The organism is Paucibacter aquatile (assembly GCF_002885975.1).
Classification (GTDB): domain Bacteria; phylum Pseudomonadota; class Gammaproteobacteria; order Burkholderiales; family Burkholderiaceae_C; genus Paucibacter_A; species Paucibacter_A aquatilis.
This window is the reverse complement of the sequence record NZ_POSP01000003.1, coordinates 3,182,033-3,237,998: the sequence shown is the minus strand read 5'-3', so window position 1 is coordinate 3,237,998 and position 55,966 is coordinate 3,182,033. Positions and strand designations below refer to the sequence as shown.

Annotated in this window: 50 protein-coding genes (2 of these 50 cut by a window edge); 25 read left to right on the top strand and 25 right to left on the bottom strand. The window is 68.3% G+C overall.

Annotation, left to right across the window (positions count from 1 at the left end):
• Together queA and C1O66_RS17040 are read right to left on the bottom strand one after the other, a co-directional pair.
• Positions 1 to 117, bottom strand: partial view of a tRNA preQ1(34) S-adenosylmethionine ribosyltransferase-isomerase QueA gene (gene queA, locus C1O66_RS17045; protein ID WP_102768978.1) — the start only. It extends 960 nt beyond the left edge of the window; only the first 117 of its 1,077 coding nucleotides appear in the window; the start codon lies at positions 115 to 117; the stop codon falls past the left edge of the window.
• Positions 118 to 280: 163 nt separating this feature from the next.
• A complete protein-coding gene (locus C1O66_RS17040) occupies positions 281 to 2,647 on the bottom strand; it encodes a YCF48-related protein (protein WP_102768977.1) in 2,367 nt (788 codons plus the stop codon).
• A gap of 247 nt (positions 2,648 to 2,894) precedes the next feature.
• Between C1O66_RS17040 and C1O66_RS17035 the strand changes: the two genes are divergently transcribed.
• The 3 genes from C1O66_RS17035 (at position 2,895) to C1O66_RS17025 (ending at position 4,798) form a co-directional block, all read left to right on the top strand.
• On the top strand, positions 2,895 to 3,290 hold the full coding sequence (locus C1O66_RS17035; RefSeq protein WP_165794657.1) for a TraR/DksA family transcriptional regulator: 396 nt from the start codon (positions 2,895 to 2,897) through the stop codon (positions 3,288 to 3,290).
• Between the two features lie 182 nt (positions 3,291 to 3,472).
• Entirely contained in the window at positions 3,473 to 3,877 is a 405-nt protein-coding gene (locus tag C1O66_RS17030; RefSeq protein WP_102768975.1) for a hypothetical protein, read from the top strand.
• Positions 3,878 to 4,000: 123 nt separating this feature from the next.
• Positions 4,001 to 4,798, top strand: a complete 798-nt coding sequence (locus C1O66_RS17025; RefSeq protein ID WP_102768974.1) for a substrate-binding periplasmic protein — start codon at positions 4,001 to 4,003, stop codon at positions 4,796 to 4,798.
• 31 nt (positions 4,799 to 4,829) lie between these two features.
• Here the strand turns inward: C1O66_RS17025 and C1O66_RS17020 are convergent, their stop codons facing one another.
• From C1O66_RS17020 to C1O66_RS17010, 3 genes are all read right to left on the bottom strand, one after another.
• A complete protein-coding gene (locus C1O66_RS17020) occupies positions 4,830 to 5,537 on the bottom strand; it encodes an oxygenase MpaB family protein (protein ID WP_102768973.1) in 708 nt (235 codons plus the stop codon).
• Between the two features lies 1 nt (position 5,538).
• Positions 5,539 to 7,266, bottom strand: a complete 1,728-nt coding sequence (locus C1O66_RS17015; RefSeq protein WP_102768972.1) for an amidohydrolase — start codon at positions 7,264 to 7,266, stop codon at positions 5,539 to 5,541.
• An 86-nt stretch (positions 7,267 to 7,352) separates the two neighbouring features.
• Entirely contained in the window at positions 7,353 to 8,042 is a 690-nt protein-coding gene (locus C1O66_RS17010; RefSeq protein ID WP_102768971.1) for a YitT family protein, read from the bottom strand.
• Positions 8,043 to 8,174: 132 nt separating this feature from the next.
• On the opposite strand from C1O66_RS17010, the gene C1O66_RS17005 reads away from it, so the two are divergent.
• Complete coding sequence (locus tag C1O66_RS17005) at positions 8,175 to 9,344, top strand: GGDEF domain-containing protein (RefSeq protein WP_165794656.1); 1,170 nt, start codon at positions 8,175 to 8,177, stop codon at positions 9,342 to 9,344.
• On the opposite strand, the gene C1O66_RS17000 is transcribed toward C1O66_RS17005, so the two are convergent.
• Both C1O66_RS17000 and C1O66_RS16995 read right to left on the bottom strand, forming a co-directional pair.
• Positions 9,335 to 10,057 (bottom strand): class I SAM-dependent methyltransferase, encoded by a 723-nt coding sequence (locus C1O66_RS17000; RefSeq protein WP_102768969.1) that lies wholly within the window; start codon positions 10,055 to 10,057, stop codon positions 9,335 to 9,337. The genes C1O66_RS17005 and C1O66_RS17000 overlap by 10 nt on opposite strands.
• 73 nt (positions 10,058 to 10,130) lie before the next feature.
• Entirely contained in the window at positions 10,131 to 11,510 is a 1,380-nt protein-coding gene (locus tag C1O66_RS16995; protein WP_243392838.1) for an APC family permease, read from the bottom strand.
• Positions 11,511 to 11,667: 157 nt separating this feature from the next.
• Here C1O66_RS16995 and C1O66_RS16990 point away from each other — a divergent pair, with 157 nt between their 5' ends.
• Positions 11,668 to 12,552, top strand: a complete 885-nt coding sequence (locus C1O66_RS16990; protein WP_102769711.1) for a polysaccharide deacetylase family protein — start codon at positions 11,668 to 11,670, stop codon at positions 12,550 to 12,552.
• Here the strand turns inward: C1O66_RS16990 and C1O66_RS16985 are convergent.
• From C1O66_RS16985 to C1O66_RS16975, 3 genes are read right to left on the bottom strand one after another with little or no spacing between them, the layout of a single operon-like run.
• Positions 12,535 to 13,113 carry a GNAT family N-acetyltransferase gene (locus C1O66_RS16985; RefSeq protein WP_102768968.1) on the bottom strand — a complete coding sequence of 193 codons (579 nt, stop codon included), beginning with the start codon at positions 13,111 to 13,113 and terminating at the stop codon, positions 12,535 to 12,537. The two genes, C1O66_RS16990 and C1O66_RS16985, sit on opposite strands and share 18 nt — an antisense overlap.
• A 10-nt stretch (positions 13,114 to 13,123) precedes the next feature.
• Positions 13,124 to 13,702, bottom strand: a complete 579-nt coding sequence (locus C1O66_RS16980) for a tetratricopeptide repeat protein (RefSeq protein ID WP_108724351.1) — start codon at positions 13,700 to 13,702, stop codon at positions 13,124 to 13,126.
• Positions 13,699 to 14,283: a nucleotidyltransferase family protein gene (locus C1O66_RS16975; RefSeq protein ID WP_341476784.1), complete on the bottom strand. Its 585-nt coding sequence runs from the start codon at positions 14,281 to 14,283 to the stop codon at positions 13,699 to 13,701. Before C1O66_RS16975 ends, C1O66_RS16980 begins: the two co-directional genes overlap by 4 nt.
• Positions 14,284 to 14,575: 292 nt before the next feature.
• On the opposite strand from C1O66_RS16975, the gene recG reads away from it, so the two are divergent.
• A complete protein-coding gene (recG, locus tag C1O66_RS16970) occupies positions 14,576 to 16,651 on the top strand; it encodes an ATP-dependent DNA helicase RecG (RefSeq protein ID WP_102769709.1) in 2,076 nt (691 codons plus the stop codon).
• Here the strand turns inward: recG and C1O66_RS16965 are convergent.
• Both C1O66_RS16965 and C1O66_RS16960 read right to left on the bottom strand, forming a co-directional pair.
• A complete protein-coding gene (locus C1O66_RS16965; protein ID WP_102769708.1) occupies positions 16,641 to 18,032 on the bottom strand; it encodes an NAD(P)/FAD-dependent oxidoreductase in 1,392 nt (463 codons plus the stop codon). The genes recG and C1O66_RS16965 overlap by 11 nt on opposite strands.
• A gap of 126 nt (positions 18,033 to 18,158) precedes the next feature.
• Positions 18,159 to 19,457, bottom strand: coding sequence for a cytochrome-c peroxidase (locus C1O66_RS16960; RefSeq protein ID WP_165794655.1), 1,299 nt, complete (start codon positions 19,455 to 19,457; stop codon positions 18,159 to 18,161).
• A gap of 170 nt (positions 19,458 to 19,627) precedes the next feature.
• On the opposite strand from C1O66_RS16960, the gene C1O66_RS24120 reads away from it, so the two are divergent.
• Positions 19,628 to 21,334: a hypothetical protein gene (locus C1O66_RS24120; protein ID WP_102768965.1), complete on the top strand. Its 1,707-nt coding sequence runs from the start codon at positions 19,628 to 19,630 to the stop codon at positions 21,332 to 21,334.
• A gap of 3 nt (positions 21,335 to 21,337) precedes the next feature.
• Here C1O66_RS24120 and trhP read toward each other — a convergent pair whose 3' ends face one another.
• From trhP to panB, 7 genes are all read right to left on the bottom strand, one after another.
• A complete protein-coding gene (gene trhP / locus C1O66_RS16950; RefSeq protein WP_102768964.1) occupies positions 21,338 to 22,717 on the bottom strand; it encodes a prephenate-dependent tRNA uridine(34) hydroxylase TrhP in 1,380 nt (459 codons plus the stop codon).
• Positions 22,718 to 22,800: 83 nt separating this feature from the next.
• Positions 22,801 to 23,445, bottom strand: a complete 645-nt coding sequence (locus C1O66_RS16945) for an ABC transporter ATP-binding protein (protein WP_102768963.1) — start codon at positions 23,443 to 23,445, stop codon at positions 22,801 to 22,803.
• Between the two features lie 4 nt (positions 23,446 to 23,449).
• Positions 23,450 to 24,502 (bottom strand): hypothetical protein, encoded by a 1,053-nt coding sequence (locus tag C1O66_RS16940; RefSeq protein WP_102768962.1) that lies wholly within the window; start codon positions 24,500 to 24,502, stop codon positions 23,450 to 23,452.
• 35 nt (positions 24,503 to 24,537) lie between these two features.
• Entirely contained in the window at positions 24,538 to 25,227 is a 690-nt protein-coding gene (locus C1O66_RS16935) for a peptidylprolyl isomerase (RefSeq protein WP_102768961.1), read from the bottom strand.
• A 97-nt stretch (positions 25,228 to 25,324) separates the two neighbouring features.
• Positions 25,325 to 26,038: a peptidylprolyl isomerase gene (locus C1O66_RS16930; protein WP_243392837.1), complete on the bottom strand. Its 714-nt coding sequence runs from the start codon at positions 26,036 to 26,038 to the stop codon at positions 25,325 to 25,327.
• Positions 26,039 to 26,298: 260 nt separating this feature from the next.
• A complete protein-coding gene (panC, locus tag C1O66_RS16925) occupies positions 26,299 to 27,132 on the bottom strand; it encodes a pantoate--beta-alanine ligase (RefSeq protein WP_102768960.1) in 834 nt (277 codons plus the stop codon).
• A 31-nt stretch (positions 27,133 to 27,163) separates the two neighbouring features.
• The gene (panB, locus tag C1O66_RS16920) at positions 27,164 to 27,970 is read right to left on the bottom strand and encodes a 3-methyl-2-oxobutanoate hydroxymethyltransferase (protein ID WP_243392836.1); all 807 of its coding nucleotides are present in this window, start codon (positions 27,968 to 27,970) and stop codon (positions 27,164 to 27,166) included.
• Between the two features lie 156 nt (positions 27,971 to 28,126).
• Between panB and C1O66_RS16915 the strand changes: the two genes are divergently transcribed.
• The 8 genes from C1O66_RS16915 to C1O66_RS16880 all read left to right on the top strand — a co-directional run bounded on the left by C1O66_RS16915 (position 28,127) and on the right by C1O66_RS16880 (position 40,443).
• Positions 28,127 to 29,047 (top strand): hydrogen peroxide-inducible genes activator, encoded by a 921-nt coding sequence (locus C1O66_RS16915; RefSeq protein ID WP_102769705.1) that lies wholly within the window; start codon positions 28,127 to 28,129, stop codon positions 29,045 to 29,047.
• Positions 29,044 to 31,923, top strand: a complete 2,880-nt coding sequence (locus C1O66_RS16910) for an ATP-binding protein (protein WP_102768959.1) — start codon at positions 29,044 to 29,046, stop codon at positions 31,921 to 31,923. The genes C1O66_RS16915 and C1O66_RS16910 overlap by 4 nt, the downstream gene beginning before the upstream one ends.
• A gap of 65 nt (positions 31,924 to 31,988) precedes the next feature.
• A complete protein-coding gene (locus C1O66_RS16905) occupies positions 31,989 to 32,855 on the top strand; it encodes a methylated-DNA--[protein]-cysteine S-methyltransferase (RefSeq protein ID WP_102768958.1) in 867 nt (288 codons plus the stop codon).
• A gap of 250 nt (positions 32,856 to 33,105) precedes the next feature.
• Positions 33,106 to 35,268, top strand: a complete 2,163-nt coding sequence (gene katG / locus C1O66_RS16900) for a catalase/peroxidase HPI (protein ID WP_102768957.1) — start codon at positions 33,106 to 33,108, stop codon at positions 35,266 to 35,268.
• Between the two features lie 235 nt (positions 35,269 to 35,503).
• Complete coding sequence (locus tag C1O66_RS16895; RefSeq protein WP_165794654.1) at positions 35,504 to 38,371, top strand: diguanylate cyclase; 2,868 nt, start codon at positions 35,504 to 35,506, stop codon at positions 38,369 to 38,371.
• A gap of 13 nt (positions 38,372 to 38,384) precedes the next feature.
• The gene (locus tag C1O66_RS16890; protein ID WP_102768955.1) at positions 38,385 to 38,852 is read left to right on the top strand and encodes a hypothetical protein; all 468 of its coding nucleotides are present in this window, start codon (positions 38,385 to 38,387) and stop codon (positions 38,850 to 38,852) included.
• Between the two features lie 143 nt (positions 38,853 to 38,995).
• Positions 38,996 to 39,508 (top strand): Dps family protein, encoded by a 513-nt coding sequence (locus tag C1O66_RS16885; RefSeq protein WP_102768954.1) that lies wholly within the window; start codon positions 38,996 to 38,998, stop codon positions 39,506 to 39,508.
• A 47-nt stretch (positions 39,509 to 39,555) separates the two neighbouring features.
• Entirely contained in the window at positions 39,556 to 40,443 is an 888-nt protein-coding gene (locus C1O66_RS16880; RefSeq protein ID WP_102768953.1) for a DUF3667 domain-containing protein, read from the top strand.
• A gap of 55 nt (positions 40,444 to 40,498) precedes the next feature.
• On the opposite strand, the gene C1O66_RS16875 is transcribed toward C1O66_RS16880, so the two are convergent.
• The 3 genes from C1O66_RS16875 to C1O66_RS16865 form a co-directional block, all read right to left on the bottom strand.
• A complete protein-coding gene (locus C1O66_RS16875; protein ID WP_102768952.1) occupies positions 40,499 to 41,953 on the bottom strand; it encodes an MBL fold metallo-hydrolase in 1,455 nt (484 codons plus the stop codon).
• 113 nt (positions 41,954 to 42,066) lie between these two features.
• Complete coding sequence (locus C1O66_RS23965) at positions 42,067 to 42,486, bottom strand: tetratricopeptide repeat protein (RefSeq protein WP_165794653.1); 420 nt, start codon at positions 42,484 to 42,486, stop codon at positions 42,067 to 42,069.
• Positions 42,487 to 42,492: 6 nt separating this feature from the next.
• Positions 42,493 to 44,313, bottom strand: a complete 1,821-nt coding sequence (locus C1O66_RS16865) for an OPT/YSL family transporter (RefSeq protein WP_243392835.1) — start codon at positions 44,311 to 44,313, stop codon at positions 42,493 to 42,495.
• Positions 44,314 to 44,419: 106 nt separating this feature from the next.
• Between C1O66_RS16865 and C1O66_RS16860 the strand changes: the two genes are divergently transcribed.
• The 5 genes from C1O66_RS16860 (at position 44,420) to C1O66_RS16845 (ending at position 48,511) form a co-directional block, all read left to right on the top strand.
• The gene (locus tag C1O66_RS16860) at positions 44,420 to 45,082 is read left to right on the top strand and encodes a type 1 glutamine amidotransferase family protein (protein WP_108724350.1); all 663 of its coding nucleotides are present in this window, start codon (positions 44,420 to 44,422) and stop codon (positions 45,080 to 45,082) included.
• Positions 45,082 to 45,885, top strand: coding sequence for a substrate-binding periplasmic protein (locus C1O66_RS16855; RefSeq protein ID WP_102768950.1), 804 nt, complete (start codon positions 45,082 to 45,084; stop codon positions 45,883 to 45,885). Before C1O66_RS16860 ends, C1O66_RS16855 begins: the two co-directional genes overlap by 1 nt.
• Before the next feature lie 192 nt (positions 45,886 to 46,077).
• Entirely contained in the window at positions 46,078 to 46,671 is a 594-nt protein-coding gene (locus C1O66_RS23960) for a hypothetical protein (protein WP_165794652.1), read from the top strand.
• Positions 46,668 to 47,774 carry a sensor histidine kinase gene (locus C1O66_RS16850; RefSeq protein WP_165794651.1) on the top strand — a complete coding sequence of 369 codons (1,107 nt, stop codon included), beginning with the start codon at positions 46,668 to 46,670 and terminating at the stop codon, positions 47,772 to 47,774. The genes C1O66_RS23960 and C1O66_RS16850 overlap by 4 nt, the downstream gene beginning before the upstream one ends.
• A complete protein-coding gene (locus C1O66_RS16845) occupies positions 47,771 to 48,511 on the top strand; it encodes a LytR/AlgR family response regulator transcription factor (RefSeq protein ID WP_102768948.1) in 741 nt (246 codons plus the stop codon). Before C1O66_RS16850 ends, C1O66_RS16845 begins: the two co-directional genes overlap by 4 nt.
• Before the next feature lie 33 nt (positions 48,512 to 48,544).
• Here the strand turns inward: C1O66_RS16845 and C1O66_RS16840 are convergent, their stop codons facing one another.
• Entirely contained in the window at positions 48,545 to 49,054 is a 510-nt protein-coding gene (locus C1O66_RS16840) for a DUF1203 domain-containing protein (protein WP_102768947.1), read from the bottom strand.
• 166 nt (positions 49,055 to 49,220) lie between these two features.
• Between C1O66_RS16840 and C1O66_RS16835 the strand changes: the two genes are divergently transcribed.
• Both C1O66_RS16835 and C1O66_RS16830 read left to right on the top strand, forming a co-directional pair.
• Entirely contained in the window at positions 49,221 to 50,348 is a 1,128-nt protein-coding gene (locus C1O66_RS16835; RefSeq protein WP_102768946.1) for a porin family protein, read from the top strand.
• Between the two features lie 11 nt (positions 50,349 to 50,359).
• A complete protein-coding gene (locus C1O66_RS16830; protein WP_102768945.1) occupies positions 50,360 to 50,788 on the top strand; it encodes a phosphate ABC transporter substrate-binding protein in 429 nt (142 codons plus the stop codon).
• 39 nt (positions 50,789 to 50,827) lie between these two features.
• Here the strand turns inward: C1O66_RS16830 and C1O66_RS16825 are convergent, their stop codons facing one another.
• A complete protein-coding gene (locus C1O66_RS16825; protein ID WP_165794650.1) occupies positions 50,828 to 52,732 on the bottom strand; it encodes a serine hydrolase domain-containing protein in 1,905 nt (634 codons plus the stop codon).
• 202 nt (positions 52,733 to 52,934) lie between these two features.
• Between C1O66_RS16825 and C1O66_RS16820 the strand changes: the two genes are divergently transcribed.
• The 3 genes from C1O66_RS16820 to C1O66_RS16810 all read left to right on the top strand — a co-directional run bounded on the left by C1O66_RS16820 (position 52,935) and on the right by C1O66_RS16810 (position 55,669).
• A complete protein-coding gene (locus C1O66_RS16820) occupies positions 52,935 to 54,587 on the top strand; it encodes a peptide chain release factor 3 (protein WP_102768943.1) in 1,653 nt (550 codons plus the stop codon).
• Positions 54,588 to 54,698: 111 nt separating this feature from the next.
• Positions 54,699 to 54,890 carry a hypothetical protein gene (locus C1O66_RS16815; protein WP_102768942.1) on the top strand — a complete coding sequence of 64 codons (192 nt, stop codon included), beginning with the start codon at positions 54,699 to 54,701 and terminating at the stop codon, positions 54,888 to 54,890.
• Between the two features lie 140 nt (positions 54,891 to 55,030).
• Positions 55,031 to 55,669 (top strand): NAD(P)H-dependent oxidoreductase, encoded by a 639-nt coding sequence (locus tag C1O66_RS16810; RefSeq protein ID WP_102768941.1) that lies wholly within the window; start codon positions 55,031 to 55,033, stop codon positions 55,667 to 55,669.
• Between the two features lie 21 nt (positions 55,670 to 55,690).
• Here C1O66_RS16810 and C1O66_RS16805 read toward each other — a convergent pair whose 3' ends face one another.
• Positions 55,691 to 55,966 carry the 3' end of a helix-turn-helix transcriptional regulator gene (locus C1O66_RS16805; protein WP_102768940.1) on the bottom strand. The gene runs 543 nt beyond the window's last position, so 276 of the gene's 819 nt are visible here — the last part of the coding sequence; its start codon lies off the right edge, out of view; it ends in the stop codon at positions 55,691 to 55,693.

Below are 55,966 nucleotides of genomic sequence, written 5' to 3'. Positions count from 1 at the left end.
GCTGCGCTCGGCCGCCGGATGCTGGGCGATCAGCTCGGGCGGCAGTTCGAAATCGAAATCGCTGACGGTGTACTGGGGCGTGACGGAAGAGGAGGACGAAGAAGAAGAAAAAGACATGGGGTTTGAGGGCCGGACAGACCCGTGCCAAAGACTGCGGAAGTCGCAGATTTTCCCATGCCCGTGGCGGCGAGCCGCAGGCGGCCTCCAGAAACAAGAAAGGCCGAGGCGCCTTGCAGCGCCTCGGCCTTCAGCTCCGTGGAGCCGGCTCAACCATCCAAGCTCAGTTGCCGCCCGATCCGGTGGCCAGCAAGGTGCCTTCGGCGCCGACGATCCAGCCGGTTCGGATGTCCAAGATCTGCACCGAGAACAGCGACTTGCGCGTGCCCGAGGCCTGCGGGGTCCAGGTCTTGCCACCGTCGCGGGTCACCAGGATGGTGCCTTGCTCACCGACGATCCAGCCGTTCTTTGCATCCAGGAACTGGATGTCGAGCAGGCCGGCTTGCGAAGGCACAGGCACCAGTTGCTTGGTCCAGCTCACGCCGGCGTCGTCGGAGCGCAGCACGGTGCCAGCGGCACCGATGGCCCAGTAGGTCTTGGCGTCCAAGGTGTAGATCTTGTACAGCGACTCACCAATACCGGTGTAGCGCTGCGACCAGGTCTTGCCACCATCGCTGCTCTGGGCAATGCCGCCGCTCGCCCCCACCGCGATCAGGGCACTCTCACCTTCGACGCGCACATCGTTGGGCGCGAAGCTGGGCGAGGCCATGGGCGCAAAACTGTTGCTGCCATCGCGCGTGATCCAGAACTTGCCGTCATCGGACCGGGTCCAGCCCTTGCTGTCATCCGTGAAGGCCATGATCGACCACAGGGTGCTTCCAAGACTCGAGCTCCAGGTCTCGCCCGCGTCGGTGGTCTTGTAGAGACGGCGATCCAGACTCAGCAGGTAGCCGGTCTTGGCGCTGGTGAACTGCAAACGGCCGTAGGCATAGGGATTGAAATTGGCGGCCAGGTCGTTGCGTTTCAGCTTCCAGGTCTTGCCGCCGTCGGCGCTCAGATACAGCTCGCCTCGGACATTGACCATGGCGCCATTCTTGGCATCGCGGAAGGCCACCGAATGCGGCGAACCGCTGGAACTGCTGTCACCGGGGCGCAGCACTTCCCAGGTGACACCCTCATCGAGGCTGATGTAAGAGCCCAGCTGCGCATCGATCAACATCAAGGCCGCACCCACCAAACGAAGCTCGGTCGAGTTGTAGAGGCCGATGTTCTTGAGGCTGGCAGGCAGCGACAGCGACTTCCAATTGCGGCCAAGGTCCTCGCTGACCATGGGAACGCCGGCCATCATGGCGTACACCTTCGATCCGACAACGGTCAGATTGCGCAACGAGTACAGCGTGCCGGGTGTGGCGGCGGCCCAGCTGGCTCCACCGTCTTCGGAACGGAAGAGACGAAGGCCGGACTGTGCGATCAACTTGGTGGCACTGGCATCCAGAGCCCGAACCTGCAGCGAGTCGGTCGAACTTTCGAGACCGGTGGCAGCCTGACGCGTCCAGGTCTGGCCGGCATCGTCGCTGCGCCACAGGCCCGAACGATAGACGTACCTGTAGGTCGTGTAGTCGTAGCGTCCCCAGTCGCGGGCATGGACCAGGACGGTCTTCTCGCCCACCACATTGATGGAGCTGTTGTACCCGTTCAGGCTGGAACCATCCACATCCTTCAACTGCAGCACCGCCACCGGCGCGGCCTTGAGGTTGCTGTAGCGGGACACCGTGTCCGAGTTGATGCTCAGGAAAGCTTCGCCACCGGTGCTCACCAATCCGTAGGCGTTGCCGGACGTCCAGCTCTTGCCGGCGTCGGTGCTCAGGTGGTTGATGTTGTAGTCGCTGTACAGCAAGCCGCCCTTGGGCAGAACCGAAAGCCTCTGCACATCAGTGTCACCTTGCCATGGGGCCACGGCAGGCTTCCAGCTGCTGCCGCCATCCGTGGTGCTCAGCAAGGTGCTGTTGGCCCCGCGGACCCAGCCGGTCTTGTCATCGGCAAACACGACTTCGTACAGATCGACATTGACGCCGCTGGGCTGGCGAGTCCAGCTCTTGCCGGCATCGACCGTCTTGAAGATCTCGCCATATGCGCCCACGCGCCAGCCGGTGGTGGCGTTGGCGAACGTGACCGACTTGTACACGTGGCCGGTCGGCCGCGGCGCCTGCCAGCACCAGCCGGTTTCCTGGGCGCCCGTGCACTCCAGGCCGCGCACGGCCGCCTGGTTGTTGACCGAGATGGTGGTCTTGACTTCCTTGAACTGGCCGGCCTCGTTGCTGACGCGCAGCTTCACTTCATAGTCGCCCGGCTTGGCAAACTGGTGCTTGGGCGCGGCCTCGGTGCTGACGGCCGTGCCGTCGCCGAAGTCCCAGCTGTAGGAAAGCTTGCTGACTGTGGCGGCGCTGTTGCCGAAGGCGGTGGGCTCGGCGATGTCCCCGACCGTGGGGGCGGTGATGCTCAAGGTCTCGGGCACCGGCGTGGGTGGCACCGGCGGGGGCGCCGGGGGTTCCGAACTGCCACCGCCACCGCAGGCGGTCAGCACCAGCGCCAGGCCCGGCGCCAAAGCCCAGCGCGTCACGCGCTCGGCCATGCGAGATGGTTTCACCATGGATTGTTTCCCTCGTTGAGTCGTTGTTCTTGACAAGGCTCCGCAGCGGATGGCCCGCGCGCGCACCTCGGCTCGTTACTACTTTTTACAAACGGGCGCGATGGTACGAGATGCCATGCGCACAGCGACTCCCTCTTTTGGGGGAGTCTGGCCGCCCCGGGGGTCGAAGCCAGGCGCCTGCACATGGCTTGAGCCAGGTCAACACCGCCGGCCTCCAGGCTGCCAAGATGGCATCAAGGAGATCGCCATGACGCCACGCCTCAACGCCACCCAGATTCAACAGCTGCGCGAGGAATTGCTGCGCCGGCAGCGCGAGCTGGAACGTGAACTCGACGAACAGCTGGGCGCGCTGAGCCGGGTCGAACATGCGCGCGAAGCCTTGCTGCAGGACGGCGATGGCAACAGCCAGCGTGAGCCGGCGCTGGATGCCAGCCGCGAAGTCGATCTGGCGCGCAGCGACCAGACCCTGCAATCGCTGCGCGAGCTGATCGCCGCCCTGGGGGCCCTGGATCACGAGGACTTCGGTCTTTGCCAGGACTGCGGCGAGGCGATTGCGTTCGCCCGCCTCCAGGCCAGCCCCAGCAGCCGGCGCTGCCTGCAGTGCCAGGCCCAGCATGAAGGCGCGCAACCCCATCTGCACTGAAGCAGCGGATGCCCGGCTGCGCCAGGGCCACCAGCCTCGACCAGCCCCCCCCAGTGCGCGAGCAGACAGACAGGTCGCCGGAATGCCACCAAGGTCTGCAAGCACCGCTGTACCGCTCGACGTTTTGTTCACCCCCTTCTTTTCTTTTCTCGAAACCCCGTTCATTCACAAGGACCGCAAGCATGAGCTCCACACCCACCTCGCACACCACCACCTTCCACGCCGTCGTCTGGCTCGACCATCAGCAAGCCAAGGTTCTGCAATTCGACGCCGAGCATGTGCAGGCCGAGAAGATCAAGGCCCACAGCCACCACACCAAGCAACACGGCAGCGCGGTGCGCAGCGAGCATGAGTTCTTTGGTGAAGTCTGCGAGGCGCTGAAGGGCATCGAGGAAGTGCTGGTGGTCGGATCGAGCACCGCACAAAGCGACTTCAAGCACTACGCCGACAAGCACCGCCCGCAGATCGCCAAGCACATCGTGGCCTACGAAACCGTGGACCACCCGACCGAAGCGCAGCTGGTGGCTAAAGCGCGCCAGTTCTTCGTCAAATATGACCGCATGGCCGGCACGCCGTCGCCGATGTAAGTTTCTCGGCGGTCTGACGACCGTAGACTGCGGCCCTTGCAGTTCTTCTTGATTGAGCCTGGGACGTGGGTCGACAGTTGCTGCGCCCCTCGGGGCGCTTGTTCGCTTTGCCGCTGGATCGCTATGCGCCGTCGTGAATGCACGCTGGCCGGCCTGAGCGTCTACTTGGGCCTGGGCATCGCTGCCGCGCAGACGCGGCCCATGGCCGCCCTGCCCTCAGCCCCTCTGCAAGCATTCACCGAGCACCTGCCGCCCCTGAACTTCCAGGACGAAGCGGGCCAGACCGCCGGCTTCAGCAGCGAACTCCTGCGCATGATGGCCGCTCAGGCACGCCTGGAGCTGGACATCCAGGTCCAGCCCTGGCCGCGTGCCGTGCAAGCGGCCGCGGCACAAAGCAACAGCATTCTTTACTCGCTGACCCGCCTGCCCGAACGCGAGGGCAAGTACCGCTGGGTCGGCCCGATCAGCGAGCGCCGCATCATGCTCTACAGCCTGAGCAAGCGCCGCGACATTCCGGCCCTGAAGGACTTGAAAGACCTGCGCGAACTGCCCCAGCTGCGCGGGCTCAAGGTCGGCGTGGTGCGCGAATCGGCGGCCGCGCGCCAGCTACAAAGCGAGGGCCTGCGCGCCGGCGAGGAGCTGGAGCTGGCGCTCGATGACGGCAGCAATCTGCGCAAGCTGCTGGCCAGCCGCATGGACCTGATCGTGCTGCTCGACTGGGCCGCCGCATGGCACCTCAAGCAGCTGCGCCTGGACTACAGCACCCTGCGCCCAGTGTTGGAGCTGGACACCCGCCGCAGCTACTGGTACGGCCTGCATCCGGACAGCGACGATCGCGTGGTGCTCGCCCTGCAGGCGGCGCTCGATCAGCTGCGCCGCGACGGCCGCTACGCGCGGCTGCGCCAGCGTTACTTCAGCTAACGCCCGATTCAGACGGGCTCAGCTCGGCCGATCAGGGCGTGGTCCAGCGCAGCCAGCTGCGCAAGGCCCAGGCGACCGGCCCTGCCGCGACGGGCAGCTGCAGCAGCGCCGCCAAGGCCGGGTCCATGCTGACCCGCATCAGCTGCCGGAACAAGGACCGGCTGCCGTGCGGCAAAGACAGCGTCACCACCTCCTGCAAACAAGCGGACGCCAGGCGCTGGCCCTCGGGCGTGAAGCGCCAGTGCCGCGCCTCGTAACGCTGCTGAAAGTCCAGCCACTGCGCCGGGCTCAGGCGGACCTCGGGAATGCCCATGGCCTCGCCCACCTGGGCCCAGAAATCCAGCAGCAGGGTCTGCTCGGCCTCGCTCAGCGGCGTGCCGCCGTGGGCGGCGTTCCAGCGCAGGGGCTCCAGCATGAAGAGCGCCAGCACATAGCGGAAATCGTCGGCTTCGGCCCGCACCGGCGCATGGGCGGCGCGCAAGCGCTGCAGCGCCGCCTGGCCTTGCGGCGAACCCAGGCCATGGCAGATCAGCTCGCGCAAGGTGTTGCGCGTACGGGCCAGGCGCGCTTGGGTGCGCGGCACCAGCTCGCTGTGGCTGTAGAACACCTGCACCAGCTCGCCCACCGCCATGGCCCGGATCAGGGCCAGATAGGTGCCGATGCGGAACATGCGGCGCCGCCGGGCGCCGTAGTACAGCGCCTGGACGGTGGCTGCCTCGGAATGGCGAGCCGCGCGCAACTCAGCGGGCCGCCGGCGCGCGGTAGATGCTGCGGCCGGCCTTGATGGTCTCGCGCACCTGGATGCTGCGCAGCTGGGCCGGCGGCACGGTCAGCGGGTTCTTGGACAGCACCACCAGATCGGCCAGCTTGCCCACCTCCAGCGAGCCCTTGCTCGCCTCCTCGAAATGCTGCCAGGCGGCCCACAAGGTGATGGACTTGAGCGCCACCTCGACCGGCAGGCGCTGATCGGGGCCGAGGATGTCGCCGCTGCGGGTGCGGCGGTTGACCACCGCGTCGAGGATGGCGATGGCGTCAGGGAAGGCCACCGGCGCGTCGTGATGCTGGGTGAAGATCATCTGGCGGCGCAGCGCCGATTGCGCCGGCGAGATGCGGTCGCCGCGCACCGGGCCCAGGGTTTCGTCGCGGTGCCAATCGCCCCAGTAGTAGGCATGCATGCCGAAGAAACTCGGCGTCACGGCCAGGCGCTTCATGGCGTCCAGCTGGTCCTCGCGCACGGTCTGGGCATGGATCATCACCGTGCGCCGGTCGGCCGCGCCGTACTTGGCCGTGGCTGCGTCGACGGCGCGCAGCATCTGGTCGGACGCCGCATCGCCATTGGTGTGCACCAGCAGCTGCCAGCCCTTGGCATAGGCTTGATCCACCGCCTGCTGGGTGGCCTCATCGCTGAGCGCGGGGTAGCCGCGGTAGTCGTCGGCCTTGCCAGCCGGCGGGTGGTGATAAGGGTGGGTCAGGAAGGCCGTCTTGCCCTGCGGCGAGCCATCGAGGCTCAGCTTGACGCCGCCGATGCGGAAACCGCCTTTGTACTCGCGGCCCCAAAAGCCGCCCGGCTGGTCCATCAGGCCCGCAGTGAAGGGCAAGGTGATGTCGGGGTAGGAGACCAGGTCGATCAGCATCTTGCCGCCTTGCGACAGCGCCACCCAGGTCTTGTTGCTGGCCTCGTCCGAGCGGCCGTCCTGGCCGGTGGTGAAGCCGAACTTGGCGTACAGCTTCTGGCCCTCCAGCAGCATGGCGGCATAGTCCTGCGGCGAGGGCTGGACCAGGCCCATGCCGGCACTGAACCAGGCGGTTTCTTCCAGCACGCCGTTGGGCGTCTTGCCATCGGCCTCGCGCTGGATGTGGCCACCTTCGGGGTCCTTGGTTTCCGCGTTCAGGCCGGCCAGCTGCAAAGCCTTGCTGTTGAGTACGCCCAGATGCCCGCTCTGATGAATGATGATCACGGGCAAGTCTTTGGACACCGCGTCCAGCTCCTGGCGGGTGGGCGCCCGGCGCTCTTTCAACTGCGCCTCGTCATAGCCGAAGCCAAGAATGATCTTGTGACTGCGCGCCACCGGGCCCTTGGCGTAATCGCGCAGCAGGCCCTGAATGGCGGCCACGCTGCTGCCCTTGCCATCGGGCGGCGGCAGCAGATTGGCCGACACGGCCTGCAATCCCGTCAGCGAGACATGGCCATGGGCGTCGACAAAGCCCGGCAGCAAGGCCTGACCCTTGAGGTCCACCACCCGGGTCTTGGCGCCTTGCAGGGCGCGCACCTCGGCCTCGCTGCCCACCGCCTGGATGCGGCCGGCACGCACGGCCAGGGCCTGGGCGCTGGGCTGGCCATCATTCATGGTGACCACATCACCGTGCAGGTAGATGGTGTCGGCCGGCAGCGGCGCTGCGGCCTGCAGATTCAGGCTGAAGGCCAAAGCGCTCAAGACCAGAGCACGCGGAAGATCGACAGGACGCATGGGCAAGGCTCCCGGGGCAGCATGCCCCAACCGAGGAAGCGCCAAGAATACTTGAAGGCCGTGACCCCAGCCCGGCCCGCAGCCCGTCAAAGCACGGCGTAACGACCCGGCTTGTGGTTGACGGCGATGAAGAGGTTCATCACCACCGCCGCCAGCACCGAATAGGCCACGCGGGTCGGGTCCACCACGGTCAGCGCGCACAGCACGATCACGCAGTCGATGCCCATCTGCACCTTGCCGGCCCGCCAGCCTTTCGCATGCTGGAGGTAGAGCGACACGATGGTGGCGCCGCCCAGGCTGGCACGATGCCGGGCCAGAAACAGGCAGCCCGAGCCGAGCAGCAAGCCGCCCAGCACGGCGGCATAAGCCGGGTGCAGGCGCTCGATGGCGAAGAGCTTGGGCGACCACTCGGTCAGCGCCGACAGCCAGGCGATGGCGATGAAGGTCTTGAGTGTGAACTCGCGCCCCATGCGCTGCCAGGCAAACCAGTAAAAGGGGATGTTGATGATGAAGAACAGCTTGCCCAGGCTGATGCCGGTGGCGTAATGCAGCACAAACGCGGCGCCGGCCGTGCCGCCGGTCAGCAGGCCGACCTGGGCAAACAGGATCAGGGCCAGGGACACGAAAAGCACGCCGGTGAAGATGGCCTGGGCATCTTCAAACGCGGTGTGGGCATGAATGCTGGGATCGAAATACGGCGCGCTGGCGCGGGACGGGCCGGCCGCAGGAGCCGGCGCAGCAGGAGCGGGAACATCAACTTCTTCTTCGGAACGCATGCGCGCAGTGTGCATGAAGCGCCACAGTGAGGAAAGAGCGCCACGCCCTCCACTGGGGGGCGAGCACATTCCCTCTGCACCTTGGCGAGCTCCGGCGCTAGCATGGCCCGGACCACCCCGAGGAGTGCATCCATGCGCTGGCTGAGAGCCCTGCTTCCCGCCACCCCCACCCAGGCCGCCGAGCTGGACGAGGTCCACGCCGCCCTGATCGAGAACATTTGGCAAGGCGGGCTGTGGATCACCTTGATCGGCGTGCCGGCCTCGCTCACCCGCGCCTTCAGCACCGGCTGGCTGCCTCTCTACAGCCTGTTCCTGGCCATCGGTCTGGGGTACCTGGCGCTGCACTCGCAGCGCCATCGGCTGAGCTGGCGCCTCAAGGGCCTGATCCTCAACAGCATCTTCTGGTGCGTGGGCATGGCGGCCCTGGTGTCACTGGGCTTGCTGGGCACCGGCCTGCTCTGGCTGCTGGTCAGCTGCATGCTGATGGCCCTGATCTACCCGCCCCGGGTCGCCCTGCTCGGCGTGCTGGCCGCGGTGCTGCTGATGAGCGGGATCGGGGCCGGCTTTTCCAGCGGCATGCTGCGCCTGTCTTTCGACCCGCAGCACTATATGGTCACGCCCAGCGCCTGGCTGGCCACCCTGCTCACCACCATGGCCGTGGTAGCCCTGGTGCTGACGGCCCTGGTCTCCTTCCGCCAGGCCCTGCTGGGCATGCTGGCCGAGCTGCAGCGGCAGCGCGATCTGATCGCCCAGCAAGCCATCCACGACCCCCTGACCGGCCTGCCCAACCTCAGCCTGGCCACCGATCGGCTGGACATGGCGCTGCACGCCGCGGCCCGCAGCCAGGCCCGCGTCGGCCTGCTCTTCATCGACCTGGACGGCTTCAAAGACGCCAACGATCGCCACGGCCACGCCGCCGGCGATGCGGTGCTGAAAGAGGTGGCGCGGCGGCTGCAGCAAGCCCTGCGCGCGCGCGACACCGCGGCGCGCATCGGCGGCGATGAGTTTCTGGTGGTGCTGAGTGAGCTGAGCGACACGCAGGCCGCCACCGCCGTGGCCGAGAAGTTGGTCCAGTCACTGGCCGCCCCCATCGACACGGCCGAGGCCCAGCTGCGCATCGGCTGCAGCATCGGCATCAGCCTGTACCCCGACCATGGCGACAACAGCGGCCTGCTGCGCCGACGCGCCGACCTGGCCATGTACACCGTCAAGCGCAACGGCAAAGGCGGCTGCGCCCTGTTCGACGCGGCCGGCATGGAGACCAACGCCGCGCCCAGGCCCTCAAGCCCGGCTCAGACCTGAGGCTTGCGTGCCCGCATGACCCACAAACACTCGGCGCCAAACAGCGCGCTGCCCGGGGCCTGGGCACGCATGGGCCGCAGGCATTCGATGTCAAACGTGGCGCCCCAGAAGCCGCGCAGCTGATCCTCGTCGTAGCCCAGCCCGCCTCCCAGGGTGCCGCGCTCGTAAACCTCGTCATCGCTGAGGCCGCTGCCGCCCTCGGGCCGGAAGCAGCACAGCGCCAGCACGCCGCCCGGGCGCAGCCAGGCCAGCAGCTGGTCCCGGTACAGCGCGCGCCGATGGGGTGGCAGGTGGTGAAAGCAACCGGAATCACAGACCAGGGCGTAGTGGCCCAAGGGCCGCTGCAAATCAAAGACTGAACAGGCCGTCAAGGGCAGGCTGGGCAGGCCGGCCTCCCGGGCGCGCTGGCCCGCCCAGGCGATGGCCTCGTTGGCGTAGTCCACACCCTCGGCAGCAAAACCGGCCTGGGCCAGGTAGACCGTGTTGCGGCCGTTGCCGCAGCCCAGATCGAGGGCGGGGCCGGGCTGGATGTCTCCGGCCTCCACCCAGGCCGCCAGGCTCTCATCGGGCGCGCGCCCAAAGAAGGGCACCTGCCGGCCTTCGCGCCGGGCATAGAACGCATCCCACCATGCGCTCTGGCGCTCGCTGAGCACCTGGTCCAGACGCTCGATCTCGGCTGCAGCCGGGGGCTCAGGAAACAGAAGGTCTTTCATACCCCAAGGCTAAGCCGGCTCCTCGCCTGCAGCAGCCCGGTCAAACCCTTTCAAACTCCGTGTGAATTCGATGCTAGGCCGACGCAGGACCACGGCGCCACACCAGCAACGGCAGGCCCAGGGCCAGGACCAGCAGGCCCACCAGGGCGCCGGCCTTGACGTAGAGCACGCTGGCACCGAACAGATAGAGGCTGCTGGCTGCAAACACCAGGGGCAGCCAGGGATAGAGCGGCACCCGGAAAGGCCGCGGCGCCAGTGGCTCGCGCCGGCGCAGCACGATCAGCGCCAGGGCGCTCAAGCTCATGAAGGCCCAGTAGACGGGCGAGAGGTAGTCCACCAGGGTCGAGAAGCCGGCGCGCATCAGCGCGCCCATGCCCACCAGGGCCAGGGCCACGGCGCCGGTGGCCAGCACGGCGGCGGTGGGTGTGCCGCGCTGCGGGTCCCAGCGTGCCAGATGCAGCTCGGCCGCCAGATCGCGGGCGGCGGCATAGGTGGTGCGCGGGCTGGCGATGAAGATGGCGTTCATCACCGACAGCGCCGTCAGACTGACCAGGGCCACCATCAGGAACTCGCCCGGCGCACCGAAGGCCGCTCGCATCAGATCGGCCGCCGGCGCCTCGCTGCGCGCCAGGCCCTCCAGGCCCAGCACCTGCAGATAGGCCCAGTTGGCCAGCAGGTAGAGGCCGGTGACCAGACCCAGACCCCAAAGCAGGGCACGCACGATGCCGCGCTGCGGGTCGCGCATCTCGGCCGAGAGCGTGGCCGCATCGCTCCAGCCGCCATAGGCCAGGAACACAAAGACCAGGGCCATGCCCCAATCGTGGCGGGTCGCCTGGCCCGGCAAGGCGGGCGCCTGCGCGGCCTGCCCCGCCAGGATCTGGCTGCCGGCACCGAGGGCCAGCGCCAGCAGGGCCACGATCACCACGGCCAGCAGCCCCAGCTGCGTGCCCAGGCCCACTCGCACGCCGCGCAGGTTCAGCACCGTCAGCAGCACGATCAGCCCGGCCGCCAGCGCCGCACTGGCGTGGTGGCCCAACCAAGGGCTGAGATCCAGCACCTGGGCCAGATAGTCGCCAAAGACAAAAGCCAGCAAGGCCATGGAGCCGGTGTGAATGACGGCAAAGCGCGACCAGGCGAACAGAAAGCCCAGGCGGTGCCCATAGGCCCGGCGCAGGAAGTGGTAATCGCCACCGGGGTCGGGGAAAGCCGCCGCCAGCTCGGCAAAACACAGGGCGCCGATGAAGGACAGCAGTCCGCCCAAGCCCCAGGCGGCCAGCAAAGCCGGGTCCCCCGACAAGGCCTGGGCCACCATGGGCGAGGTCTTGAAGATGCCCGCCCCCACCACCATGCCCACACACAAGGCCACGGCGTGGCGGACATCGAGCTGGCGCATCGGCAACGGTGCGCGCGGCTCGGGCGTGTCGACAGAGTTGGCTTGGGGGCGCGGAGTCATGAGAGGAAGGGCGGCGTCCAGGTCAAGGTTTTGCAAAGCGTGAAGGCGCGACAAGGCGGCAGGGGCCAGGCCCTGCGTATCATCGCCGCGCTGAGCCCGGCTGCCCGTCGGGTGCGACCCACCCTCCCGCGATCGAATGCGCATGATGATGAAGCCCATGAAGAACCCGTCTCGCCGGGCCCTCGTCCCGGCCCGGCTGCGCAGCCTGCTGCTGACGGCCTGTTTACTCGGCAGCAGTGCCGGTAGCTGGGCCCAGGCACCCAGCCCTGCTTTCAGCTGGCCCGGCGGCGCCCGGGCGGCGGTCAGCCTGTCCTACGACGACGCCCTGGACAGCCAGCTCGACCACGCCATCCCGGCGCTGAACGCGCTGGGCCTCAAAGCCAGCTTCTACCTGACCCTGGCCAGCCCGGTCGTCCGGCAACGCCTGCCGGAATGGCGGCGTGCCGCGGCCGCGGGCCATGAACTGGGCAACCACACCCTGTTCCACCCCTGCTCCCGCTCGGCGCCCGGCCGCGATTGGGTAGCGCCGCACCGCAATCTCGACAAGATCAGCGTGGCCCAGATGCTGGAAGAGGTGCAGCTGGCCAATGCCTACTTGCATGCCATCGACGGCCAAACCCAGCGCACCTACACCGCCCCCTGCACGGATCCACTGGCCGGCGGCAAGCCTTACCTTCCAGCCGTGGCGGGGGAGTTTCTGGCCATGAAGACGCGCGTTGGCGGGGTCGTTCCCTCACTGGCCACGCTGGACCTGGCCGATGTGCCCACGGCCGGGCCGGTGGGCTCGAGCGGCGCCGAGCTGATCGCCATCGTCGAACAGGCGGCCGCTCAGGGCACGCTGGCCAGCCTCACCTTCCACGGCATCGGCGGCGACCATCTGAGTGTCTCCAAGGAAGCCCACCAGGCCTTGCTCCAACATCTGGCGGCCCACCCGGAGCGCTTCTGGGTGGACAGCTTTGTCAACATCGCCCGGCATCTGCGGGCGCAGCGCGTGGGGCTCAAGGCCGAGGCGGCGGCCGGCTCCTCAAGCAGCGGGCGCTGAGAGCGCGTCTGCCGTCCAGACATACGCCTCGTCGTCGTGCATCTGGCCGGAGATGCAGTCGTTGTCCTTGAGAATGCGATCGAAAACGAAACCGGCTCTTTGCAGCACCCGTGCCGAGGCCAGATTGCCCACGGTCACGGTGCTGACGATGCGCCGCACGCCGCGCTCACGCAACGCGGCCGTGGCGGCTTGCACCGCCTCGCTGGCATAGCCCTGGCCCCAGGCGGGGCGCAGCAGGTAGTAGCCCAGATTGGGCGCGTTCAGCTGCGCATCGATCTCGGCATCCAGCCGACCCAGGCAGCAGCCATCGGCTTTGCGTCGCAAGGCCCAGATCGGCCAGGCGAACTGGCCATCGGGTGAACGTCGGCCCTCCAGCATTCGCCAGTGGGCGGCCAGGGCCTCCACGCTTTCGGGCTTGTGCATAGAGATCCAGCGGTAGAGCTCGGGCTCTTGCAAGCCTTCAAACAGCTCGGCTGCGTGGCTGGCCCGCAGCGGCTCCAGCCACAGGCGGGGGGATTCGATGGGTGCGGCCAGCCGGGCCAGCAGGTCGTCCGAGATCATGAGGGGCCACTCAAGCCCGACCGCGCAACTGCGCCAACAGCGCCAGCGCCTCGCGCGTGGTGGCCTGCTTCGGGTCTTGCAGCTGCACCCGCAGGATCAAGGCCTGATTGAAGCGCGACTCCGCCTCGTCGAAGCGCCCCTGCTCCACCAGGCTGCGGCCCCAATGCTGCAGCACCATGGCACGCAAGCGCGCCCAGCCGCCGGCCTCCCACAAGGCCACGGTGCGGGCGAAGATGGGCTCCGCCTCGGCACGCTGGCCCAGGTACTGCAAGGCGGTGGCGTAGGCACACCAGAACCAGCCCAGGGCCTCGTGCAGCACGGGCGAGGCGTGGCTCGCGGCCTCGGCCAGGGCCTCATGCGCCTGCAGAAGTTGCAAGGCTTCGTCCTCGTGGCGGGCCGTGATCAAGAGTCCGGCCAGATCGGCCACCACCTCCAGCAAGCTCATCTCATCCACGGCCCCACCGGCCTCGGCACGGGCCTGCAGAAGCGCCAGCTGCTCGCGCAAGGCGGCGAGGCTGCGCGCATGGGCCTCAGGGTCAGGCGCGGTGAAGCGCAGGAACTCGGTCATGTAATGCTGAAGCGGGCTCATTCCGCATCCTCGATCTGCACCCGTGGCCACCGTTGCGCGTACTGCTTCTGCGCCACCCGCTGGCGAAAGGTCCCGACACTGACCCGCGCCGGGTTGCGGCGAATGCGCATGGCAAAAAGGTCGTCCAATCCGTAGGGAGCGATCACGGTCAGCGTATCGTCGGTCTCCAGGCGCACGGCCACCGCGGTGGCGAACTCGGGCCAGGAGGCGACCGCGTCCTGAAGCGAGCGCAGCGGCGCCACGGCATGGCCGAAGCAGGACTCGAACCAGAGATGCACATGGGCCTGGTTCGTCAGCTCCCAGGGCAGATCCGGACAGGCGCGCGCCAGGGCCGCCTGATGCCTCGCCTCCAAGCCCGGCGGCTCCTCGGAATCGAAATAGACCAGGTCCACGTCGGCCAGGCACGAAGGCTCGGCGTGACCATGCAGATGGTCCCAGACCCGATTGCGCAGCGCCCCGGCGCCGATGCACCACTGGGGCAGGCCCAGATCACGGGCGGCACGGAGCGCCCGCATCAGCCAAGGCGAACTGCGCACGATGGCCTGCAGCTCGTCCTGGCGATCGGGGTGTCTGGCGTTCACCCGGAGCGCCTCGTGGCCGAGCGCGCGGCCGCGCTCTTGCAAGCATCCTGGCTGCGGCACATCGGGCTGACGATCTTGCTGATAAACTGGATATTCATACAGTACTCAAACCGCACGCCGAGCACAGGGGCCCCAGGGCCGAAAGGCAGCCCGTGGCACCGAACGAAAACACCATTATGTTGCCGGTCATGAGCTCCGAAGAGGCTTGATGAGCATGCAGATGCCAGCGCCCCGCAGCAGCTCAACGCCCCGGCCGGGTTTCGAACTCCGCCCGCAGGGCAAAATCCCGCCCATGCCTGCTTCGGCCCCTCCTCGTCCCTCGCCTGCCGCTGCCGCCGCCGCCAAGCCCAAGTCCGCGCCGCAGAAGGCCATGGAGAAGCTGGGCCTGTTGCGCGACATCGACCTGGCCCTGCACCTGCCCCTGCGCTACGAGGACGAGACTCAGATCACCCCGATCGGCCGCACGCGCGAAGGCGACACCGTGCAATGCGAGGGCGAGGTGATCGAGTGCCGCATCGAGACACGCGGCCGGCGCGTGCTGCTGGTGCGGCTGGAAGACGAGACCGGCGATCTGCTGCTGCGCTTCATCCACTTTTACCCCTCGCACCAGAAAAGCATGGCCGTGGGCCAGCGCATCCGCGTGCGCGGCGAGCTGCGCCACGGCTTCTTCGGCCGCGAGATGGTGCACCCCACTTTCAAGGCCGTACAGCCCGACACGCCGCTGGCCGAGGCGCTGACGCCCGTCTACCCGGCCAGCGCCGGTCTGCCGCAGACCTACCTGCGCCGCGCCATCGCCTCCGGCCTGCAGCGCGCCGATCTGCGCGAGCTGCTGCCCCAGGGCACGGTGCCCAGCAGCCTGCCGCCGCTGCGCGACGCGCTGAACTTTCTGCACCACCCGCCGCCACAGGCCCGCCTGGGCACGCTGGAAGACCACAGCCACCCGGCCTGGCAGCGGCTCAAGTTCGAGGAGCTGCTGGCCCAGCAGATCAGCCAGATGCAGGCCCAGCGCGAGCGCGCCCTGCTGAAGGCGCCGGCCCTGCGCGCCAAGCCCGGCGGCCTGGTCGAGCGCCTGCTGGCCGTGCTTCCCTTTGGCCTGACCGGGGCGCAGCAGCGGGTCAGCGAAGAGATCGCGCAAGACCTGGCCCTGGGGCAACCGATGCACCGCTTGCTGCAAGGCGATGTGGGCTCGGGCAAGACCGTGGTGGCGGCCCTGGCCGCCGCCGTGGCCATCGATGCCGGCTGGCAATGCGCGCTGATGGCGCCGACCGAAATCCTGGCCGAGCAGCATTTCAAGAAGCTGATCGACTGGCTGGAGCCCCTGGGCCTGCAAGTGGCCTGGCTGACCGGCAGCGTCAAAGGCAAGGCGCGCCAGAAGATGCTGGACGCGGCGGCCAGCGGCGCGGCCCAGTTGGTGATCGGCACCCATGCGGTGATCGAAGACAAGGTCACGTTCGCGCGCCTGGGCCTGGCCATCATCGACGAGCAGCACCGATTCGGCGTGGCGCAGCGCCTGGCTTTGCGGCGCAAACTGGCCTCAATGGATTTGGAGCCACACATGCTGATGATGAGCGCCACGCCCATCCCGCGGACTTTGGCCATGACCTACTTCGCCGACCTGGCCGTCAGCACGATTGACGAGTTACCCCCGGGCCGCACCCCCATCGTCACCAAGGTCTTCGCCGATGGCAAACGCCAGGACGTGATCGAGAAAATCGCCCAGGAGGTGGCCGGTGGTGCCCAGGTCTATTGGGTCTGCCCGCTGATCGAAGAGAGCGAAGCCCTGGACCTGAACAATGCGACCGAGACCCATGTGGAGCTGGTTGACGCGCTGCCGGGCTTCGAGGTCGGCCTGCTGCATGGCCGCATGCCGCCGGCCGAGAAGGCCGCCGTGATGGCGCGCTTTTCCAGCGGCGAAATGAGCGTGCTGGTCGCCACCACGGTGATCGAGGTCGGCGTGGACGTGCCCAATGCCAGCCTGATGGTGATCGAGCATGCCGAGCGCTTCGGCCTCTCGCAGCTGCACCAGCTGCGCGGCCGGGTGGGCCGCGGCGCGGTCGCCAGCGTCTGCGTGCTGCTCTACACCGGCCCGCTGTCGGACACCGGCAAATCGCGCCTGCGCGCCATGGCCGAAACCAACGACGGCTTCGAGATCGCCCGCCGCGACCTGGACATCCGCGGCCCCGGCGAGTTCATGGGCGCCCGCCAGAGCGGCGCCGAGCTGCTACGCTTTGCCGACCTGCAGGAAGACTCCCTGCTGCTGCAAGCCGCCCGCCGCCTGGCGCCCCAGCTGCTGGACAAATACCCCGAGGCCGCGCAGCGCCAGGTGGCGCGCTGGCTGGGCTCGAAGGCGGAGTTCCTCAAGGCTTGATCGAGGGCGAGGCCGACGGCGCAGGGTCCACCGGCTCCGCCACCACACGCGCATAGCGCTGGAAGCTCCAGTAGGCCCAGGCCCAGTCCATCAGCACGACCAGGCGGTTGCGGAAGCCAATCAAAAAGTAAATGTGGACGAACAACCAGAACAGCCAGGCGAAGTAACCCGAGAACTGAAGGAATCCCAGATCGGCCACGGCCGCCTTGCGGCCGATGGTGGCCAGGGCGCCGTAGTCGCGGTAGCGAAATGCGCCGGGCGCATCGGCCGGCAAGGGCGGCAAAACCTGAGCCTGTGGCGCCTGCAGTGGATGCAGCGATTGCAGGATCTGCGCTGCCGCGTAAGCCCCCATCTGCTTGGCCGCCGGGCTGACGCCGGGCACGGGCTTGAGCGTGCGGCCATCGGACTGCCGGCTTTGGGTGGCGGCCAGGTCGCCGATGACAAAGACTTCCGGATGGCCGGGGATGTTGAGCCGGCCGTCAACGACCACACGACCTGCGCGGTCCAGCGGCACGTCCAGCATGCGGCCCAGGGGCGAGGCGGCCACGCCGGCCGCCCAGACCACGGTGCGGGCGGCGATGCGCTCTGTTGCAGCCACCGCGCCCTCCCCCGTCTGCACCTCCACCCCGCCCGCATCGATGCCAACCACGCGGCAGCCGGTGCGCACCTCGACACCCAGGGCTCGCAGCTGCGCCTCCGCCTTGGCCGAGAGCTCGGGCGGCAAGGCCTGCAGCACCCGCGGTGAACCCTCCAGCAGCAGCACACGGGCGCTGGCCGGGTCGATGCGGCGGAACTCGTTCTTGAGCGTGTGGCGGGCGATCTCGGCCAGGGTACCGGCCATTTCGACCCCAGTGGGGCCGGCGCCGATGACCACAAAGCTCAGGCAGGCGCGCTGCTGCGCCGGGTCGGGTGAACTCTCGGCCTGCTCGAAGGCCTTGAGCACGCGGGCCCGCAGGGCAAAAGCGTCTTGCAGCGTCTTGAGCCCCGGCGCATGGGCGGCCCACTCGTCGCGGCCGAAATAGCTGTGCGTGGCGCCGGCGGCGACGATCAGGTAGTCATAGCCCAGGCTCTGGCCATCGCTCAGCTGCACGCGGCCTTGCTGGCGATCGATGCCGCAGACCTCGACCATCAGCACGGTCACATTGCGCTGGCCGCGCAACATGTGGCGGATGGGCGCGGCAATTGAGGGCGCCGACAGGCCGGCCGTGGCCACCTGGTAGAGCAAGGGCTGAAACAGGTGGTGGTTGCTGCGGTCGATCACGGTGATGTCCACCGGCGCGCCGGCCAGGGCGCGGGTGGCAGCCAAGCCGCCAAAACCGCAACCGATGATCAAGACCCGGGGCCGCGCGGCGGGCTGGCCCGTGCTGATGAAGGTGTTCATGCGGCGATTCTGGCCGCAGCGCCGGTGCTGCGGCGGCGCCATACGCAATGCGAATGACTTGCAGCGCTGCCAGGCATGGCCGCCCGTGGCAGTCGGGCGATCGATCAAGCCATCAGCTGCAGCCGATCAATTGCAGCCGGGCGAAGGGGGTGTGGCCGGCCCGGTGTAGCCGTCGCTGAGGGTGCGCAGAAAGCACAGGATGTCGGCGATGTCCGAGTCGCTCATCATCCGCCGCGGGCCGAAGGGTGCCTTGCTCTCAACATTGGCATGCAGAGCGAGCGGCAGATCGTCGTAGAGCTGCAACTGGCCGGCCACGGTCGGGTACCACTGCGCCGGGTCGGTGTCGCGGGTGGCGTAAAAGCGCAGCACCTGCTCCAGGCTGGTGAAGCTGCCGTTGTGGAAGAACACCGGGCGGTGCTCGACATTGCGCAAGCCCGGGGTTCGGAAGAAGCCACAGGTCTCGTTGCGCCCCTTGACGGCGGCATGGGGTGATTGGCACAGGCCCAGATCGAAGGCCGTCGCATCGGCCGTGCTTTGCAGCGCCCGGTTGCGCGGCACGGCCAGGGCCGCGTAAGCAAAATTGGTGAAATGGATGGGCTGATTGTTCAGGCTGAACGAGGGATGGCAGCTGGCGCAATGGCCGCGCTGGGTGTCATTGAAGGCACGCAGGCCGCGCGCTTCGGCATTGCTGAACTGCGCCCGCCCCTGCTGCACCCAATCGAACTTGGAGTCGTAGGGGTGGAAGCGTGGGTCTTCGACCTGAAAGCTCTGCAAGGCCTGGCTGGCCTGGGTGACCAGGCTGTCGTCGTCCGGGGCCGAGGCGCCGGCGGCCGGCGGAAAGGCGCGGCCGAAGTCACTGGCGTAGGCGGCGGCGCGCAGCTTGCGCGCCAAGGTGGCGGCATCGCCGTTGTCCATCTCGCGCGGATTGAACCAGGGCAGCTTGGCCTGGGCGGCCAGGCTGTCGGCCCGGCCGTCGGCCATCAATCCGCCGCGCAGATCGGCCACCAGGGTTTGCGGCGTGCCGTTGAAGGCCGGCAAGGTCTCCAGATAGCGCAGCGAAGGCGCGGCACGGGTGCCGAACTCCGTCTCGAAGGCGCCACCCACCTGCACCGGCAGCGTGTTCGGCGGCCCGTGGAAGAAGGCCGGGTCGTGGCAGGTGGCGCAGGACATGCGGCCAGAGCCGCTGAGGTTGCGGTCGTGAAAAATCTTCTCGCCCAGCTGGGCCTGCAAGCTCAGGGGCTTGCTGGCGGAGGGCGAAGAGGCCGGCGTGCCGGGGCTGCTGGCCGCCCCGGTCGGTGAGCCCGTCGGCGAAGCTCCACCCCCGCCACCTCCGCCGCAGGCAGACAAGCCCAGCAACAAGACCAGGCTCAACGCCAGCGCGGAGCGCTGGCGAAGCCAGGAGTTGAAGGATTGAGCGGCATGCATGCTGCTGATTGTCGAGCTTAGGCCCCCCAGGGGCTGACTAGGGAATTCACCCGGGGCCAGGTGGCGCATCCCCGCGTCCAATGCCTGTCATGGCCGCTCGGCCTGCGGCAGTGCCGGCCCTTGCCGGGCCTCCGCTCCCTTTTCATCTTGACTTGCCCGCTGCGCCCACCATGACCGACCGCACGCCGAACGACCGCCAGCCCCTGGTCGAGCCCGCCCCCTGCCCTCGCCCGCAGCGGCGCCAGATCCTGCTCGGCGCCAGCCTGGCTGGCCTGCTGCAGGCCTGCGGTGGCGGCGGTGGGGGTGGCGAAGCACCGGTGCCGCCGCCCAGCCCCACGCCCGCACCTCCGGCACCCACTCCGCCTGCACCCACGCCACCGGCCCCCACCCCGCCTGCGCCCACACCCCCAGCCCCCAGCCCAGGCAGCGCGCCCTTCTGGGCCAGCTATGGCGGCAATGCCCAGCACCAGGCGCAGACGCGGATCGCCACCCAGCCCCTGCAGCGCATCGTCTGGAGCACGCCGGTGGACCTGGCCCCGCCCTACCGCGCCGGTGGTTTTCTGCTGATCCACTACGGCACGCCGGTGATTTCGGGCGGCAACACGGTGCTGGTGCCGGTCAAGACCACGAGCGCCGGCGATTTCGAGGTGCAGGCACGCAAAGCCAGCGACGGCAGCCTGCTATGGACCCTGAAAAGCGACTACCTGCTGCCGGCCAGCAGCTGGACGCCGTCCTGGAACATCGGCCTGGACATCAAAGGCCGCTTGTTCGCCCCGGCGGCCGGCGGCCGGCTGCTGATCCGCGATGGCGTGGACAGCGCCAGCGGCACGGTCCAAACCCTGGCCTTCTACGGCAACGCCTCGTTTGAGGCCGACAGCGCCAGCTACCGCGACAAGCTGCGCATCAACACCCCCTTGACCCTGGACGGCCAGGGCACGGTCTTCTTCGGCTTCACCACCAAGGCCGGCGCGCCGGGTGGTCTGAAGGGCGGCATCGTGCGCATGGCGGCTGATGGCCAGGCGCTTTGGAAATCAGCCGCCGAGCTCAGCGGCGATGCGGCCATGTTCCAGACCGCCATGAACGCGGCGCCGGCCCTGTCGCTGGACGAGAAGACGCTCTACATCGCCGTGAACAGCGACCCGGCCATCTCCAGCATGCAGACTGGCTACCTGCTGGCCCTGGACGCCAGCACCCTGACGCTCAAGGCCAAGCAGCGCTTGATCAACCCGGCCACCGATCTGCCGGCCCGCCTCAGCGACAGCGCCACCGCCTCGCCCACCGTGGGCCCTGATGGCGATGTCTTCTACGGCGTACTGGAGAACACCCGCACCGATCACAACGGCCGCGGCTGGCTCTTGCACTTCAACGCCGATCTGAGCCAGCTCAAGACCCCCGGCTCCTTCGGCTGGGATGACACGCCCTCCATCGTGCCGGCCGGCGCCGTGCCCAGCTACGCCGGCGCCTCCAGCTATCTGCTGCTGGTCAAGTACAACAACTACTACGGCATCGGCAGCGGCGACGGCCAGAACAAAATGGCGGTGCTGGACCCGCAAGCCAGCCAGACCGACCCGATCAATGCAAGCGTCACGGTGATGAAGGAGGTGCTGACCATCGTCGGCCCCACCGCCGATGCCGACACGCCCGGCGGCGTGCGCGAGTGGTGCGTCAACACCGCGGTGATCGATGTCAAAGGCCAATCGGCCCTGGTCAACAACGAGGACGGTGTGCTCTACCGCTGGGACTTCGTTAACAACCGCTTCAGCGAAAGCGTCAAGCTCAACGCTGGCATCGGCCAGGCCTACACGCCCACCGTGGCCGGGCCCGATGGCTTGGTCTACAGCATCAACGGCGCGCAGCTGCACGCTGTGGGACGCTAGGAATTAGGCAAACTCGCCCGGCTCCAGCAAGCGCGCGATCAAGGCGCCCTGAAGCTCGGGCGGCAGCTGCAGGCTGACCTGCACGCCATTGCCGGCCGCCGCCTGCACCGGCTCGCCCTCGCGGCCGCGCAGGGCCTGCACGGTGATCTCGCGGTTGCCGCTGGGGTGGATGATCTCCAGCCGGTCGCCGACGGCAAAACGGTTCTTCACCTCGATCGCCGCCCAACCATCGGCCGCCACCGGCCCCACCTCGCCGACGAACTGGCTGCGCCGGGCCTTGGAGTGGCCATCGAGGTAGTTCTGCAAGTCCTGACTGCGGTGGCGCTGGTAGAAGCCGCTGGTGTAGCCGCGGTTGGACAGGCCATCCAGCTCGCCCAGCAGCGTCGGGTCGAAAGACCGGCCGGCCACGGCGTCGTCGATGGCGCGGCGGTAGACCTGGGCGGCGCGCGAGACGTAGTAGCGGCTCTTGGTGCGGCCCTCGATCTTGAGCGAGTCGACGCCGATCTCGACCAGGCGCTGCACATGCTCGACCGCGCGCAGGTCCTTGGAGTTCATGATGTAGGTGCCATGCTCATCCTCCTGGATGGGCATCAGCTCGCCGGGCCGCTGCGATTCTTCGATCAAATAGGTGCGATCGGCCAGCGGATGGCGAGCCGTGCCACCGGCCGCGGCGAAATCTTGATCGGCCTGCTGCACGGCCTTGTGGAAGTCGAACTGAATCGGCTGCGCCTGGCCGGCCTCGTCCTCGAAGGCGGCGCCTAATTGGTAATCCCAGCGGCAGGCATTGGTGCAGGTGCCCTGGTTGGCGTCGCGGTGGTTGAAGTAACCCGACAAGAGGCAGCGGCCCGAGTAGGCGATGCACAGGGCGCCGTGGACGAAGACCTCGAGCTCCATGTCCGGGCATTCCTGGCGGATCTGCGTCACTTCGTCCAGGCTCAGCTCGCGCGAGAGGATGACACGCTTCAATCCCTGCTTCTGCCAGAACTTCACGCCCGCGTAGTTGACCGTATTGGCCTGCACGGAGAGGTGGATGGGCAGCTCGGGCCAGCTCTCGCGCACCATCATGATCAGGCCGGGGTCGGCCATGATCAGCGCATCGGGCTTCATCGCCACCACGGGCGCCATATCGGCGAGGTAGTTCTTGAGCTTGCCGTTGTGCGGCAGGATGTTGCTGGCAACCAGGAACTTCTTGCCGCGCGCATGCGCCTCGGCAATGCCGATCTGCAGGTTCTCGAGCTTGAAATCGTTGTTGCGCGCGCGCAGGGAGTAGCGCGGCTGGCCCGCGTAGACGGCATCGGCGCCGAAATCAAAGGCCGCGCGCATGCGCTCCAGGTCGCCCGCGGGCAGCAGCAGTTCGGGGGCGGCAAGAGGTGGCGTCGTCATGGCGGGGCTCGGTCGGGGCGGAAGGCGGGGGCGCGGCAGTCTAGCCAGCGCCCGCCGCTCCGGCCTTGTCCCAGATCAAGCCCTCAGGCTGAGAGTTCGACGCAGGCGCTCGGCGCCACACCCAGTTCCTCGTGGCTGACCAGCAGCAGCAGGCGGTCGCGGGCCTCGGCGGCCCGGGCCAAGGCCTGGCGCAGATGCGCCAGCGAGGCGGCATCGAGCGCGTTGAGCGGCTCATCCAGCAGCAGCAAGGGCGTGTTCAGCGCCAGGGCCGCCGCCAGCGCGGCCTTGTGCTGCGTGCCGGTGGACAGGCTGCGCAGCGGCTGGCCCAGAAAGGGCTGCAGGCCGAAACCCTCGATGTGCTGCTGCCAGTCCGCCACGGCGGCGCGCGGATACAAGCCACTCAGAAAGCCGAAGTACTCGCTCGGGCTCAGATGCTCAAACGGCGGCGGCTCGGCGCCGACAAAGGCGACCTGGCGCCGGTAATCCAAGGGCTGCCGCAAGAGATCGCAACCCTGCAGCTCGGCGCTGCCGTACTGCGGCGCCAGCGCGCCGGCCAGCAGCTTGAGGCGGGTGGATTTGCCCGTGCCATTGGCGCCGCGCAGCCAGACCAGGCCGGGGCCGAAGTCCTGGCTCCAGAGGTCGACCACGCGCCGCGTCTGGCCGGGGTAGGCAAAGCTCAGGGCGCGGACCTGCAGGCGGAAATCGGTGGGATGAGGAGCGTCGGGCATGGTTTCAGACAATGACTTCACTGGCCAGGGCAACCCAGATGCCCCAACTGAGCAGCCAACGGCCGGCGCGCGCCTCGGGGCTCAGGCTTTCGGGGCGCCAGAGCGCCAAGGCGGGCGCGGCAAGGGCGGCGACAAAGAAAGCAGGCGTGGCGCGCGGCCCCAGCGACCAGGGGCCCTGCGCCAGCAGCAGCACCCAGCTGAGCCAGGCCAGCAGCGCCGGCAGCAAGGCCAGGGCATAGAGGCGCAGCGACCAGGCCTGGGGTGACACAGGCAGCATGGCGCTGGCCGCCTGCAGCGGCGCGTAGCACTGCCGCGCCTGGGCCTGCAGCCGGGCGCAGAAGCCCTGGGTCAGCAAAGTGGAGAAGGCCAGCGCCCAGGCTGCATGAACCGGGAAATGCCAGGCCGCGGCGAGGCAGAGCAGCAAAGCCAGCAGCGCAGCCAGCAAGCCATGCAGCACCGGCCGCGCCGGGCCGCGCCACAGCGGCAGCCAGAGCAAGGCGGTCCAGGTCGAGACGGTCTGGCGGCCCGTGGCCTTGCCCGCCGCCGCTGCCCGCCGGGCCGGACGGCCGGAGCGGCGGCGCCACTGCATCAGGGCCAGCGCCCCCCCGGCCGAGAGCAGCAGGGAGAAGGCAAAGCCCAACAAGGCCTGCAGCCACAAGCCCTGCATCCAGGCCGGGCGGGCCGCTCGCCATGCGGCGAAAGAAATGAGGTTGAGCAGGGCCCAGGGCAGCAGGGCCAAGGCCAGCACGCCCAGATCGGCCCGCCAGATGTCCGTGCGCCGCAGCGGCAGCGCTCGCTCAAACGGAATCCAACGGGCCGGCAGCAAGGCCTCGCGCAAGCCCCAGGCCAGCAGCAAGCCGGGCAGGGCATGGCCCAGCAGCGCGGCCAGGGCCAGGGTGGGCGGTGTGTCGGCCTGCATGGCCCAGAACAGGGGCAAGGCCGGCCAGCCGATCAGGGTGCTGATGAAACTGCCCAGCACGGCGGCCACCACCGCGAGAAAAGCCGCCCAGCGTCGCAGCAGGGCGGCCAGCTCAGCGCGGCTCCATTGCAGGCGCATGCGCGCCAGGCTCAGGGCCGCGGGCTGCGAGGGGCTTATTGCAGTCTTTGCACCCAATAGATCAGCACTTCCTGGCGCGGCCGCGAGACATCGGCATCGGCGTAGTAGTAGGTGGGCACGGCATTGATGGCCTCCACCGTGGCCATGCCGGAAATGACCCGTCCGAACACGGCGTAACCAGGTTGGGTCGGGCTCTTGTAGTCATTGCCCGGATTGTCTTTCACATTGATGAAGAACTGGTTGGTGGCGCTGTTGGGCTCGCTGCGCCGCGCCATGGCCAGGGTGCCGGGCAGATTGGCCAGGGTGTTGTTGCTTTCCAGCGGCACCGGCCCATAGGTCGCGCGGCGCTCGTACATGCCGCTGGTGTAGCCGCCGCCCTGGATCACGAAATCGCGCTCAACGCGGTGGAACAAGGTGTTGTTGAAGTGGCCATCGGCCACATAGCGCAGGAAATTGGCCACGGTGGCCGGCGCGTACTCGGTGTAGAGCTCGAAGACGATCTCGCCGCTGCTGGTCAGCATGCAGACGGTGGCGTAGCGGCTTTGGGCCGATTTGGACAGGCCCTCGTTGCTGCAGCTGTTGGTATTGGGGCGCGGATTGGGATTGGGCACCGGCACGGGGATCGGGTCCGGGCGGTAGTGGTCGCCATCGCCGCCACCGCCACCGCAGGCGGTCAAGGTCACCAGGGTGGCCACGGCGGCCAGGCGCAAAACAAAAGAGCGCATGAGGCAAGACTCCTGAACAAGGTGCCTGCTCAACGCGCTCGGTCGCAGCGCCGCCGACGGCGCTGACAACTGCTTACCCTTGCGGGTGAAAGTCAGCTCATTTGAGCTGTGTGGCCCAGTAAAGCAGCACTTCGGTCGCCGTCATGTCGGCGCCGGTGTAGAGCTGGGGCTCGGCATTGATGGCGTCCACGGTCTCCTTGCCCGAAATGATGCGGCCGAACACGGCATAGCCGTTCTTGCCGGCCACGGTGGAGCTGTAGTCCAGACTCTTGTTGTCCACGGTGTTGAAGTAGAACTGGCTGGTGGCCGAATCGACCGCGCTGGTGCGGGCCATGGCGATGGTGTATTTCAGATTGGACAGGCCGTTCTGGTTCTCCAGAGCGATGGGCGCCAGCGCGCCGGCCTTGGCCGCGCCGCCGGAGACGAAGCCGCCGCCCTGCGCCACAAAACCCGGCACCACGCGGTGGAAGATGGTGTCCTTGTAGAAGCCGCTCTTCACATAGGCCAGGAAGTTGGCGGTGGTGATGGGCGCCTTGACGGTTTCCAACTCGACCACGATCTCGCCCTTGCTGGTCAGCATGCAGACGGTGGCGGCAGCGGTGCTGGCCTTGGAGGCGGCGATACCGGCGGCGCTGCAGGTGGTGGTCGGCGGGGTGGTGACCGGGTTCGGTTTCGGCTTGGGCGCGGGCGTATCGCCACCGTCAGAACCACCGCCACAGGCGGTCAAGAGAGCCATCAGGCCCAGGCTGGCGGCCGTCAGGGCCGATTTGGCAGACATCAGAGTCGTGGAGGAAGACAGGGAGGTGTTCATCAGGGGCTCGCTTGCGTGCTTGGGTTCAATTCAAAACAGAAAGCTGAAAGGGGGAGAGAAGAGAGAGGGGGAGAGAAAAACAAAAGGGACTGCCTCGAAGCGCTCGCAGTATCCACGCCGCTGCGGCGCAAAAAGCCGAAAACGGGCGACCTGCGAACAGTAGTGGGAAATTATCCCACTCTTCGCACTCACAAAAAAACCGAGGAGCCCGGAGCACGGGCGACCTCGGTCGATGGTCGGGCTTGCGCCTGGCGCGGCCGTCAAAGCTCGAGGTTGTCGATCAGCCGGGTCGTGCCCAACTTGGCCGCGCCCAGGGCGACCAGGGCCTGGCCCTCGCGGGCGGGGCTGAGGTCATGCTGGCAGCGCAGGGTCAGGTAGTCGGGCTGCCAGCCGGCATCTCGCAGGCTTTGCAGGGCTTCGGCTTCCAGCGCAGCCAGGTCACGCGCGCCAGCCTGCCAGCGGGCGATCAGCTCGCGCAGGGTGCGGCTCAAGCGCAGGGCCTCGGTCTTCTCGGCCTCGCTGAGGTAGCCGTTGCGGGAAGACAGGGCCAGGCCCTCGGCGCTGCGCGTGGTCTCGCCGGCGCGGATCTCGATCGGCAGCGCCATCTGCGCCACCATGCGGCGCAGCACCATCAGCTGCTGGTAGTCCTTCTTGCCGAACAGGGCCAGGCTGGGCTGGACGATGTTGAAAAGCTTGGCCACCACGGTGCAGACGCCGATGAAAAAGCCCGGGCGGAAATGGCCTTCCAGGATGTCGGCCAGCTCGGCCGGCGGGTGGACCTTGTAGCCCTGCGGCTCGGGGTAAAGCTCGCGCTCATCGGGCGCGAAGACGAGGTCGCAGCCGGCGCCCTGCAGCAGCTCGGCATCGCGCGCCAGGGTGCGGGGGTAACGGTCAAAGTCCTCGTGCGGCGCGAACTGCAGGCGGTTGACGAAGATGCTGGCCACCACCAGGGCATCGGGGCCCACGGCCGCACGGCCCTGGCGCACCAGATCGAGATGCCCGTCGTGCAGATTGCCCATGGTGGGCACGAAGGCGCGGCGCGGCTGCGCAGCCAGGACCTGGCGCAACTCGGCGATGGTGTGGATCACTTGCATGGGGTTCGGGAGAGAAAAGAAAGGGTCGGCTTCAGTAGCCGTGCAGATCGTCCTGCGGGAAGGTCTGGGCCTTGACCGCGGCGACGTAGCGCAGCACCGCGTCCTGCACCGAGGCCGCGCCCTGCATGAAGTTCTTGACGAAACGCGGGCGGCGGCCCGGGGTCACATCCAGCATGTCGTGCAGCACGAGCACCTGGCCCGAGCAGGCCACACCGCCACCGATGCCGATGACCGGGATGCCCAGGCTCTGGGTCAGCTCGGCTGCCAGGGCCGAGGGCACCATCTCCAGCACCAGCATCTGCGCGCCGGCCTCGACCAGCTCGCGCGCATGCTGCTTCATCAGCGCCGCGGCCGCTTCCTCGCGGCCCTGCACCTTGTAGCCGCCCAGCATGGTGGCGGTCTGCGGCGTCAGGCCCAGATGGGCGCAAACCGGGATGCCGCGCTCGACCAGAAAACGCACCACCGGCGCCGTCCAGCCGCCGCCTTCGAGCTTGACCATGTGGGCGCCGGCCTTGACCAGGGCGGCCGCGCTCTTCCAGGCTTCCTGGGGCGAGCTCTGGTAGCTGTCGAAAGGCAGATCGCCAATCACCCAGGCGCTCTTGCGGCCGCGGGCCACGCAGCGGGTGTGATAAACCATCTCGTCCAGCGAGACCGGCACCGTGCTGCTCTGCCCCTGCAGCACATTGCCCAGGGAATCGCCGACCAGCAGCACGTCCACGCCGGCTTCGTCCAGCAAGGTGGCGAAAGCGGCGTCGTAGCAGGTCAGCATGGCGATCTTGTCGCCGCTGGCATGCATGTCCAGCAGGCGCTGCAAGGTCATGGGTTTGCGCTCGGTCATGGCGGCTCCTCGGGGGCTGTGGGGGCGGAGCCCGCAAAGCCAGGCCCCAATTGGCGCGCAGTGTAGCCGCCTGTATCCGGGTTTGCGCTAGGCTGGGCCATCCAATGGCGGGCCGGCCTCGGGCACAAGCCCCGCGCTCCAGTTAGGATGGGCCGCATGACCCTGACCGAGTTGCGCTACATCGTTGCCGTGGCCCGCGAACGCCATTTCGGCCGCGCCGCCGAGGCCTGTTTCGTGTCCCAACCCACGCTCAGCGTGGCCATCAAGAAGCTTGAAGAAGAGCTGGACGTGCGCATCTTCGAGCGCGGCGCCAACGAGATCAAGGTGACGCCGCTGGGCGAAGACATCGTGCGCCAGGCGCAGTCGGTGATCGAGCAGGCCAGCGCCATCCACGAGATCGCCAAGCGCGGCAAAGACCCCCTGGCCGGCGCCCTGCGCGTGGGCCTGATCTACACCATCGCACCCTATCTGCTGCCCGAGCTGGTGAAGAACGTCATCGAGCAGTACCCGCAGATGCCGCTGATGCTGCAGGAGAACTTCACCGTCAAGCTGCTGGAGATGCTGCGCACCGGCGAGCTGGACTGCGCCATCATGGCCGAGCCCTTCCCGGACACTGGCCTGGCCGTGGCGCCGCTCTACGACGAAGACTTCATGATCGCCGTGCCGGCCAGCCACCCCTTCGCCGGGCGCGAGTCGGTGTCGGCCGAGGAGCTCAAGAGCGAAACCATGCTGCTGCTCGGCGCCGGCCATTGCTTCCGCGACCATGTGCTCGAGGTCTGCCCCGAGTTCGCCCGCTTCAGCAGCGACGCCGAGGGCATACGCAAGAGTTTTGAAGGCAGCTCACTCGAAACCATCAAGCACATGGTGGCCTCGGGCATGGGCGTGACCGTGGTGCCGGCGCTCAGCGTGCCCCTGCTGCCGCCCACGCATCTGCGCTTCGTGCCCTTTGCGCCGCCGGTGCCCACACGCCGCGTGGTGCTGGCCTGGCGCAAGACCTTCACCCGCTACGAGGCCATCGCTGCGCTGCGCAACGCCGTCTACGGCTGCAGCCTGGCGGGGGTGAAGCGCCTGTCATGAGCGAAGCGGCCGCGGCGGCGATCCTCTCGGAGCTGCGGCTGTACGAGCAGGAGGCCGTGCTGGCCGAACTGCGCGCCCAGCTGGAGCAGCCCGCCCTGCCGCCGGCCGAGCGCTGCGCCCTGGGGGTGGCCCTGGCCTGGCATGAGCGCGAGCGCGACACGCCCCAAGCCCTGGCCCGCGCCGAAGCCGCCGAGCAGGCCATGGCCGACACGCCCGAGCTGCCCGAGGCCACACGCGCTGCCCTGCAGCGCCGACTACGCCTGACCCGGCTGGACGCGCTGCGCCTCTACACCCGCTATGCCGAAGGCCTGTTCGAGGCCCGGGTGCTGCGCGCCGAAGCCGAAGCCGCACAGGACTGGCTGGCCTGCGCCGATGTCGCCTGGCTGCAAGCTCAGCTGCACAGCGGCGGCGGGCAGATGGCCGCCAGCTGCGCCGCGCTGGAGCAGGCCATTGCCCGGGCCGAGCAGGCCGGCGACCGCACCCGCCAGTGGATTTTTGAATGCAGCCTGGCGCGCAGTGCCGGCCTGCAAAACCGCGAAGCTGCCGAGCTGCGCTGGGGCCAGCATTTCCCCAGCGAGCTGAGTGGCCTGCATGTCAGCGCGGCGGTGCTGATCGAGCTTTACCAGGGCTACCGCGCCCTGCGCGCCCGCGACCTGAAGCTGGCCGTGCGGCGTTTCTCCAGCCTGATCCAGCCCCTGCAGGACGCCGGCTATGTGCGCGAGACCATCAACACCCTCGGCAATCTGGGCAGCGCCTTCAACGATTTGAACGACCCGGAGTCAGCGCTGGAGTGGATGGAGCGAGGCCTGCAGATGGCGCGCGCCTCGGGCTGGTCGGCCAGCCTGGGCAGCTGCCTGATGCAGATGGGCGAAACCCTGCGCCGCCTGGGCCGGCTGGAGCTGGCACGCAGCCTGCTCGACGAGGGCACGCAGATCTTTGCGCCGCAGCCCGATTCGCGCAATTCCGCGGTCTGCCTGAGCTACCAAGGCCTGCTGGCCCTGGACCTGGGCGAGGGTCAAAAGGCGCTCGACTATTTCGAAGCCCTGCAGCGACACCCGGGCGGCTACCTTGATCTGCAACGCAATGCCCGGCGCGGCCATGCGCGCGCCCTGCTCTTGCTCGGCCAGGGCGAGGCCGCCGAACAGATGGCACGCGAAGACCTGGCCGTGGCCGAGCTCAGCGGCGCTGCCGAGGCCGAGGTCGAGCTGCGCATGGTGCTGGCCCAGATCGCCCAGCGCGCGCCCGGCGCCGCAGGGCAGGCCCAGGCCGTGCAGTTGCTTGAGCTGGCGCGCGAGCGGGCCAAATCCATCGCCGGCTACAAGGACAGCGCCGAGCTGCTGGAGGCGCTGGCCCTGGCCTACGCCGGCACGGGCCGCTACCGCGAGGCCTTCGAGACCAGCCAGCAGGCCGCCAGCGCGCGCGCCAGCATGCTCAGCCGCAGCTCGGCCGACCGGGTCGAGGCCTTGCAGCTGCATCACCTCAACGAGAACGCCCGCACCGAGGCCCAGCATCTGCAGCAACTGGCCGAGGCCGAGCGCCAGCGCGCCGCCCTGATGCAGCGCAACAGCAGCACGCTGGAGAAGCTGGGCCAGATCGGCCTGGAGCTGACCCGGCATCTGGACATGGCCTCGATCTTCGCGGCGCTGAGCCGCCACATCCCGGCCCTGCTCGATGCGCGCGGCTTCGAGATCTACTTGCTGGACGATGAGGGCGAGGGCATCAATTCGGTCTTCGGCCTGGAAGACGGCCAGCCCCTGCCGCCCGACCACATCGCCCTGGACAACCCCAGCTCCAACGCCGCCCGTTGCGCGCGCGAGCGCCGCGAGCTGTCCATCCAACTGGCCGAAGACGGCAGCGACCCCAGCCAGGTGCCCGGCACCATGCGCACGCTCAGCGCCATGTTCGCGCCCCTGCTGATCCAGGAGCGCCTGCTGGGCGTGGTGACCGTGCAATCGCCCCAGGCCCAGGCTTACGGCGAGCATGAGCGCATGATCTTCCGCTCACTCAATGCCTTTGCCGCCATCGCCCTGGACAACGCCATCGCCTACCGCCGCCTGCAGCAGGCGCAAAGCCAGCTGGTGGCGCAGGAGAAGCTGGCCGCCCTGGGCGCCCTGGTCGCCGGCATCGCCCACGAGCTGAACACCCCGCTGGGCAACAGCCTGCTGATGGCCAGCACCCTGGACCAGCGCACCCAGGAGATCGAGCGCGCCGCCGCCAGCAAGGAGCTGCGCCGCAGCGAGCTGGAGGCCTATCTGGGCGAAACCCGCTCGGTGGCCCGACTCATCATGCAGGGCCTGGAAACCGCGGCCGAGCTGATCACCAGCTTCAAGCAGGTGGCCGTGGACCGCACGGCCGAGCAGCGCCGGCTCTTCGACCTGGCCGTGCTCTGCGAGCAGGTCACCGCCACGCTGCAGGCCAGCATCCGCAAGCAAGGCCACAAGCTGGAGCTGGACGTGCCCGAGGGCATCCTGCTCAACAGCTTTCCCGGCCCCCTGGGCCAGGTGCTCAGCAATCTGGTCAACAACGCCATGCTGCACGGCTTTGGCGCCCGCCGCGGCGGCTTGATGCGGCTGAGCGCCCGGCTGCTGAAGGACGGCCGCGCCGAGCTGCGCTTCCGCGACGACGGCGTGGGCATCAGCCCGGCCCACGCCGGGCGCATCTTCGAGCCTTTTTTCACCACGAAGTTCGGCCAGGGCGGCAGCGGCCTGGGCCTTTCCATCAGCCACAACATCGTCAGCTCCCTGCTCGGCGGCAGCCTGGCGCTGGACCCCATGCCCGGGCCGGGCTGCTGCTTCGTCCTGTGCCTGCCCTTGCAAGCACCCGAGGCCCAGGGCCCGGCCGCGGCGGACGGCGGTGATGCGGCTGCCGCCATCTGAGCAGGTCAGGGCCGGGGCGCAAGAAGCGGGTGGCCGCCCGCCGCGGCGCCCGGCACACTGAGGCCATGAACCGCCCCCACTACGACCGCGTCCGCCAGGCCCTGGAACAACTGAGCCAGGGCCCCGTGCCCTTGCAAACCCTGGCCGAGGCCGCGGGCATGAGCCTGTTTCATTTCCAGCGCCGCTTTGTCGAGCTGGCCGGTGTCACGCCCAAGGAGTTCGAGCAAGCCCTGGCCCTGGAGCGGGCCAAGGCCAGCCTGCGCGCGGCCGAGCCGGTGCTGGACGCGGCCCTGGCGGCCGGGCTCTCGGGGCCCTCGCGCCTGCACGACCTCTTTCTCAGCGTCGACGGCATGACGCCGGGCCAGTTCAAGCAGGCCGGACAGGGCTTGCAGATGCAGTGGAGCGTGGTGGACAGCCTGCTCGGCCCCGTCTGGCTGGCGGCCAGCGCGCGCGGCCTGCACCAGCTGAGCTTTTTGCAGGACGAATCCCCCGAGGCCCTGGCCGAGGCCGCGGCCCAGCAGCTGCCCCAGGCCGTCTGGCAACGCGATGACAGCGCGCTGCGGCCGCTGGCCGAGGAGCTGCAACGGCGCCTGTCCGGTCTGCAGCCCAGCCAGCCCATCGGCCTGGCGCTCAGCGGCACGCCGCTGCGGCTCAAGGTTTGGCAGGCGCTGCTGCAGATCCCCGAGGGTCAGGTCTTGAGCTACACCCAGCTGGCGCGCCTGGCCGGCGCGCCGCAGGCGGTGCGGGCGGTAGCCAGCTGCGTGGCGGCCAATCCGATCGCCTGCCTGATCCCCTGCCACCGGGTGATCCGCGCCAATGCGGAGTTCGGCGAGTACCGCTGGGGCCCGCAGCGCAAGCGCGCCCTGCTGGGCCTGGAGCTGGCCCGGGCCGATGCGCGGGCCACGGCTGCCGCCGCTTCAGCCCTGGCTTGATGCCGCCGCACGGCGGCAGGCCCACGCCAGTGCCACCCCAAGATCGCCCATGCAGCGGCGCCAGAGGAACAGCAAAGACCGCCATCCCTGGGACATGGTTCTTCGCCTGCTTCAGCCAATGGACGCGCGCGGGTCAGGGCGAGCAAGGTTTTGCCTATCCACAGGTTAGAACTATTCAATTGGCGAATTTGATAGAGGAAAACTAAAGTCCTTCCATCCCAGCCACCCCCTCACTCAGGAGAGAAGCGCCATGTCCACCGAAAGCAAATGCCCCTTCCACCACGTCGCCGGCGGCGGCACCAGCAACCGCGACTGGTGGCCCAAGCAGGTGCGCGTGGATTTGCTGAACCAGCATTCCAGCAAGTCCAACCCGCTGGGTGAGCAGTTCAATTACGCCGAGGCCTTCCAGAAGCTGGACTACCACGCGCTCAAGGCCGATCTGGTCCAGCTGATGACCGACAGCCAGGATTGGTGGCCGGCCGACTTCGGCCACTACGGCCCGCAGATGGTGCGCATGGCCTGGCACGCGGCCGGCACCTACCGCACCCTGGACGGCCGCGGCGGTGGTGGCCGTGGCCAGCAGCGCTTCGCCCCGCTGAACAGCTGGCCCGACAACGTCAACATCGACAAGACGCGCCGCCTGCTCTGGCCCATCAAGCAGAAATACGGACAGAGCATCTCCTGGGCCGACCTCTTCATCCTGGCTGGCAATGTGGCGCTGGAAAGCATGGGCTTCCGCACCTTCGGCTTTGCCGGCGGCCGCGAAGATGTGTGGGAACCGGATCAGGACGTCAACTTCGGCGCCGAGACGAAGTGGCTGGCCGACGACAAGCGCTTCCACGCCGGCGCCAGCCCGCGTGAACTGGACGCCAACCTGGCCGCCACCCACATGGGCCTGATCTATGTGAACCCGGAAGGCCCGAACGCCAGCGGCGACTACCTGGCCGCGGCCCATGACATCCGCATCACCTTCAACCGCATGGCCATGGACGACGAAGAAATCGTCGCCCTGATCGCCGGCGGCCACACCTTCGGCAAGGCCCACGGCGCTGCCCCCGAGCACCACAAAGGCCCCGAACCCGAAGCCGCCGGCCTCGAGGCCCAGGGCCTGGGCTGGCAGAGCAGTTTCGGCAGCGGCCATGGCAAGGACACCGTCTCCAGCGGCCTGGAAGTGACCTGGACCACCACGCCCGCGCAGTGGAGCAACAACTTCTTCGAAAACCTCTTCAAGTACGAGTGGGAGCTGACGCACTCGCCGGCCGGCGCCAAGCAATGGGTGGCCAAGGATGCGCCCGAGATCATTCCGGACGCCCACATCCCGGGCAAGTTCCACAAGCCCACCATGCTGACCACAGACCTGACGCTGCGCTTCGATCCGGCCTTCGGTGCCATCTCCAAGCGCTTCCACGAAAACCCGCAAGCCTTTGCCGAGGCCTTTGCCCGCGCCTGGTACAAGCTGACCCACCGCGACATGGGTCCGAAAGCCCGCTACCTCGGCCCGGAAGTGCCGAAGGAAGACCTGATCTGGCAAGACCCCCTGCCCGCGGCCACGCACCAGCCCACGGCGGCCGATATTGCCGATCTGAAGGCGCGCATCGCGGCTGCAGGCCTGTCGGTGAGCGAGCTGGTCTCGGTGGCCTGGGCCTCGGCCTCGACCTTCCGCGGCAGCGACAAGCGCGGCGGCGCCAACGGTGCCCGCCTGGCCCTGGCGCCGCAGAAAGACTGGGCCGTCAACCAGCGCGCCGTGCAGGTGCTGCCGAAGTTGGTCGAGATCCAGAAAGCGGCCGGCACCGCCTCGCTGGCCGATGTGATCGTGCTGGCCGGCGTGGTCGGCGTCGAGCAGGCGGCGCAGGCGGCCGGCGTCAAGCTTGAGGTGCCCTTCGCGCCGGGCCGGGTCGATGCCCGCCAGGACCAGACCGATGTGGAGTCCTTCGGCGTGCTGGAGCCGCTGGCCGATGGTTTCCGCAACTACCGACGCGGCCCGGTCGGCGCGCCGACCGAAGCACTGCTGATCGACCGTGCCCAGCAGCTGACGCTGACGGCCCCGGAGCTGACGGTGCTGATCGGTGGCCTGCGCGTGCTGGGCGCCAACTTCGACGGCGGCACCCAGGGCGTGTTCACCGAGCGCGTCGGCGTGCTCAGCCATGACTTCTTCGTCAATCTGCTCGATATGGGCACGGCCTGGAAGGCCAGCGACGCCAGTGACGAGCGCTTCGAGGGCCGCGAACGTCAGAGCGGCGCGCTGAAGTTCAGCGCCAGCCGCGCCGACCTGGTGTTCGGCTCCAACGCGGTGCTGCGCGCCTACGCCGAGGTCTACGCCAGCGCTGATGGCCAGCAGAAGTTCATCCACGACTTCGTGGCGGCCTGGACCAAGGTGATGAACCTGGACCGCTTCGAGCTTGGCCGCCGCTGAAGCAAGGAGTCAGCCATGGACCTGAAGATGCGCCGAAGCTTGCGCCTGCTGGCCGGACTGGCCATCCATTGCGGCGGTGCGGCCGCCGGCCTGGGCATGCTGCTGCAGTTCACGCACAACCAGCCGCATTGAATGAACGCCGTGCCGCGAAAGCGGCATTGATGCACAGCAAGAAGGGCTCGCTTGACCGGCGAGCCCTTCGTTTTGGCCGCTGCAGGCTGACAGAATGCGCGCCATGCATCTGATCCTCACCGACGATGACTTTGCCGAGCTGGAAGCCCGCCTCCATGCGGCCGGCGCAAACGCCTGCCTGCAGGACCGCGTGGCCCTGGCCTGGCATCTGCGCGAACGTCAGACACGGCGCGCGCAACAGCTGGCGGATCAGCTGCTGCGCGAGCTGCAGGATGCCCCAGCCAACCATGCGCTGAACTCCGGCGCCACGGCCGCGGGCCTGCGCCTGCGCTTGCAGCTCTTGCAGGCCGAGTGCTTGTGGCTGTTCGCCGAGCTGGACGCGGCCCAGGCGCAAGCGCGTCAGGTGGTGGAGCTGGCGCGCCAGCAAGGCGAGATGCGGGTGCTGTCCGATGCCCATCTGCTGTTGGCCCAGATCGCTGGCGACCGCTACGACCTGGCCCTGCGCTGCCGCGAGCTCGATGCCGCGGCCAGCGTGGCCGTGGGCTGCGACGACGATTTCCGCCTGGAGTTTGCCCAGCTCGGCCTGGCCCATGCAGCCTTGCGCCAGGATGGCCCGGCCGCCGCCGCGCAGTGGAGCCTGCATGTGCGCGAACGCCTGGCCCAAGCCCTGCACCCGGCGCTGCATGTGCTGTGCAACGAGTTTCTGGCCTTCGAGGCCTTGCAACGCTCGGACTTCCGCACGGTGTTTCAGGCCTGCAGCCACACCGTCACCGAGCTGACCCGCGCCGGCCTGCTGCGCCAGATTGCGTTGACGCTGACGACCATGGGCGTGGCCTTCTCCAACCTCGGCGACGACGCCCAGGCCATGGAATGGATGCAGCGCAGCCTGAGCCGCGCGCGGCCGACCGGCTGGCCGCTGGTGCAGGGCCTGGCTCTGTTGCAGGTGAGCACCGTGCAATGCCGGCTGGGCGAGTTGGAGGCCTCGCAGCAGTCCCTCAACGAAGGCCTGGCCCTGCTGGCACCGCTGCAAAGCTCACGCGCCTACAGCCTGGGTCTGGTGTACCTGGCCGAGCTGCAACGCGACTTGAAGCAGCCCGAAGCCGCCCTGGCCACCGCCCTGCGCCTGGAGGCGCCGGGGCCCATCCCGCGCAGCCTGGACCTGCGCCTCAATGCCATGTGCGTGGCCGCGCTCTGCCTGTCCGAGCTGGGGCGTGCCGAAGAGGCCATGGCCACGGCTGAGAAAGCCCTGGCCCTGGCCCAGCCCAGCCATTTGGCCTATCACCACTGCGAGGCCTTGCGCGTGCTGGCCACCCTGCATGAGCGCCACACCCTGCCACCACCGTCCGGCATGCAGGAGGCCAGCGCCAGCCTGCACTACCTGCTGCGGTCCCTGGCCGTGTACGCGCCCGAGGCCCAGCACAATGTGCCGCCCGCGGTGTTCGACGCCATTGCCAGCGAGTACGCGCGGCTCGGCGATGGCCTGCAGGCCTATCACTACGCCGGGCGGGCGCGCGCGGCCAGCGAAAGCGTGCACAAGCAGGACGTCAGCAAGCGTTTGATGTCCATGGAGGCGCGCTTTCAGGCCGAACGCACGGCGGCCGAGAGCGAGCATCTGCGCCAGCTGGCCGCGGCCTCGGCCGAACGCGCCGAGCTGCTCAGCCAGACCGGCGCGACGCTGGAAAAGCTCAGCCTGATCGGCCAGGAGATCACCGCCCATCTGCAGGAGCAGGCGGTCTACGCCACCCTGGACCGCAATGTCCATGGCCTGCTGACGGCCAACCATTTCGCCGTCTACCTGCTCGACGAGGCGGCTCAGGAACTGCGCCTGGCCTACGGCACCGAGAACGGCCGGCCGATCACGCCTTTTGCCATCCGCTGCGATTCGCCACAATCCCAGGCGGCACGCTGCGCCCGCGAGCGCTGCGAGCTGTTCCGCGACATCAGCCCGGACACGCCGCAGCACCTGGCCCCGGGCACGCAGCCGACCCTGAGCTCCATGTTCATGCCCCTGCTGGCCAATGACCGGGTGCTGGGCGTGATGTCCATCCAGTCCAGCCAGGCGTTTGCCTACGCCGACCGTGAGCGCCTGATCTTCCGCAGCCTGGCCGCCTACGGCTCGATCGCGCTGGAGAACACGCGCAACTACCGCCGCCTGGAAAGCACCCTGGGCCATCTGCACCAGGCCCAGGCCGAGGTCCTGGAGAAGAACCAGGAGCTGGAACGCGCCTACCAATCGCTCAAGGACATCAGCCTGACCGACCCGCTGACCGGCCTGCGCAACCGCCGCTTTCTGGAGCAGCACCTGGCCGCCGAGGTGGCGCAATGCCTGCGCCTCTATCAAGACTGGCGGCGCCAGCCCGAACGGCCACGCCCGACGGAGTCGGACCTGGTCTTTCTGCTGGTCGACATCGACCACTTCAAGCAGGTCAACGACGACTGGGGCCACCCGGCCGGCGATGCGGTGCTGGTGCAGATGCGCGAGCGCCTGCGCCGCGCCTGCCGCGAATCGGACTATCTGGTGCGCTGGGGCGGCGAGGAGTTCCTGGTCGTGGCGCGCGGCGTGGACGCCGAGGCCGGCCCGCAGTTCGCCGAGCGCATCCGCGCGGCCGTGGCCCAGCAACCCTTTGCCATCGCAGCCGATGCGACCCTGGCCCTGAGCTGCTCGGTCGGCTTCGCTGCCCTGCCCTTCATCCCCAGCCAGGCCGAGCGCCTGGACTGGCAGCAGGTCGTCAGCCTGGCCGACCAGGCCCTCTACATGGCCAAGCGCGCCGGCCGCAACACCTGGGTGGGCCTCAGCGCCAGCGCGGCCTGTGCCGAGCTGGCTGAGCTCGGTGAGCTGCTCAGCGCCCCGCAGGCCTGCGTGAGCCGGGGCCTGCTGCGACAAAGCCGGTCGGGACTGCCGGCGCCTGCGGGCAATCCCGCTGCGTCGCTCGCGCCCAGCGGCCCACAATTCGCCGCTTCAATGCTCTGAACATGCACCCGTCTTGGACTTCCGTTACGCCTTCTTTCCCATCTGGCGCCAGCAAACCGCGCTGACCACCGCCGGTGTCATGGCCGTGGCCGTGGGCCATGCCCTCGTCACCGGCGAGCCGCTGCGCAAACCCGATCTGCTGCTGAACCTGGCCATGGGCCTGCTGTGCGGGCTGATCGTCAGCATTCCGGTGGCCATCTGCCGCTTCTCCGTCAGCGCCGAAGGCCTGCGCACCTTCGACAGCTGGGGCCGCTGGCGCCAGATTGCCTGGGCTGACATTGCCGCGGTGGAGCCGGCCCGCTACCTGCTGTGGCCGCATCTGCGCCTGCAGGTGGACGGCCAATCCCGCGGGTTCTGGCTGCCGCTCCAGCTCAAGGACATGGCCGGGCTGCGCACCGCCGTGATCGAGCAGGCCGGCGCCCGCCATCCCCTGGCCGTGGCCTTGCCACAAGCCGCACAGCCCGCGCGGCGCGAAGGCTGAGCGAGGGCCGACTCCTCGGCCCTCGCTGCACGCATGAGGTGCAGCAACACGGCCGCCTTCTGACGGCTCTATAGTGTCCGCAAGCCAGGGCCGCTGCCGTGCCCTGTTTCCCCCTGCCCCTTCCTCTCTGAACAGGAGTCGCCATGGCCAAGAAGTCCGTCGCCAAATCTGCCAACGCCGCTGCCAGCATCAATATCGGCATCAGCGAGAAAGACCGCGCCACCATCGCCGCCGGTCTGTCCAAGCTGCTGGCCGACACCTACACGCTCTACCTGACCACGCACAACTTCCACTGGAACGTGACCGGGCCGATGTTCAACACCCTGCACACCATGTTCATGGCCCAGTACACCGAGCTGTGGAACGCGGTCGACCCGATCGCCGAGCGCATCCGCTCGCTGGGCCATGTGGCGCCGGGCTCCTACGCCCAGTTCGCCCAGCTCAGCAGCCTGCCCGATGCCCCGACCCAGCCGCCCAAGGCCCTGGAGATGGTGCGCATCCTGGTCGAAGGCCACGAAGGCGTGGCCCGCACGGCACGCAGCCTGTTCGCCGCCGTCGACAAGGCCAGCGACGAGCCCAGCGCCGACCTGCTGACCCAGCGACTGACGGTGCATGAACAGACGGCCTGGATGCTCAGGAGTCTGCTGGAGGACTGAGGCCCAGGCCCAGCCAAGCGGGCGCGTCACCCTATGATCGCGCCCCTATGACGACCGCAAGCGCCGAACCCGTGGCTGCCGACCCGCGCGGCGACACCTGCCCGAATTGCCAGCAGACCCTGCCCGATCCTCAACCGGCGTATTGCCCGGCCTGCGGTCAGGAGACCGCGCTACGCGTGCCTACGCTGGCGGACTTCGCCAAGGAGTACGGGGGGCACCTGCTGGCGACGGAAGGTGCCTTGTGGCGCACGATGCGCGGCCTGCTTCGCCCCGGCCATTTGACCTTGGCCTACCTGGCCGGGCAAAGGCGGCGCTACCTCACACCGCTGCGTCTGTTCCTGAGCATCTGCCTGCTTTGCGTGGGGCTGGTGCATTGGGTTCGGCCAGCCCATGAGAAACCGACCGATCAAGTGTCCTTCGTCCATGCCAAGATCGGCGTGAAGGACGGGCGCTTCGTTTGCGAAAGCCTGCCTGCCGAGCGTTGTGTCTATTGGCAGCGGCGGATCTCGGCCGACCCCGAGCTGCTGAAGGATCTGGAGCAGGCTCGCAGAAGCAACAACCAGATGACTCGCCAGGCCGTGTTCCTGGCCATGCCGCCGTCCTTGGCGCTGCTCCTGCTGCTGGTGTACTGGCCACGCAAGCAGGCTTTTGGCCTGCACATGGTCGCCTCACTTCATCTGCACAGCTTCATGCTGCCCCTGATCACGGCCCAGGTGCTGCTGGCGCGCTGGTTTCCAGGTGTGGCCTGGATCAGCGGGGGCTCACTGGCGGCCGTGGTGCTGGCCTTCAGCGCGGTGACGCTGCAGCGCATCTACCAGGGCAGGCCATGGCTGACGGGCGTAAAGCTCGCAGGTGTCTACGTCGCCTACATCTCGGTGTTCGCGCTGTGGACGGGCCTTGCCGCGAACTGGAACCTGCAGCGGATTCTGATGTGAGCCTGTTGCGCCCCGCCAGGGCCTGCGCCCACCAACACAGCGATCAAGGCACCGATCAAGGCGCCCCGAACCCCTGCCCTTGCTGACGAATGCCCTGCGCGCGCAGCGCCAAGGCCTGGCGCAGCTCGGCCAGGGTGCCCGAGCGGCCGTGCACGCCGACGATCCAGGCCGGATCCAGCTTCTGGGCCTGAATCAGGTCCAGCAGCTCCTGGCCCGTGGCGAAGGCCGGAGGCACCGGGCCGAGCTCGGGGATGTAGAACAGATCGCCCTGAAACAAGGCCCGAGACTGGCTGTCGTAGGCGACCACCATATCGCTGGCATGGCGGCTGGCCAGGGGCCAGAGCTGCACGCGGCGATCGCCCAGATCGAGCGTGTGCGGGCCCTGCAGTTCCTGTACGCGCTCGTCCCAGGCGGCCCAGGCGCTGCCCAGCTGGCGCCGCAAAGCCTGGCGCGCCTCGGGGCCGACCAGCACCTGTGGTGCATCGGCCTGATAGGCCGGCAGCCCGGCGATGTGGTCGCGGTGGGCATGGGAGAGCACCACATGGCTGACCTTGCGCCCGGGCGCCAGCTGTTCGATCAGCGCGCGAACCGAGGCCGCCTCGGCCGGACTGACCGGCGCGTCGAAGACAGCGATGCCCTGGCTGCCGATGCTGAAACTGCTGTGATACCCGCTGCTCAAGCCATCGACCCGGTAGCTGCCGCCACCGAGCGGTGTGGCACGCAGGCCCGCTGCATCGGCGGGCGCGTCGCTGTAGCCGGCCGGCAGGGCGTAGGCCGCCGGCTTGGTGTTGGGCGCCGCCACGGCCTGGACCTGCCAGACCCAGGCCGGCGCCTCGCCGCGCTGCTCGCTGATGCGGCGCGGCTGCTGCAGCCCGCCGGCCAGGGTTTCGTAGTCGCTGTACTCATAGCGCCGCCCCGCGCTGCGGGCCCAGAGCACCCGGCCACTGGCGCCGTCCAGGGCCAGCCGTGCCGGCCGACCGGCAGCGTCCGTGAAGGCCAGACTGCCGTCAGCGGCCGGCTCGCCGCGCACCGCGCTCAAGCGCTGAAGCAGCCAGGCCGGGACCAGAAACTCGTGATCGGCCCAGCGCTCGCGGGCGACCGCAGCAGGCAGGCGCGAAATGGCCAGGCCTTGCCGCCACTTCAGGAGGTCGACCGTGCTGATGCCCTCGGGCAGGCCGAGCTCGAGAAACTGAAACCGGATCGGGCCGGGGTAGACGCTGTCGGTCTCCAGCCGGTAGCGGCCCTGCGGGTCGAGCAGGAGCTGTTGCCGCAGCGGCACGCGCAACACAGCCTCCGCCGGGTTGCGGGCCTGTTCGCCCACCAGGCGTTCGGTCTGCATGTCCAGCTGCAATGCTTCGCTCACCCGGGGCAGCCGGGCTTGCTGTTCATGGGCCGGCTTCTCCTGGGCCACCACGCGGGCAGGGAAGCTGGCAGCGGCACAGGCGAGCACCAGCACCGTCAGGCTGCAGGGCCGAAGCCGTTTCAGGATGGAAGCGCGGGTGAGATTCATGGACAGAGGCACCGTGTTTCAGCCAGGGACGCCGGAGTGTGTCCAGGCCGGCGTGCCTTGCCAAAAGTCACCGGCGGTGCGTGCCCGCAATGCGCGTCCGAAGACCCTGGCCTTCAAGGGCGTCGAGCGAGCGCCAGGTACTTCGGCTCCTCATAACGAAACGCCTGCTCGCCCGCGCGCTTCAGCACCGCTTGCAGATGGGGCAGCGCCTCGGCCTCTCGCCCCTGCTCGACCAGGCATTGGCCCAGGCGCAGCTGCGGCAAGGGCTCCGCCCGGGCCGACTCAAAGCTGGCCAGCAGGGCGCTGAAGGTGTCGCCGCTGGCTTCAAAGTCCTCCAGCAGAAACTGCATGTCGGCGATGGAGAACAAGAGGGTCTGCGCCTGCGCATGGGCAGACCAGGGCTCGGGCAGCAGTTCCAGCGCCTGCTCGAACAGGTCCAGCGCGGCCTCGAACTCGCCCTCGTCGGCCTGCTCATCGGCGCGCTCGACCAGGGCGCGAACACGCGCCACGTCGGCGGGTGACAGCTCAGCCATGGCCGATCAACCCAGCACCGCGGCCATGCCCGCCAGGCCCAGGCCGAGCGCGGCCAGGGCGTCGCCGGCGATCAAGCCACCGCCGACCAGGGAGGTGCTGCTCATGTCATCGGGCAGCTGCTCTTCACCGGCCTTGGGCTTGGGCGCCAAGGTATTGATGGCGCTGGAGATCACGCCGCCAGCAGCAAACCACATCGAGGTGTGCAGATTGACAAAGCCGCCGAAGGACGAGGCGTAGGGGCTGGGCAGCACCACCGCATCGAGCATGAAATCGGTGGCGAAGCCGGCCTTGCTGCCGGCCGCGAAACGCTGGTAGCCCTTGTTGGCCTTGATGATCTTGCGCAGCAGCTCGGTCGCAAAGCCGATCAGCACGCCGATCAGGATGGCTTGCGTCTGGTAGGGCTTGGGCTCGGTCAGGCTGCGCAGGGCACCGACGAATTTGTAGGTCATGGCCGAGGTCCATTGCGCGGGCGCCTGGTCAGCGCTCATCACGGTCTGGTCCAGCTGCAGCACCGGGTAGGCGGTCATGAAGAACTTGGCCACGGCCACGGCCAGCACCGAGCCCAGCAGCAGGCCGGCCACCTGGAAGCGGAACTGCAGGGTCCGGTTGGAGCCCAGGCGCCAGCCGGTGGAGCGGTCCTGCTGCATATCGCCGGCCACGCTGGCCGAGACGAACACCACCATGGCCGCCATCAGGCCCAGCATCGGGTCCTTGAGGCCGATGCTGGCCAGGATCAGCACGGTGACGACAAAGGCGCTGGAGATGGGGTTGGAATCGGTCAGGCCCAGGGAGATGCCGTTGACGATCACGAACAGATAGACCAGGGCCACGGCCAGGATCATGTAACCCAGGGGCTCGTTGAAGAACTGCACGCCGCAGACGATGGTGGCCACGGTCCAGACGCCCACCCAGGCCAGCAGGCGCGGCAGGCTGGCGCGCGGGCCGGTGCGCTGTTCCTCGGGCACGACGATGCGCTCACCCGGCTGGCTCAGGCGGCGGGCGACACGCCAGAAGATCAGGCTCAGATCCACGATGGCCGCACCCAGGATCAGGCCCAGGGCGATCAAAAAGGCAATCTTGCGGAAGGGCTCACCCTCCTTCAGCCAACCGATGCTGACGAAATAAGGTGCCAAGGCCCAGAAGATGCCACCGCCGACGATGGCCGGAATGCCGACCCGGGCACCGACGATCAGCCCGGCGCCGAAGGTGGAAGCCGACAGCTCGATCGCGCCGAGAAAAGCCAGCTTGGCCGCGCCAATGCCGCCCATCAGGCCAGCCCCCATGCCACCGAACAGGCGCGACACCGATTGCTTGAGCAGCACCGGATCGGTCAATGCGCGCAGGATGTTGGCGACCGCCAGACCCGAGGGAAAGGTCAGCTGCATGCGCTCGACCAGGATGGGCGTGTAGAGCATGCCGATGCCGGCGGCCATCATGCCGATGCACAGCATGTAGGTGACCAGTTGCCAGGCCGGCACTTCAGGCATGCCCATCCAGGCCATGGCCTGGATCAGGGTGCTCATGGCCATCATGCCGGCCACGGACGCGGCCGTGGTCTGGATGTAGTTGGCGCCATGCTTGCCCTCGGCGCCGTAGCCGTAGGTGACCACCGAGCCCAGGATGCCGGCCAGCACCTGGCCGCCGACATAGAAGCCGATGGAGAAGTTCATGAAGGCCGCGGCGATGCCACCCAAGGGGCCCAGCAGCAACATGCCGATGGCGGACAGAAGGGCGTAGTAGCCCCAGCTGCCAACCGGCGGCAACCAGGCCCAGCGGCGGGTGTCGATGGGGACGGCCAGGGGCGGATTCAAGGGAATGGCGGACATGGGTGACAAACCAAAACGGCAACAAAAAGGGCCCACAAGGAGCCGGAAGCCGGCGCACAAACGCCGGGAGTGGCGCGCAATGTAACCCCGGGTTCACAATCGGGCCATGCGTGAAGTCACCCCCTCCGGTCTGAACGCACCCGGCGCCACGCGGGTGGCCCTGGTCTGCTTCGACGGCTTCCAGGAGCTGGACGCCTTCATCCCCCTGGCCCTGCTCAACCAGCTGCGCCCCCGCGGCTGGAGCGCCGAGCTGTGTGGGCCGGGCACCATGCTCAGCTCCATGCATGGCCTGCAACAGCCGCTGCAGCGCCCGCTGGAATGGGCCAACGAGGCCGAGGCCGTGCTCTTTGTCGGCGGCCTCTACAACCGCGCCGTGGCCGAGAACTCGGCCTTGCTGGACCGGCTGCAGCTGGACCCCTTGCGCCAGCAACTCGGTGCCTTGGGCTCCGGCAGCCTGCTGTTGGCGCGCCTGGGGCTGCTGGGCGACAGCCCGGCCTGTTGTGATGCCGCCACTCGGCCCTGGCTGCTGGAGGCCGGCGTGCGGGTGCTGGATCAGGAAGCCTTCCATGCCCATGGCCCGGTGGCCACCTGCAGCGGCGGCCTGGCCGCCCCCCTGCTGACCGCCTGGCTGGTGCTGAACACGGCTGGAGAAGCGGCGCTGAGAGAGGCCATCTGGCCCAGCCTGCCGCTGGGCGAGCGAGAGACTCAGCTGACGCAGTTGCTGGCCCAGGTGCGGCGCGGCTCGCAGGGCTTGTGGAGCCGGGACTGATGCGAAGACTGCAACACGTCTTGAAGTTCGGCCTCTGGTTCAGCGCCATGGCCTGTGCGGGGCCGCAGGCCGACGCCGCCCAGGCCACCGCGGCCTCGGCCCCCGCCAAGCCCGCCCTGCGCGTGGCTCACACCGAGGCCATGGCCTACCCTTTGCTCAGCATCAGCCCGCCCAACCGGCTGAGCGGCGGCTTTCTCAAAGACCTGGGTGATCTGATCGCCGCCGAGCTGGGCACCGAGGCCAGGCATCTGCTGGTCGCGCGGCGACGCATGGAGAGCACGGTGATGGGCGGCGAGGCCGACATCGCCTGTTACTACAGCCCGCATTGGATTCCCGTGGCTGGCCCGCATTGGACCGTCCCCGTCGTGCCCCAGGTGGAGCGCGTGGTGTCGCTGGCGGCCCAGCCTTTGCCTTTCGAAGGCCTGAGCGATCTGCAGGGCAAGCGCATCGCCGTGCTGCTGGGCTACCAATTCCCGCAGCTGCAGGCCGCATTCGAGAGTGGCCAGGTGACCCGCCTCGATGAACGCCAGGTCGAGCTGCTGTTCCGCCGCCTGCGCCTGGGCATGGCCGATGCCCTGATCACGTCCGAGGTGGAGATCGCCGGCTACTTCAAACGCTTCCCTGAGGAACGGGAGCGCTTCCACATCAGCCACCGCAGCTTCTCGATCACCGACACGCAATGCCTGGTCTCCCCCGGCTCACCCTGGCGCCTCGCCGCCATCAACGAAGCCCTGACCCGCCTGATCCAGCGCGGCACTGTGGCCCGCCTGGCCCAGCGCTATGGCATGAGCGGTGGGCGCTGAGCCGGCGCCTGCCCCTCTCCCTCTCACTCCTCACACTTCACGGCTCATGTGCGCCGAGCGACCGCTCGTGCGCGTTGGGGCGGGCTTCGCCGCCTCAGGACCTGACAATGCCGGTCCCCGCCTACGCTTCGCTTCGTTTCCAGGTCTGGAACACCGGTGCGAACTCTTTTTGACGAAGGCGAGCGAGATCCCATGAAAACCACGTCCTCTCAGCTGCGAGCTCTGATCGCGGCGCCCCTGGTGGCCCTGATGGTCACGGCCTTGGCGGCCGATCCCAACCCACTGCCCCAGGGCTGGTTCCGGGCCGGCGATGCGGTCGACTGCCGCAGCACCACCGAGCCCCGCGCAGGCGCCCCCACGCCCAAGGTGTTTCTGCTCGACTGCAAGCGCAATGCGCGCGGTTTTGTCACCGCCATGCAAAGCATCCAGGCCCGGGACTACGCCGGCCAGCGCCTGCGCCTGAGTGCCCAGGTCCAGGGCGAGGACCTGTCGCAATGGGGCGGCATCTGGCTGCGCGGCGATGTCGGTCAGGACATCGGCCGCGTTTTTGACAATATGGAGCTGCGCCCGCTCAAGGGCAGCTTCGGTTGGCGCGAGGTCTCGGTCGTGCTGCAGATTCCCAAAGAGGTGGATTCCCTGCATTTCGGCACCATGCTGACCGGCGGCGGGGTCTTGCGCGCCACCCAGTTCAAGCTGGAGATCGTGCCCGACAGCGTGCCCGAAACCCAAGGGCCCGAGCACGCGCTGCTGCTGCCGCGCCAGCCCCAGCATCTGTCGCCGCCGTGAGGGCCCCGTCTCCAGCGGCCGGGCCGCGCGCGCCCGCAGCCCTGGCTGCACGGGCTCTGCGTGAGGAGTTCGGCCGCCCGGCCCTCTGGCCGCAGCTGGGCCTGGGCTTGCTGGGCTTCGGTCTCAGCGCAGCCTTCTGGGCCCAGCACGCCGCCTGGTGCCTGGCCCTGAGCCTGTGGGCGGGCTGCGCGCTGAGCCAGTGCTTGTTGAAGGCGCTGAGCCTGCACGCCGATGCCCGCCTGCAGCGCCACGGCTGGGCGCTGGCCCTGCTCCTGTGCGCCCTCGCCGTTCTGTCTGGCGCAGCGGCGGGCTGGCAGCTCGATCTGCAGTTGCGCAGCCAGTTGCTGGATCTGCCCCGCTGGGCCCAGGGCGAGCCGCTGGCGCGCGCCGGCCTGCACCTGGGCTTTGTCGGCCTGCTGTTGGGCCTGCCGCTGCTGCAACGCAGCCGCCGCCTGGCCGGCGAGCAAGACCTGGAGCAGGAGCGCGACCGGGTGCGCGCCGAGCTGCAACTGCTGCAGGCCCAGATCGAGCCGCACTTTCTCTTCAACACCCTGGCCACGCTGCGCGGACTGGTGCGCCAGCAATCGAGCCTGGCCCTGCCCTTGCTGGACCGCACGACGGCTTTCCTCGAAGCGGTGCTGCCCGAGGTGCGCACGGCCGCATCCACCCTGGGCCGAGAGTTGCACATCGTGGAGCAGTATCTGGCCATCATGGCCCTGCGCCTGGGCCCGCGCCTGCGCTACCGCATCGAGGTGGCCCCCGAATTGCACGACCTGCCCCTGCCGCCCCTGCTGCTGCAACCCTTGGTCGAGAACGCCATCGTGCACGGCATCGAGCCCTGCGAAGGCGGTGGCGAGCTGCTGCTGCAAGCGACGCGCAGCAACACCCATCTGCGGCTGCGCGTGTACAACAGCGGCCAGCCGCTGCAAGCCCGCTCGCCCCAGGCCGGCCAAGGCCTGGCCTTGGTCAATCTGCGCCAGCGCCTGCACGCTTTGTACGGCCATGCAGCCGAGTTTCAACTCCAGCCTTTGACCGATGGTCGCGAAGGCACCGAGGCCCTCTTGCAACTGCCCCTGGGCCTCACCACCCCTGCGGATTCATGACGCCCACCCCCATCGCCTTGATCGCCGACGATGAACCGGTGCTGCTCGAAGAGCTGCGCTGCCTGCTGCAAGTGGCCTGGCCCGAGTTGCAGATCGTGGCCAGCGCCAGCAGCGGCAGCGAGGCGCGCCGCCTGCTGGACCACCTGCAGCCGGACATCGCCTTTCTCGACATCCGCATGCCCGGCATCGATGGCCTGAGCCTGGCCCGGCTGGCCCCACCACAGACCCGGCTGGTCTTTGTCACCGCCCATGCCGAGCACGCGCTGGAAGCCTTTGAACATGCCGCGGTGGACTATCTGCGCAAGCCACTCACGCCGGCCCGGCTGGCGCTGACGGTGCAGCGCTTGCAAACGCGCCTGACGCAGCGCCCGCAGGAGCCCGACGCCGGCACGGTCACGGGCACGGACACGGGCCCGCGCTTCTTGCAAGCCTGGATCGGCAACAGCCTGCGCCTGATCGAGCTGGAGCAGGTGGCCGTGTTGCGCTCCGAGCTGCGCCACACAAGGGTGCAGAGCTTCGACGGCACCACCCTGCTGCTGCGCACGCCTCTGGGTGAGCTTCAGCAAGCGCTGGATCCCGAGCTGTTCTGGCAGGTCCATCGCGGCACGGTGGTCAACGCGCGTGCCATCGAGCGCGTCGAGCGGCGCGAGGACGGCGACCTGCAACTGCATCTGCGCGCTCCAGGCGCTGTGGTGCCGGTGAGCCGCAGCCATCGCGGCCGCTTCAAGGGCATGTAGTGCGCGAGGGCAGAGCGCCGAGGGCCCCGAATTTCAGACCCGCTCGATGCGGGCAGCAAAGCAGCCATAGCCGGCAAATCGGGCCAGCACGAAAGCCACCTCGGCACGGGCGAACTGCTGCTGCAACAGAGCTTCGGCCTCGTGGGCCTCGACCACCTGGCCATCGACGATGCGCTCTTGCGCCGAATAGGCGCGCAAGACAAAACGCGGGCCCAGATAGGGTTGCGGGCCTTGCAGCGGCAGGGCGCCCAGCGGCGCCGTCGACTCCACCGCCGCGGCGCGCACAAACACTGGGCCGAATTCGCGGTACGGCCCGGGCAGCGCAAGCGGGCTGTGGCTGGCCAGGATCAAGGCCTCGCCCGGATGCGCGCGCCGCAGCACATCGCGGCAAGGCTCGCCGCCCTGGGCGATGTGATGCTCCACAGGCTGGCCCAGATCGTCCAGGCCCTGCTCACGCACGCGGCGCAAGAAATCGGCAGCGATCGGTCGCACGCAGTAGCGCTGGAGGGGTGAGATACAGAAGGTCGTGGGGCTCTGGTTCATGGACTCAGTGTCTGGTTCCACGTAAGCCCTGGCCACCCGATTCTTGCGCGCTGCGGCCCCAACGAGCGCGCCTCGGCTGTGGCGTCGATGGCACGCAGGGCGGCTACCGCACAAATACAAGCAGTGGCATCATGACCTGACCCCTAGGCAGTATCAGGAGTTCACCATGCGCTTTGCATCACAGGGCCGATCGGCCCTCGCTTGGGTTCTGGTGGGAGGGTGGCTGGCCGGTGCCGGCGCATCGGCGCATGCCGATGAATGGAGCTTCTCAGGCTTCGCCACCTTGGGGATGGGCAAGACCATCTCCGGGGTCAAGCAGGACTATTACGGCTTCAAGTGCCCCTGCTACATCGCCAACTACCCCGACGTCGGCATTTACCGCGACTCCATCTCGCTCAAGCCTGACAGCCGCGCCGGCGTGCAGCTGATCTATCGGCCGAGCGACAGCATCAGCTTCACCGGCCAGCTGACCGGCCATGCCGCCAACGACATGAAGCCCACGCTCGATTGGGCCTATGCCAGCTGGAACCTGAACGAGAGCCTGACCCTGCAGGCCGGCCGCAAGCGCCTGCCCCTGTTCGGCTACTCGGACTTTTTCCATGTCGGCTACGCCTACCCGTGGATCCGGCCGCCGGGCGATCTCTATGGCTGGCAGATCGTGGCCTACAACGGTGCCAATCTGCAGTACCGCCGCAGCATCGGCAGCATCTCCGTGTCCGCCAATGTCTGGGCCGGCAGCGAGTCGGACAAGGACAACCGCATGCTGGGCCAGATCTACTACGGCGACAAGGTCGAGGAGAAGTGGAAAGGCATCTTTGGTGGCTTCGTCGAGCTGAGCAACGACTGGGGCTCGCTGCGCTTCGTGGCCATGAGCAACAAGGTGGATCGCTTTCTTGGCACCGGTGCCGCACGCAGCGTCAACAAGGATGGGGTGAAACAGAACTTCTACGGCATCACCGCCAATGTGGACCATGGCAACTTCGTGCTGCGCAGCGAGATCAATCGCTTCGTCCGGCCTGATGCTCCGAAAGACATCTACAACGTCTACTTCCTCAGCGCCGGCTACCGCTTTGGTGACTGGCTGCCCATGCTGACCTACTCGCGCTTCAGCGAGGATTTCAAGGACGACCCCACGGCCAACGAAAAGCACAACACCTGGATCGCCACGCTGCGCTGGGACTTCCGGGCCGACAGCGCCTTGAAACTCCAGTACGACGTTTTCAAGGACAAGTCCGCGTTCCCCTTTGTGGGCAACGCCAAGGCCATTGCGATCTCGCTCGACCATGTGTTCTGAGGAGTACGGCCATGAACACGCAATCCAGCAAATTCCCGCAATGCAGCGCTTTGCTGCTGATCGCTTTGGCCACCGGCCCCAGCCAGGCAGAGCCCGTGGTGGTGGTCAATCCGGCCTTGGCCAGCAAGCCCAGCACGGATGAAATCAAGGCCGTCTTCCTGGGCCAGGCCACCACCTTGCCAGGCAGCGGCGCGGTGCAGGTGGGCTTGCCCAAAGAAGGCAAGCTGCGCGAGGATTTTGTGATCGCCTATGTCGGCAAGAACGAGAAACAGTACAAGGCCATCTGGACTCAGCTGATCTTCACCGGCCGCGCCCAGGCGCCCAAGCAGTTCGAAAGCGAAGACGAGCTCAAGAAATGGGTGGCCAGCACGCCCAACGGCGTCGGCATCCTCGACAGCAGCAAGGTGGACGCCAGCGTCAAGGTGCTGCCGACCAAGTAGACGCGGCCTGCGCGGCGATTCAGTACGCCGAGCGGCGCCTCAAGAGCCCTCGGCCGGCAGGCGCGCCAGCGCCTCCTTGGCCGAAGGCAGGTCCGGATGGAGTGTCAACGCGCGGCGGTAGGCCGCGCGGGCTGCAGCCTTTTCGCCCAGGCTCAGCAAGACCTCGCCAAGGCTGTCCCAGGCATTGGCCGATTCGGGGGCCAGCTCGGTGTTGACCCGCATCAGCGCCAGCGCCGTCGTCTTGCGCCCGCTACCCAGTTCGCGATAGGCCTGATCGTTGAGATAGGCCTCGCTGCCGGCTTCGTCGCCCGCTTCACGCAAGGCCTTGTAGGCCGCCACGGCCGCGGTTTGATCGCCAGCCAGCAGCAGCTCGCGCGGCGCACGGCTGCCCTCTGCCAGGCGCGGCAAGAGCAAAGGCTTGTTGCTGTTGCGCTGCTCCAGGCGCAGCTGCCAACGGCCCTGTGCATCGGCTTCAAAGCTGCGCGCCTGTTCCTGTTCGCGCTGCAGATAACGCCCTCCGGCCACGGGCACCAGCTCGCTGGCGCCTTCTCCACCGCGCGCCAGAAAGAGCTGGCGGCCTTCGCGGGTGATCTGCATGAACTGCTCCCCGTTGACACGGTAGCGGCCCGGCGCCCGCTCCAGCGCCTCGGCGCTGACCGGCACAGGCTCCAAGGCCTTGACGCCCGGCCAGCGGTACTCGAAAGCCACGGCGCGGCGCAACTCGTCCATCAGGGCCGGCTGGTTGGCATTGATCATGATGGCCATGCCCACACCGGCGCTCGGGTGGGCCATCAGGCTGGCGCAGAAGCCTTCGTTCCAGCCGCCATGGGCGAAATAGACCTCGCCCTGCTCCTGCGGCAGGCCGAAGCCCAGGCCATAGCCACTGCCGGCGCGCGCGCTGAGCATGTCCTTGACCAGGGGCACGGGCAACAGCGCCTTCTTGTCGCCGCGCCAGGCGGCTTGCACGCCCAGCGCAAAGCGGGCCAGATCCTGCGAGGTGGTCCACAGGCCGGCGGCGGCCAGCTCGGGGTAGGTGTTGCGCTGACCGGGCACGGCGCGCCCATCGGGCAGCACACCGGCGGCCGCGCGCGCCAGCAAGGGCGCAGGCAAAGGCTGGGCAAAGCGGCTCTCGCGCATGCCCAGCGGCCCCAGCACGCGGCGCTGCATCAGCTCGGCGAAAGGACGCCCCTCGGCCTCGCTCATCAAAAGCTGGGCCACGGTGTAGCCGCCGCCCGAATAGCGAAAGGCCTGACCCGGCCGCTGGTCAACGCGCACGGCGGCCGAGTTGGCCGGCGGCTTGCCCTCCAGCAAGGTGGGCACATCGGGCACCGCCACCCCGGGGGCATAACCCATGAAACCATGGACCGTCAGGCCGCCGGTGTGGCTGAGCAGATGGTCCAGCGTGACCGGCTGCTGGGCGGTCCATTCGTTGTCGGGGATGCGCCAGGCCTTGAGCCGGGCATTGACCGGCTCCTGCAGCGCCAGCTTGCCGTCGCGAACCAGAGTCAGGGCAGCCAAGGCGGCCACCGGCTTGCTGATGGAGGCGGCCTGGAACAAGGTGTCGGTCCGCACCGGCAGGCCGGCCTCGCGGTCGGCCAGGCCGAAGACGCGGGTCCAGGCCAGGCCATGCCGGTCGATCACGGTGATGCTGAGGCCGGGCACGCCGTAGTGCTTCATGCGCGCTTCCAGCGTCCAGGTCGGGTCGCCGACAAAGCTGACCGGTGGCCGCAGGCCGGCCAGCACCCGGGCGATGCGGGCCTCCTGGGCCGAATCGCTGGCCCCAGCAGAGGGTGAGGCGGCCGGTTTGGCGGCTGCCGCCGTCAGGGGCGCTGCCAGCGCGGCACAGGCCAGGGCCAGGAGGGAGCCGCGCCAGGGCTGCGCCCGCGTGGTGGACCCGCTGGCTGAGGCAGCACGGGAAGAACGGCGCAGGCGAAGTGTCGACATGATGGCGAGCCACGGCAAAGCGGCGGGGGCAACAAAGAAGTGCCGGCAGGGTAGCCAGACCGACTTGCGCCGTCCAGCCCCGGCCGGACAGGCCGCAGCCCGGGCGGTCTGAGCTGCCGCTGCGGCCGACCGGGGCTTGCGCTGCGATAATCCGCCCCTTTCCCCCTGACCCGTGCAGCCTTTGCGGCTGCGCGCCGCCGCCATGTCCGTTGTCGATCCGCAGCCCGCCTCGTCCCCTGTCCCCTCCCATATTGAGAGCGAGGTCAAGCGCCGGCGCACCTTCGCCATCATTTCCCACCCGGACGCGGGCAAGACCACGCTGACGGAAAAGCTGCTGCTGTTCTCGGGCGCGATCCAGATCGCCGGCTCGGTGAAGGCGCGCAAGGCCTCGCGCCATGCCACCTCGGACTGGATGGAGATCGAGAAGCAGCGCGGCATCTCGGTGGCCTCCTCGGTGATGCAGATGGAATACCGCGACTGCGTGATCAATCTGCTCGACACCCCGGGCCACCAGGACTTCTCGGAAGACACCTACCGCGTGCTGACCGCCGTGGACGCGGCCCTGATGGTGATCGACGCGGCCAACGGCGTGGAGCCTCAGACCCGCCGCCTGCTGCAGGTCTGCCGCGCCCGCAACACGCCCATCCTGACCTTCGTCAACAAGATGGACCGCGAGGTGCAGGAGCCCCTGGCCCTGATGGACGAGATCGAGCGCGAGCTGGGCATGACCGTCGTGCCCTTCACCTGGCCGGTCGGCATGGGCAAGCATTTCCACGGCGTGATGGACCTGCGCGAGGAGCGCATGCGCGTCTTCTCACCCGGTGAGGACCGCGTGGCCGGTGACGAGGAAGTGCTGGAGGGCCTGCACAACCCGGCCTACGCCGAGCGCTTCGGCATGCAGTACGAACAGGCCGAGGGCGAGATCGAGCTGGTGCAGGATGCCGCCGCGGCCTTCGATCACGAGGAATTCCTGTCCGGCCGCCAGACGCCGATGTTCTTCGGTTCGGCCGTCAACAACTTCGGCGTGCAGGAAATCCTGGACGCCCTGGTGCAGCTGGCCCCGGCGCCGGGCGAGCGCGCCGCCATGCAGCGCGTGGTCAAGCCCGAGGAGCCCAAGTTCACCGGCGTGGTGTTCAAGATCCAGGCCAATATGGACCCGGCCCACCGCGACCGCATCGCCTTCCTGCGCGTGGCCAGCGGCCACTTCGAGCGCGGCATGCGGCTCAAGGTGGTGCGCAGCGGCAAGGAGCTGCGCCCGAACACGGTGGTGAGCTTCCTGTCACAGCGCCGCGAGCTGCTGGACGAAGCCTTTGCCGGCGACATCATCGGCATCCCCAACCACGGCGTGCTGCAGCTGGGCGACACCATCACCGAAGGCGAGGCCCTGCAGTACACCGGCCTGCCCTTCTTCGCGCCGGAAATGTTCCGCTCGGTCGAAGTGGCCGACCCGCTCAAGACCAAGCAGCTGAAAGCCGGCCTGCAACAGCTGGGCGAAGAAGGCGCGATCCAGGTCTTCCGCCCCATGGCCGGCAGCGTGCTGCTGCTGGGCGCCGTGGGCCAGCTGCAGTTCGAAGTGGTGGCCCACCGCCTCGAGCATGAATACGGCTGCAAGGCCCGCATCAGCGGCAGCCGCTTCCAGGTGGCCCGCTGGGTCACCTGCGACGACGAGAAAGAGCTCAAGCGCTTCATCGACGCCAACGACCACCGCATGGCCCTGGACGCCGTCGACGCGCCCACCGTGCTGGTCGAGTACGCCCCCGAGCTGCGCGCCATCGAAGCCAACTGGCCCAAGATCAAGTTCCACGCGCTGCGGGAGCACGCCGGCCTCGTCTTCCAGAAACGACTGGAGGGGTAAGTTGGGACAGAGCCGAGGCCCTGCGGCATTGGCGTCGCCAAAACATCCACGCGGCTGTGCTAGCCTGAGCCGAAACATGGCACAGGCCTTCCGGCCCGAGGAGCGGTGGCGATGCAAACCCTGAACGAGATGCTGGCACTCAAGCTGCTCAGCCCCGAGCAGCATTTCGAGATCCTCAGCTGGACCACCCAGGCCAAGACGCCGGAGCGCATCCTGGAGATGCCGCCACATCTGTGGCGCTCGCTGGAACTGGCCAGCGTGCTGCTGGACGGCCAGGGCTGCGGTCTCAACCAGCGCGGCTGAACGCGGCCGCCTGCGGCGCTGCAGCAGCAGACACGATCCAGCAGGATTCTGATAGCGCGAAGCGGCGGGCGCTGCGCACACTGCGCAGACCTGTTGAACTCTCTTCACGGCACGTCCCCGCGACGCTGCCTCGCGCCACGATGAATCTCCTGCTCGTCACCGCACACCCGGACACCGGGTCTTTCAACTTCGCCATGCGCGAGCGCGCACAAACCGTGGCCCGCCGGCTGGGCCTGGGGCTGCAATACAGCGATCTGTACCAGCAAGGCTTCTCTCCGGTGCCGGGGCGGGCCGATTTCCAGACCTTTCCCGAGGATCAGCTCTTGCAGCTGGGTTCGGCCCAGCGCGAGGCCGCCCGCCACGGCGGCTTTGCTGCCGACATCGCCGCCGAGCAGGACAAGCTGCGCTGGGCCGACGCGGTGCTGCTGCAGTTTCCACTCTGGTGGAGCGGCTATCCGGCCATGCTCAAAGGCTGGATCGAGCGGGTGCTGAGTCTGGGCTTTGCCTACGGCCCCGACCCGACCCTGGAACCGCGCGCGCTGATCATGGCCTTGACCACCGGCGGTGCCACCGATGCCGAGGACGCACGCGCGACCGAGGCCCATGTGCGCAGCCAGCTGGCCCAGCCGGTGTTCGGCTACATGGGCTGGGGCGCGCCGCGCCTGCACTTGGTCCATGGCCCGGCCCGCATGAGCGAAGCCGAGCGTGTGCAGGCCTTGCAGCACTACGAGCAATGGCTGGAAGCCGAACTGCAGACCCTGCGCGCCAGCGCGCGCTGATCGGCAGATGACGTGCGCCGCTCAAGCCGGCTGCAGACTGGAAGGCACGCGCCCGAACTCGCGGCGGAAGCTGCTGCTGAAATGGCTGTGCGAGGCAAAGCCGCAATCCAGCGCCAGCTCGGTCAGCTGACCGCGTCGCTCGGGCAGCTGGGCCAGCGCCGCCCGCAGACGCAGGCGCTGCAGATGGCCGTGGATGCTCTGCCCAGTGTGCTGACGAAACACCCGAGCGGCATGAAAGGCCGAGGCGCCGCAGGCGCGGGCCAGCGACTCCAGGCTCAGCGGCTGCGCAAAGTCCAT

Coding starts and splice junctions, on each gene's coding strand:
- C1O66_RS23960 (WP_165794652.1), top strand. CDS start 46,078: ATGAAAACCACGTCCTCTCAGCTGCGAGCTCTGATCGCGGCGCCCCTG.
- recG (WP_102769709.1), top strand. CDS start 14,576: ATGCCTGCTTCGGCCCCTCCTCGTCCCTCGCCTGCCGCTGCCGCCGCC.
- C1O66_RS17025 (WP_102768974.1), top strand. CDS start 4,001: ATGCGCCGTCGTGAATGCACGCTGGCCGGCCTGAGCGTCTACTTGGGC.
- panC (WP_102768960.1), bottom strand. CDS start 27,132: ATGCAAGTGATCCACACCATCGCCGAGTTGCGCCAGGTCCTGGCTGCG.
- C1O66_RS16875 (WP_102768952.1), bottom strand. CDS start 41,953: ATGAATCTCACCCGCGCTTCCATCCTGAAACGGCTTCGGCCCTGCAGC.
- C1O66_RS16980 (WP_108724351.1), bottom strand. CDS start 13,702: ATGAGCCCGCTTCAGCATTACATGACCGAGTTCCTGCGCTTCACCGCG.
- C1O66_RS16985 (WP_102768968.1), bottom strand. CDS start 13,113: ATGATCTCGGACGACCTGCTGGCCCGGCTGGCCGCACCCATCGAATCC.
- C1O66_RS16830 (WP_102768945.1), top strand. CDS start 50,360: ATGAACACGCAATCCAGCAAATTCCCGCAATGCAGCGCTTTGCTGCTG.
- C1O66_RS17015 (WP_102768972.1), bottom strand. CDS start 7,266: ATGCGTCCTGTCGATCTTCCGCGTGCTCTGGTCTTGAGCGCTTTGGCC.
- panB (WP_243392836.1), bottom strand. CDS start 27,970: ATGACCGAGCGCAAACCCATGACCTTGCAGCGCCTGCTGGACATGCAT.
- C1O66_RS16910 (WP_102768959.1), top strand. CDS start 29,044: ATGAGCGAAGCGGCCGCGGCGGCGATCCTCTCGGAGCTGCGGCTGTAC.
- C1O66_RS16825 (WP_165794650.1), bottom strand. CDS start 52,732: ATGTCGACACTTCGCCTGCGCCGTTCTTCCCGTGCTGCCTCAGCCAGC.
- C1O66_RS16810 (WP_102768941.1), top strand. CDS start 55,031: ATGAATCTCCTGCTCGTCACCGCACACCCGGACACCGGGTCTTTCAAC.
- C1O66_RS16815 (WP_102768942.1), top strand. CDS start 54,699: ATGCAAACCCTGAACGAGATGCTGGCACTCAAGCTGCTCAGCCCCGAG.
- C1O66_RS16965 (WP_102769708.1), bottom strand. CDS start 18,032: ATGAACACCTTCATCAGCACGGGCCAGCCCGCCGCGCGGCCCCGGGTC.
- C1O66_RS16960 (WP_165794655.1), bottom strand. CDS start 19,457: ATGCATGCCGCTCAATCCTTCAACTCCTGGCTTCGCCAGCGCTCCGCG.
- C1O66_RS16990 (WP_102769711.1), top strand. CDS start 11,668: ATGAAGAACCCGTCTCGCCGGGCCCTCGTCCCGGCCCGGCTGCGCAGC.
- C1O66_RS16895 (WP_165794654.1), top strand. CDS start 35,504: ATGCATCTGATCCTCACCGACGATGACTTTGCCGAGCTGGAAGCCCGC.
- katG (WP_102768957.1), top strand. CDS start 33,106: ATGTCCACCGAAAGCAAATGCCCCTTCCACCACGTCGCCGGCGGCGGC.
- C1O66_RS16880 (WP_102768953.1), top strand. CDS start 39,556: ATGACGACCGCAAGCGCCGAACCCGTGGCTGCCGACCCGCGCGGCGAC.
- C1O66_RS17000 (WP_102768969.1), bottom strand. CDS start 10,057: ATGAAAGACCTTCTGTTTCCTGAGCCCCCGGCTGCAGCCGAGATCGAG.
- C1O66_RS23965 (WP_165794653.1), bottom strand. CDS start 42,486: ATGGCTGAGCTGTCACCCGCCGACGTGGCGCGTGTTCGCGCCCTGGTC.
- C1O66_RS16820 (WP_102768943.1), top strand. CDS start 52,935: ATGTCCGTTGTCGATCCGCAGCCCGCCTCGTCCCCTGTCCCCTCCCAT.
- C1O66_RS17005 (WP_165794656.1), top strand. CDS start 8,175: ATGCGCTGGCTGAGAGCCCTGCTTCCCGCCACCCCCACCCAGGCCGCC.
- C1O66_RS17010 (WP_102768971.1), bottom strand. CDS start 8,042: ATGCGTTCCGAAGAAGAAGTTGATGTTCCCGCTCCTGCTGCGCCGGCT.
- C1O66_RS17040 (WP_102768977.1), bottom strand. CDS start 2,647: ATGGTGAAACCATCTCGCATGGCCGAGCGCGTGACGCGCTGGGCTTTG.
- C1O66_RS16995 (WP_243392838.1), bottom strand. CDS start 11,510: ATGACTCCGCGCCCCCAAGCCAACTCTGTCGACACGCCCGAGCCGCGC.
- C1O66_RS16930 (WP_243392837.1), bottom strand. CDS start 26,038: ATGAACACCTCCCTGTCTTCCTCCACGACTCTGATGTCTGCCAAATCG.
- C1O66_RS16845 (WP_102768948.1), top strand. CDS start 47,771: ATGACGCCCACCCCCATCGCCTTGATCGCCGACGATGAACCGGTGCTG.
- C1O66_RS16855 (WP_102768950.1), top strand. CDS start 45,082: ATGCGAAGACTGCAACACGTCTTGAAGTTCGGCCTCTGGTTCAGCGCC.
- C1O66_RS16945 (WP_102768963.1), bottom strand. CDS start 23,445: ATGCCCGACGCTCCTCATCCCACCGATTTCCGCCTGCAGGTCCGCGCC.
- C1O66_RS16840 (WP_102768947.1), bottom strand. CDS start 49,054: ATGAACCAGAGCCCCACGACCTTCTGTATCTCACCCCTCCAGCGCTAC.
- C1O66_RS16885 (WP_102768954.1), top strand. CDS start 38,996: ATGGCCAAGAAGTCCGTCGCCAAATCTGCCAACGCCGCTGCCAGCATC.
- C1O66_RS17035 (WP_165794657.1), top strand. CDS start 2,895: ATGACGCCACGCCTCAACGCCACCCAGATTCAACAGCTGCGCGAGGAA.
- C1O66_RS16915 (WP_102769705.1), top strand. CDS start 28,127: ATGACCCTGACCGAGTTGCGCTACATCGTTGCCGTGGCCCGCGAACGC.
- trhP (WP_102768964.1), bottom strand. CDS start 22,717: ATGACGACGCCACCTCTTGCCGCCCCCGAACTGCTGCTGCCCGCGGGC.
- C1O66_RS16905 (WP_102768958.1), top strand. CDS start 31,989: ATGAACCGCCCCCACTACGACCGCGTCCGCCAGGCCCTGGAACAACTG.
- C1O66_RS24120 (WP_102768965.1), top strand. CDS start 19,628: ATGACCGACCGCACGCCGAACGACCGCCAGCCCCTGGTCGAGCCCGCC.
- C1O66_RS16835 (WP_102768946.1), top strand. CDS start 49,221: ATGCGCTTTGCATCACAGGGCCGATCGGCCCTCGCTTGGGTTCTGGTG.
- C1O66_RS16860 (WP_108724350.1), top strand. CDS start 44,420: ATGCGTGAAGTCACCCCCTCCGGTCTGAACGCACCCGGCGCCACGCGG.
- C1O66_RS17030 (WP_102768975.1), top strand. CDS start 3,473: ATGAGCTCCACACCCACCTCGCACACCACCACCTTCCACGCCGTCGTC.
- C1O66_RS16940 (WP_102768962.1), bottom strand. CDS start 24,502: ATGCGCCTGCAATGGAGCCGCGCTGAGCTGGCCGCCCTGCTGCGACGC.
- C1O66_RS16865 (WP_243392835.1), bottom strand. CDS start 44,313: ATGTCCGCCATTCCCTTGAATCCGCCCCTGGCCGTCCCCATCGACACC.
- C1O66_RS16935 (WP_102768961.1), bottom strand. CDS start 25,227: ATGCGCTCTTTTGTTTTGCGCCTGGCCGCCGTGGCCACCCTGGTGACC.